The sequence below is a fragment of the Microbispora sp. CA-135349 genome (genome assembly GCF_050947365.1).
Lineage (GTDB): Bacteria > Actinomycetota > Actinomycetes > Streptosporangiales > Streptosporangiaceae > Microbispora.
This window is the reverse complement of the sequence record NZ_CP192001.1, coordinates 2,724,945-2,782,615: the sequence shown is the minus strand read 5'-3', so window position 1 is coordinate 2,782,615 and position 57,671 is coordinate 2,724,945. Positions and strand designations below refer to the sequence as shown.

The 57,671-nt window shown below is 68.8% G+C and carries 42 protein-coding genes (2 of these 42 cut by a window edge); 12 read left to right on the top strand and 30 right to left on the bottom strand.

The genetic code is table 11. From position 1 onward, the window contains the following. Positions 1–520: the final stretch of an MFS transporter gene (locus ACQPZZ_RS13115; protein ID WP_432931932.1), read on the top strand. The gene continues 872 nt to the left of window position 1, outside the view; only the last 520 of its 1,392 coding nucleotides appear in the window; its start codon lies off the left edge, out of view; the stop codon is at positions 518–520. A gap of 710 nt (positions 521–1,230) precedes the next feature. Further along, the gene (locus tag ACQPZZ_RS13110; protein ID WP_432931930.1) at positions 1,231–1,914 is read left to right on the top strand and encodes a TetR/AcrR family transcriptional regulator; all 684 of its coding nucleotides are present in this window, start codon (positions 1,231–1,233) and stop codon (positions 1,912–1,914) included. Positions 1,915–1,935: 21 nt separating this feature from the next. Here the strand turns inward: ACQPZZ_RS13110 and ACQPZZ_RS13105 are convergent, their stop codons facing one another. From ACQPZZ_RS13105 to ACQPZZ_RS13060, 10 genes are all read right to left on the bottom strand, one after another. Further along, positions 1,936–2,757 (bottom strand): thioesterase II family protein, encoded by an 822-nt coding sequence (locus tag ACQPZZ_RS13105; RefSeq protein ID WP_432931928.1) that lies wholly within the window; start codon positions 2,755–2,757, stop codon positions 1,936–1,938. A 7-nt stretch (positions 2,758–2,764) separates the two neighbouring features. Then, complete coding sequence (locus ACQPZZ_RS13100) at positions 2,765–4,480, bottom strand: ABC transporter ATP-binding protein (RefSeq protein ID WP_432931926.1); 1,716 nt, start codon at positions 4,478–4,480, stop codon at positions 2,765–2,767. Then, entirely contained in the window at positions 4,477–6,237 is a 1,761-nt protein-coding gene (locus ACQPZZ_RS13095) for an ABC transporter ATP-binding protein (RefSeq protein WP_432931924.1), read from the bottom strand. The genes ACQPZZ_RS13100 and ACQPZZ_RS13095 overlap by 4 nt, the downstream gene beginning before the upstream one ends. A gap of 237 nt (positions 6,238–6,474) precedes the next feature. Further along, entirely contained in the window at positions 6,475–7,584 is a 1,110-nt protein-coding gene (locus ACQPZZ_RS13090; RefSeq protein WP_432934372.1) for a saccharopine dehydrogenase NADP-binding domain-containing protein, read from the bottom strand. A 4-nt stretch (positions 7,585–7,588) separates the two neighbouring features. Further along, the gene (locus ACQPZZ_RS13085; protein ID WP_432931922.1) at positions 7,589–13,006 is read right to left on the bottom strand and encodes an amino acid adenylation domain-containing protein; all 5,418 of its coding nucleotides are present in this window, start codon (positions 13,004–13,006) and stop codon (positions 7,589–7,591) included. A gap of 68 nt (positions 13,007–13,074) precedes the next feature. Continuing rightward, positions 13,075–17,634: an amino acid adenylation domain-containing protein gene (locus tag ACQPZZ_RS13080; RefSeq protein ID WP_432931920.1), complete on the bottom strand. Its 4,560-nt coding sequence runs from the start codon at positions 17,632–17,634 to the stop codon at positions 13,075–13,077. Between the two features lie 284 nt (positions 17,635–17,918). Beyond that, positions 17,919–18,782 carry an alpha/beta hydrolase gene (locus tag ACQPZZ_RS13075; RefSeq protein WP_432931918.1) on the bottom strand — a complete coding sequence of 288 codons (864 nt, stop codon included), beginning with the start codon at positions 18,780–18,782 and terminating at the stop codon, positions 17,919–17,921. A gap of 112 nt (positions 18,783–18,894) precedes the next feature. Then, positions 18,895–20,502 (bottom strand): tryptophan halogenase family protein, encoded by a 1,608-nt coding sequence (locus ACQPZZ_RS13070; protein WP_432934370.1) that lies wholly within the window; start codon positions 20,500–20,502, stop codon positions 18,895–18,897. A gap of 100 nt (positions 20,503–20,602) precedes the next feature. After that, a complete protein-coding gene (locus ACQPZZ_RS13065) occupies positions 20,603–21,325 on the bottom strand; it encodes a tryptophan 2,3-dioxygenase family protein (protein ID WP_432931917.1) in 723 nt (240 codons plus the stop codon). A 97-nt stretch (positions 21,326–21,422) separates the two neighbouring features. After that, positions 21,423–23,045, bottom strand: coding sequence for a (2,3-dihydroxybenzoyl)adenylate synthase (locus ACQPZZ_RS13060; RefSeq protein WP_432931915.1), 1,623 nt, complete (start codon positions 23,043–23,045; stop codon positions 21,423–21,425). A gap of 152 nt (positions 23,046–23,197) precedes the next feature. Between ACQPZZ_RS13060 and ACQPZZ_RS13055 the strand changes: the two genes are divergently transcribed. From ACQPZZ_RS13055 to ACQPZZ_RS13025, 7 genes are all read left to right on the top strand, one after another. Then, positions 23,198–23,932: a thioesterase II family protein gene (locus ACQPZZ_RS13055; protein WP_432934368.1), complete on the top strand. Its 735-nt coding sequence runs from the start codon at positions 23,198–23,200 to the stop codon at positions 23,930–23,932. Next, a complete protein-coding gene (locus ACQPZZ_RS13050; RefSeq protein ID WP_432931913.1) occupies positions 23,929–24,675 on the top strand; it encodes an SDR family NAD(P)-dependent oxidoreductase in 747 nt (248 codons plus the stop codon). Before ACQPZZ_RS13055 ends, ACQPZZ_RS13050 begins: the two co-directional genes overlap by 4 nt. Positions 24,676–24,727: 52 nt before the next feature. Further along, on the top strand, positions 24,728–25,978 hold the full coding sequence (locus ACQPZZ_RS13045; RefSeq protein ID WP_432931911.1) for a pyridoxal phosphate-dependent aminotransferase: 1,251 nt from the start codon (positions 24,728–24,730) through the stop codon (positions 25,976–25,978). 112 nt (positions 25,979–26,090) lie between these two features. Then, entirely contained in the window at positions 26,091–27,662 is a 1,572-nt protein-coding gene (locus tag ACQPZZ_RS13040) for a tryptophan halogenase family protein (protein WP_432931909.1), read from the top strand. A gap of 97 nt (positions 27,663–27,759) precedes the next feature. Then, positions 27,760–28,260 carry a flavin reductase family protein gene (locus ACQPZZ_RS13035; protein ID WP_363646157.1) on the top strand — a complete coding sequence of 167 codons (501 nt, stop codon included), beginning with the start codon at positions 27,760–27,762 and terminating at the stop codon, positions 28,258–28,260. Positions 28,261–28,321: 61 nt separating this feature from the next. Then, positions 28,322–29,020, top strand: coding sequence for a winged helix-turn-helix transcriptional regulator (locus tag ACQPZZ_RS13030; protein ID WP_432931906.1), 699 nt, complete (start codon positions 28,322–28,324; stop codon positions 29,018–29,020). Between the two features lie 91 nt (positions 29,021–29,111). After that, positions 29,112–30,323 (top strand): cytochrome P450, encoded by a 1,212-nt coding sequence (locus tag ACQPZZ_RS13025; RefSeq protein WP_432931904.1) that lies wholly within the window; start codon positions 29,112–29,114, stop codon positions 30,321–30,323. A 137-nt stretch (positions 30,324–30,460) separates the two neighbouring features. Here ACQPZZ_RS13025 and ACQPZZ_RS13020 read toward each other — a convergent pair whose 3' ends face one another. The 17 genes from ACQPZZ_RS13020 to ACQPZZ_RS12940 all read right to left on the bottom strand — a co-directional run bounded on the left by ACQPZZ_RS13020 (position 30,461) and on the right by ACQPZZ_RS12940 (position 47,505). Next, entirely contained in the window at positions 30,461–32,242 is a 1,782-nt protein-coding gene (locus tag ACQPZZ_RS13020) for a non-ribosomal peptide synthetase (protein WP_432931902.1), read from the bottom strand. Positions 32,243–32,376: 134 nt separating this feature from the next. Next, a complete protein-coding gene (locus ACQPZZ_RS13015) occupies positions 32,377–32,877 on the bottom strand; it encodes a winged helix-turn-helix domain-containing protein (RefSeq protein ID WP_363646161.1) in 501 nt (166 codons plus the stop codon). Positions 32,878–33,027: 150 nt separating this feature from the next. Continuing rightward, a complete protein-coding gene (locus tag ACQPZZ_RS13010; RefSeq protein WP_432934366.1) occupies positions 33,028–34,386 on the bottom strand; it encodes a cation:proton antiporter domain-containing protein in 1,359 nt (452 codons plus the stop codon). Positions 34,387–34,391: 5 nt separating this feature from the next. Then, the gene (locus tag ACQPZZ_RS13005) at positions 34,392–34,544 is read right to left on the bottom strand and encodes a hypothetical protein (RefSeq protein ID WP_432931900.1); all 153 of its coding nucleotides are present in this window, start codon (positions 34,542–34,544) and stop codon (positions 34,392–34,394) included. Continuing rightward, entirely contained in the window at positions 34,541–34,768 is a 228-nt protein-coding gene (locus tag ACQPZZ_RS13000) for an MbtH family protein (protein ID WP_432931898.1), read from the bottom strand. Before ACQPZZ_RS13000 ends, ACQPZZ_RS13005 begins: the two co-directional genes overlap by 4 nt. Before the next feature lie 97 nt (positions 34,769–34,865). Beyond that, positions 34,866–36,629, bottom strand: coding sequence for a fatty acyl-AMP ligase (locus ACQPZZ_RS12995; protein WP_432931896.1), 1,764 nt, complete (start codon positions 36,627–36,629; stop codon positions 34,866–34,868). Then, the gene (locus tag ACQPZZ_RS12990) at positions 36,626–39,352 is read right to left on the bottom strand and encodes an aminotransferase class III-fold pyridoxal phosphate-dependent enzyme (protein ID WP_432931894.1); all 2,727 of its coding nucleotides are present in this window, start codon (positions 39,350–39,352) and stop codon (positions 36,626–36,628) included. The genes ACQPZZ_RS12995 and ACQPZZ_RS12990 overlap by 4 nt, the downstream gene beginning before the upstream one ends. Next, positions 39,349–39,609, bottom strand: a complete 261-nt coding sequence (locus ACQPZZ_RS12985; RefSeq protein ID WP_432931892.1) for an acyl carrier protein — start codon at positions 39,607–39,609, stop codon at positions 39,349–39,351. The genes ACQPZZ_RS12990 and ACQPZZ_RS12985 overlap by 4 nt, the downstream gene beginning before the upstream one ends. 76 nt (positions 39,610–39,685) lie before the next feature. After that, entirely contained in the window at positions 39,686–40,252 is a 567-nt protein-coding gene (locus tag ACQPZZ_RS12980) for a 4'-phosphopantetheinyl transferase superfamily protein (protein ID WP_432931890.1), read from the bottom strand. A gap of 10 nt (positions 40,253–40,262) precedes the next feature. Beyond that, a complete protein-coding gene (locus ACQPZZ_RS12975) occupies positions 40,263–40,517 on the bottom strand; it encodes a phosphopantetheine-binding protein (protein WP_363646168.1) in 255 nt (84 codons plus the stop codon). Beyond that, on the bottom strand, positions 40,510–41,382 hold the full coding sequence (locus ACQPZZ_RS12970; protein WP_432931888.1) for an alpha/beta fold hydrolase: 873 nt from the start codon (positions 41,380–41,382) through the stop codon (positions 40,510–40,512). The genes ACQPZZ_RS12975 and ACQPZZ_RS12970 overlap by 8 nt, the downstream gene beginning before the upstream one ends. Positions 41,383–41,387: 5 nt before the next feature. Beyond that, positions 41,388–42,371 (bottom strand): NAD(P)H-dependent flavin oxidoreductase, encoded by a 984-nt coding sequence (locus ACQPZZ_RS12965; RefSeq protein WP_432931886.1) that lies wholly within the window; start codon positions 42,369–42,371, stop codon positions 41,388–41,390. Continuing rightward, positions 42,371–43,198 (bottom strand): aminoacyl--tRNA ligase-related protein, encoded by an 828-nt coding sequence (locus ACQPZZ_RS12960; protein ID WP_363646171.1) that lies wholly within the window; start codon positions 43,196–43,198, stop codon positions 42,371–42,373. The genes ACQPZZ_RS12965 and ACQPZZ_RS12960 overlap by 1 nt, the downstream gene beginning before the upstream one ends. Next, positions 43,195–43,440: an acyl carrier protein gene (locus tag ACQPZZ_RS12955; protein ID WP_363646172.1), complete on the bottom strand. Its 246-nt coding sequence runs from the start codon at positions 43,438–43,440 to the stop codon at positions 43,195–43,197. Before ACQPZZ_RS12955 ends, ACQPZZ_RS12960 begins: the two co-directional genes overlap by 4 nt. Further along, entirely contained in the window at positions 43,437–44,318 is an 882-nt protein-coding gene (locus tag ACQPZZ_RS12950) for a diiron oxygenase (protein ID WP_363646173.1), read from the bottom strand. The genes ACQPZZ_RS12955 and ACQPZZ_RS12950 overlap by 4 nt, the downstream gene beginning before the upstream one ends. A gap of 35 nt (positions 44,319–44,353) precedes the next feature. Beyond that, the gene (locus ACQPZZ_RS12945) at positions 44,354–45,331 is read right to left on the bottom strand and encodes a hypothetical protein (protein ID WP_432931883.1); all 978 of its coding nucleotides are present in this window, start codon (positions 45,329–45,331) and stop codon (positions 44,354–44,356) included. Between the two features lie 374 nt (positions 45,332–45,705). Further along, the gene (locus ACQPZZ_RS12940; protein ID WP_432931881.1) at positions 45,706–47,505 is read right to left on the bottom strand and encodes a carbamoyltransferase family protein; all 1,800 of its coding nucleotides are present in this window, start codon (positions 47,503–47,505) and stop codon (positions 45,706–45,708) included. A 587-nt stretch (positions 47,506–48,092) separates the two neighbouring features. Here ACQPZZ_RS12940 and ACQPZZ_RS12935 point away from each other — a divergent pair. Further along, positions 48,093–48,995 carry an alpha/beta hydrolase gene (locus tag ACQPZZ_RS12935; protein WP_432931879.1) on the top strand — a complete coding sequence of 301 codons (903 nt, stop codon included), beginning with the start codon at positions 48,093–48,095 and terminating at the stop codon, positions 48,993–48,995. Between the two features lie 209 nt (positions 48,996–49,204). Here the strand turns inward: ACQPZZ_RS12935 and ACQPZZ_RS12930 are convergent, their stop codons facing one another. The 3 genes from ACQPZZ_RS12930 to ACQPZZ_RS12920 form a co-directional block, all read right to left on the bottom strand. Continuing rightward, a complete protein-coding gene (locus tag ACQPZZ_RS12930; RefSeq protein WP_432931877.1) occupies positions 49,205–50,965 on the bottom strand; it encodes a fatty acyl-AMP ligase in 1,761 nt (586 codons plus the stop codon). 1,042 nt (positions 50,966–52,007) lie between these two features. Then, positions 52,008–52,988, bottom strand: a complete 981-nt coding sequence (locus ACQPZZ_RS12925; protein WP_432931875.1) for a hypothetical protein — start codon at positions 52,986–52,988, stop codon at positions 52,008–52,010. Positions 52,989–53,983: 995 nt separating this feature from the next. Further along, positions 53,984–54,574 (bottom strand): response regulator transcription factor, encoded by a 591-nt coding sequence (locus ACQPZZ_RS12920; RefSeq protein WP_432931873.1) that lies wholly within the window; start codon positions 54,572–54,574, stop codon positions 53,984–53,986. A gap of 1,125 nt (positions 54,575–55,699) precedes the next feature. Between ACQPZZ_RS12920 and ACQPZZ_RS12915 the strand changes: the two genes are divergently transcribed. Then, positions 55,700–56,029, top strand: coding sequence for a hypothetical protein (locus tag ACQPZZ_RS12915; protein WP_432931871.1), 330 nt, complete (start codon positions 55,700–55,702; stop codon positions 56,027–56,029). 52 nt (positions 56,030–56,081) lie between these two features. Further along, a protein-coding gene (locus tag ACQPZZ_RS12910) for a GAF domain-containing protein (protein ID WP_432931869.1) crosses the window boundary here: on the top strand, positions 56,082–57,671 show its 5' portion. The gene runs 129 nt beyond the window's last position; the window shows 1,590 of its 1,719 coding nt (coding positions 1–1,590); its start codon is at positions 56,082–56,084; its stop codon lies off the right edge, out of view.

The following is a 57,671-nucleotide window of genomic DNA, read 5'->3' as shown; positions in this document are numbered from 1 at the left end:
CGAACTGCTGCCCTTCGCGCTCGGTGTCGGCGTCGGCGCCGTGTTCACCATCAAACTCGGCAACCGCGTCGAGCGCCGTACGCTGCTGATCGTCGGCGGGCTGATGACCGCGATCGGGTTCGCCTGGTTCGGCTTCATCAGCGCCGACGGCTCCTACCTCACCGACATCCTGGGCCCGTCGATCGTCACCAGCCTCGGATTCGGTCTCTGCCTCGGGCCGGTCGTCTCCGCCGCCACCGTCGGGGTCGCGCCTCACGAAACGGGCGCCGCTTCCGGCCTGCTCGCCAGTTCACGCCAGATCGGCGCCTCACTCGGACTGGCCGCTCTCGGCACCGCCGCCGCCGAGCGCACCGCAGGCAGACTCACGCCTGTGGGGCTCACCGACGGATACGCGCTCGGCATGACACTCGGGGCCGCGCTCCTCATCGGCGCCGTCGTCATCGCCTTCATCGTCCTGCCGAGAGGCGCAACGGAACCCGTGGAGCAGGGCACCCGCGACCTGGTCACCGAAGCGGACTGACAAACCGCGACAGAGAACGGGCCGTCCGACGGCACGCATCCGCGACTCGGCGACACCCGTCCGGGAAGTGCCCGTCCCACCGGGGCGGGCACAAGCCCGGACGGCCGGAGCCCGGGACCGACATGTCCCGGGCTCCTTGGCTTCGGATACGACGTCGGACATTGTTTCCGCACGCCGCCTGCCTGTAGGGCTCGAGCGCCGGCCGGGGCAGCGCGTGTGGCACGCCTGCCGCCCTCATGGCCGGCGGCGTGCGCGGGGAATCGAGCGATGCTCAGCCGCTTATGCGGCAATCCCATCCGCCGACGCGGATCACGGCGCCGCTACCACAATATGAATCCGCCACCGCGTGGCCGGTCCGCGGATCTACAACAGCCGGAAATTGCACGAATGCCAATGATATACCACTCAAGCCTTATCTCTGTGATATTCGTCACGCCTTAAGCAGCGGGAAATCAAGTCCGCGGTATGCGACCAGTAAACACGACGCCTGTGTCCGTCATCCAGATACGCCATTCGCGGCGCCGTGTAGACAATATATAGACGAACTCCCGGCAAACTTTGTTAGTATGGGTTTCAACGGCAAGAGAGCACTGGCACGTTGATTTTCCGCGACACTCGATCGTCGTGGCCGCAATCGCATGTTCCACCGGTCGTCTCGGAAACACTCCCGCCCCGCTCATCGGTGAACAGAAGCATCGTGGAGGATAGAGATGCCCGCAGGAGAAGCGCGCGCCAAAGCCATCGGCCGGCCGCCGCGCTTGACTCTGGAGGGAATCATCGCCGCGGCGGATCGCATTCTGCAGGCCGAAGGTTCGGCGAAACTGTCGATGCGGCGCCTGGCGAACGAACTGGGCAGCGCGCCGATGGCGCTGTATTACCACGTGCGAGACAAGGATGAGTTGCTGCTGCGCGTGCTGGAGACGAGCGCGCAGCGCATGCCCCGTCCGGAGCTTCCGGACGACCCACGTGAGCGGCTCCTCGCAGCGGCGATCACGCTCTACGATCTGCTCGCCGAGCGCCCGTGGGTCGTCGAAGTGCTGACGGGCGACGACCTCTTCGCCCCCTCCGGCCTCTGGTTCGTCGAGGTGATGATCGGCGCCGCCGTCGACTACGGGCACAGCCACGAAGAGGCCGTCTACGTCTACCGCACGATTTGGTATTACATCGTCGGGGATCTGACCATTCGGGTGACCAGCCGACGTCGTCGTACCACGACCGGCGCTCCGGTCTATCGCGACAAGGTCATCTCCGATCTGACGAATGGCACATACCCCCAGATCGCGGTGGTCGCCGACCATTGGGCCGAACTCACCGCGCGCGATACGCATCGGCAGGGACTGACGGCGATCGTCGAGGGATTGCTGCCCGCCGTCCGGCGCGGCGACGCCGAGTAGCGGCCGCGCCGGCGAGGAGGATCAGGGCGTCGACGGCCAGGGAATCGCCAATCGACGGGACGCCGCGCGTGCCTGCGCCGTGAGAAGTTCGACGATCGAGTCGCGGTGCTCCTCCAGATAGAAATGACCGCCCTCGAAAATGCGGAACTCACACGAGTCGTCGGTGACCTCGCGCCATCCCTCTGCTTCCGCCGTAGTGATTTCAGGATCCCGATCGCCGTACATCACGGTGATCGGAGTTCGCAGGCGCGCACCGGGCAGCGGCCGATAGGTTTCGCTCAACCGGTAGTCGCTCCTGATGACGGGCAGGAACGCCTGTATGAGTGAGGCGTTGTCGAGGATATCGGGGTGCGTCGCCTCGGTGCGGCGCAATTCCTCGATCAACTCCTCGTCGCTGCCGAGATGCACCCTGCCCGGCCGGGTCAACGCCGGAGCGGGATGCCCGGAAACGACCAGTCCCAACGGCGGTTCACCCATCGCCGAAAGAAGGCGGGCGGCCTCGTAGGCGACGATGGCCCCCATGCTGTGGCCGAAAAGCAGGGTCGGAAGCGGCGGCCCGTCGAGCGGCAGATCGGCCGCCAGCACGGCGGCAAGGCCGTGCATATCCGCCGGCACCGGCTCCGAATAACGATCCTCCCGGCCCGGATACTGCACGGCGATGAATTCGGCGTCCCAGGGCGCCGCCGCGGCCCACGACCGGTAATAGCTCGCGTTGCCGCCGCAGTGCGGGAACAGCAGCACCCGGGCTCGGGCATACGGCCGCGGCGCGAGCCGGCGAAACGCGCCGGCTCGCCGGTTTCGCGGCAGAGGATCGCAGGTCCGCGACAAAGGATCGATCGACATCCTCGGCTCATTCACTCGTTACGGGGGCCATGGAAATGGTCCAGAAATCGGCGTAACGGCCACCGCGGCGCAGCAACTCGTCGTGGCTGCCTTCCTCCACGATCCGGCCGCCGTCCAGGAAGACGACGCGATCGGCGCTTCGGACGGTCCGCATCCGATGGGTGACCATCACCACCGTCCGGCCCGCCATCAGGCGCTCGATGCCCTCGTGGACGGCCGCCTCGTTCAGCGGGTCCAGCGCGGAGGTGACCTCGTCCAGCAGCACGATGGGGGCGTCCTTCAGCAGCGCTCGCGCGATGGCGACGCGCTGACGCTCACCACCCGACAGCAGGGCGCCGCCCTCGCCGACGTTCGCCGCCCATCCGCCGGGCAGCCGCTCGATCACCTCGTCCAGCCGCGCCGCGGTCGCCGCCGCCCGCACCTCGGCTTCGCCGGCGTCGGGACGGCCGAGACGCACGTTCTCCTCGATCGTGCCGTCGAAGAGATACACGTCCTGGAAGACGATGGCGATCCGCTGCATCAGCACCCGCGTGCTGATCTCGCGCACGTCCACGCCCCCTATGCGCACCGCGCCCGCGTCGACGTCGAAGAAGCGGGCGAGCACCTGCAGCAGCGTGCTCTTGCCCGCGCCGGAGGGCCCGACGACGGCGAGCCGCTGTCCTTCCGGCACCGTCAACGACAGGTCGTCGAGCACGGTGCGGTCGCCGTGCCGGAAGGTGATCGAGTCGAATTCCAGGTCATGGCGTTGCGGCTGGACCGGTTCGCCGGGCTCCGGCAGCGGTTCTGTGCGCAGCACCGTGTCGAGTCTTGCCAGTTGGGCTCGGGCGGCGCGGAGTTTGCCCCCCATCTCCGACAGTGACAGCAGCGGATCGGCGCAACGGGCCGCCAGCACCAGAATCGTGAGGATCTCCGCCGCGCCGACAGTGCCGCCGAGCACGAGATAGGCGCCCAGCACCAGCAGAGCGGTGAAGGCCGCCTGCACGGTGAGCGTCATCCCCACGATGCCGGGCAGCGCCGACAGCACCGTACGGCGCGTCGCGCGCTGGACCTCCCGCAGCGAGTCGTCGAGCGACGTGAAGCGCTCGCCGGTCCGCCCGCCGACCCGCAGCACCGGCTGGGCCTGGAGGTACTCGATGACCCGCCCGCTGGCTTCCTTGTCGCGTTCGTGGCGCCCGGCGTCGGTGGCGGCGATCGACCGTGCCGTCCAGGCCTGGATGACCGCCACGATGGGTGCGGCGGCCAACGCGGCCAGCCCCAGCTGCCAGTTGAAGGCGATCATCACGGCGACGATCGTCAAGGGGGTCACCATGGCGGAGACGAACGGTCCCAGCAGATGTGCCGCGACACTCATCGCCTGCAGAAGGCCGCGGCTGGCCATGACGGACACCTCGCCGACCCGGTCGCCGCCGTACCAGCCGATGGGCAGCCTGGCCAGATGCTCGCCGAGCCGGTAGTACATGCCGCGCAACAGCGTGGTCCCGACGCGGAAACCGGACAGCTCGCTCATGTAGCGCAGCACGGCGCAGACCGCGACCGCGGCCCCGAACCCGATCAGCCACGGCACGGCGTCCTCGGGCGTGCTGCCGAACAGTGCCCGCAGCACGGGAACGAGCAGGGCGTAGGACAACCCCTCGGCGATCGCGGTCACCGTCATCAGGGCCACGGTGCGGCGCATCGCCCGCGCGTACTCGGGTCCCAGCACGCGCAGCAGCATTCGAATCATTGGGACTGCTCTCCTTGCAGTGCTCCGGCGCGGGTCTCGATCTCGTCGGCGGCCGCCGATTCATGGGATCGCCAGAACGCGGCGAACCTGCCGCCTCGTGCCAGCAGCTCGGCCGGGCCGCCGCGTTCGACGACCTCCCCGTCCTCCAGCACCACGACGGTGTCGGCGTCGGCGATCGTCTCCAGGCGATGGGCGATGACCAGGATCGTCCGATCGCCGCCCAGCGTCGCCAGAGCGCGGCGCACCGCCCGTTCCGTCTGCGGGTCGGCGAAGGCGGTCGCCTCGTCCAGCACCAGGACGGGCGCGTCGGCGAGCAGCGCGCGGGCGAGCGCGATCCGCTGCGCCTCGCCACCCGACAGTTCGGCCTCGTCACCGATCACCGTGTCGTAGCCGCGCGGCAGCTCGAGGATCCGGTCGTGGATGTTCGCCAGCCGGGCGGCGCGCACCACGTCGTCGGCGCCGGCGTGGGGCACCGCCAGCGCGATGTTGTCCGTGACCGACGCGCGCAGCAGGCGGACGTCCTGGAAGACGAAGGAGACCCTCCGGTAGAGCTCCCGGCTGTCGATCTCGCGCAGATCGACGCCGCCCAGGAGGACCGAGCCGTGCGTCGGGTCGAAGAACCGCGGCAGCAGCTGGACCAGCGTGGACTTCCCGCTTCCCGACGGCCCGACGACCGCGGTGACCGTCCCCGGTTCGAGCGTCAGGGTGATCCCGCGCAGCACCTCGTGGTCGTCCTCGTAGGCGAATCGGACGTCACGCAGCTCCACCCGATGCCCCTGCGGTGCGACCGGCCTGGCGGGCTCCGGCAGCGGCCGCACCTCGAGCACTTCCTTGATCCGGCCGACCGCGCGGGCGGCGCCCCGCATGTCGTCGAAGCCGTGACCCAGGGCCGCCACCGGAGCGGTCAGGCCGAGTCCGAGCAGCAGGAAGGGCAGCAGGTCGGCCGGGGCCATGCCGCCGGAGGTGATCAGAGCCGTGCCGCCGATCAGCACGACCAGCAGCACGAACGGCGGCGACAGCACCAGCTTCATCCCCGCGGCGATCGGAGAGAGATTGGTCACCCAGCGGAGGAAGGTGGCGACGAATTCGTCCACGGCCGTGAGGAACCTGCGGTGGGCGCGCTCGCCTCCGCCGAACGCCTTGACCACCGCGATCCCCTGCACGAACTCGACGACCGAGTTCGCGATGCCCCCCGTGGCGGCGTCGAACTCCTTCTCCTCGCGTATCCGCGCCGGGGTCATCATCAGGGGGACGTGCGCCACCGCCAGCACCACCGGGATCAGCGTGATCAGGGTGAGCCGCCAGTCGACGGTGAACAGGTAGACCAGCGACACCAGCGGCACCACGAACGCGGCGACCAGCTCGCCGGGGGTGTGCGCGATGAACGGGTGGACGGCGCTGACGTCCTCCTGCACCACCTTCGCCAGCTCGCCGGTGCGACGCCGGGAGAACCAGCCGATCGGCACGCGCCCCAGCACGAGGGCCAGTTGCCGTCGGAACGCCAGCTGCACCTTGCTGTCGACGATATGCCCGATTCCGGACGACGCGCTCGTGAACAGCAGCCGGACGAACAGTCCGATCGCACCCGCGATCACGACGAACCAGACGTGGTCGTGGTCGATAGGGCCGGGCGACAACAGGGCACGACCCAGCTCGACGACCGCCAGCAGCGGCGCCAGACCCGCGACCGCACCGATGACCTGAAAGACGACAACAGCGGCGAAACTCCATCGATGCGGACGCAGTAGCGGTTTCACGCCCTGTCCGGCCGCGGCATCGGCAGCCGATGATGACGTCGCTCGCTCCCCCTCTGCAGGGTCGATCGCGTTCATCGCCTTCCTCCGTTTCCGTACGCGTACGACTCACCGTACCGCGAACCGTCCGGTCAGCCAACGATCCGGGCGGCGCAGCCGCGGGAACGACCGCCCGAAGGCCGGTCCCCCGCGTGCGCCGCCCGTCACGGGTCCTCCGGCATCCGGGTCAGGCGAGGCCGATCAGAGCACCCCCTCCTCCTCCACGATTTCCGCTGCCAGGGGCGTCTCGGAAATGGACACGACGGTTTCCGGCAGATGCGTGCGAATAGCGTCGAGCACGACGCCGGCGGCCAGCACGTTCGCGGCCTCGTGACAGACACCGGGCGCGATACGACCACGAGCGACCTCACGCGCGGCGACGGCGCCGACGACGCCGGTGAGCGCGTTGCCGTCGTTGCTCTTTATCAACGCGGTTCGCCGGACCGGGACCCGCTCCTCGGTGAGACCCTCGGCCGTGCCGGACAACACGTGGTAAGGAGCACGTCCGGACACATCGAGCGCGCTGGCCTGCACCAGGGCCGTCGCGGCGTCCTCCGGCGATTGCCGGTTGCCCGAGGCCCGGTAATGGTTGAGCACGCGAAGGGCGTGCTCACCGTCGAAAGCGTTGTACCAGCTGGCTTCCTTCAGTCCGAGGCGCGTCGCCTGCTGAACGAGTTCGGCGCTCAAGTAGGGATAAGCGGTCACCGGCCGGAGAATTCCGGGGACCGGAGAGTCCTGCTCGACGCTGAGCGCACCGGGAATCACCCTGCCGTCGCGCCATTTGGCGAGCGCCGTGCCATATCCGCGATCCATGCTGAGCAGATAATCCATGGCGCCGGTGTGCGTGAATCTGTCGAGACTGCCGTAGTAACCCACGAAGCATGCCTCGTCGAGTCCCGCGGTGAGCATCTGCGGCAGCAGCCCGGACAGGCCCGGCAACACGCCGGCGGACAGCACCATGACGCGGTCTTCCGGCGGCGCGAACGTTCCCAGGGAACCGTCCATGACGTCGACGTAGTGCGCCCCCGCCCCGACCACCGCCTTTCTGGGCAGCGTGCCCAGTTCGTACGCGGGTCCGGCGCAGTTCAGCACCACGTCGCAGTCCGCGCTGAACCGGGCGATGCTCTCCGCGTCGGTGGCGTCCACCGCCGCGGCCGTCGCGTCGGCGAATCCGGCCGCCGCCGCCGCGCCGCGGTCGGCCGACCGGCCGCCGATTCTGAGCCGGAATCCGTCGGCGGCGAGACATCGGGCGGCGACGGACCCCACCGCGCCGTACCCGCCGATGATTCCGATCACCTGTGCCGCGCCCATCGGCTCAGTCACCCGCCAGCAGGACGTCCGCCGTCACACCGACGTTGGACGGTCCCATACAGGTGAAGTGGTCGCCCGGCACGTCCACGATCCGCAGTCCTCCGACGCACACCTGCTGCCAGTACTCGGTCATGTCGGCCTGCATGCCGGGGAAGATCTGCGCGTCGCCGGTCTGGCGGACGAACGTCGCCGGCTTCTCGTACTGCGTCGGCATGTGCGTCGCCACCGTGATCAGGCTGTGCTTGATGATCCGCAGGAACCGCGACATCCAGTCCACCGAGCCCAGCTCGTCGTCGCTCGCCGGCATCCTCTCGCCGATGGCGCGCAGCCGGTCCTCCTGCGACCGCTCCGCCAGCTTCTGGAAGTAGCGCTGCGCCTGCGCGCCGGCCTCGCTCAGCCCGGACGCTGGTTCCTCGACGAGACCGCCCTGCGGGAGCACCTTGTCGTGCCGGGTCAGGACCGCCTGGATGAGGTCCCGGATGCCGAGCTCGTCGGGCGGATAACCGAGATCCACCGGATCGACCTGCACCAGCCGGGCGCACAGATACTCGGCCATCAGGTCGTCCTCGACGAGGTACGGCACTCGATAGCTGCTGATCGCGGTCAGACCGGTCACCTCGACACCGGCCTTCGTGAGCCGGTTGGCGAGCTCGGGCGCCAGCAGTCCTCCCATGCAGTAGCCGACCAGGTGCACCCGCTCGACTCCCGCCGCGAGCAGTGCCTCCGTATGACGGTTCGCCAGCTCGTCCACCTGAGTGCGGGGGTCTCCGGACAGGAACAGCCCCGGGTCGTCGATGACGAGTCCCAGCATCGGCACGCGATCGGACAGTTCCCGGATCAGCGCGCGATAGGGAATCAGCGTGCCCGTCCCGTCGTGGATCAGGACCCTGGTCGGCTCGCCGGTGTCCACGGTGTTGATCCGTACGACCGAGGTCGCCGAACGGGCTTCGGCGCCGTCCGCCCCGAGCTGGGCGGCCAGCGCGGCGATGGTGGGCCGGTTCATCACCAGCCGCAGCACATCGTCCCAGTCCATCTCCGCGGCCTGCGGGAGGTTCTCGCGCAGCCGGGTGACCAGCCGCGCCACCAGGAGGGAGTCCCCACCGAGGTCGAAGAAGCTCGCTTCGCGGGCGATGAACTCGACCGGAAGCACCTCCGACCACAGTGCCGCGATGGCCTGTTCGAGGCCCGGGCGCGGCGCCTCACCGGTGGCCTCGTTCCGGCCGCCCCCGTGTCCCGACCCCGCCCACGCGTCGAGTTTGGCCCTGTCCACCTTCCCGTTGCCGGTCAGCGGGATACGGTCCACGATCTGGAACTCGGCCGGGATCATGTAGGACGGCAGCCGTTCGGCCAGATGGCCGATGAGCTGCTCCTGGCGCACGTCGGCGCGCTCGGACTTGAATCGCACGGCGAACGTCTGCGGGCCGATCCCGGAAATCGCGGCGTCCGCTTCCGGGAGGCAGAACGCCACCTCTCCACCGGCTTCACCCAGCAGATGCAGCCACCGGTCCCGCGCCAGGAAGACGCGCTCGTCTTCTCTCCGCTCGTCCTCGAATCCGGTCAGCCCGGACTTGTACTCCATCGAGGTCATGATGCTGTAGACCTCGCGCGTGGCCTCGATGAAGACCAGCCAGCCGCCCGGCGCGAGCATCTCCCGGATCTGGTCGAGAGCCTTGCCGACGTGCTTCGCGTTGTGCATCACGTTGGACAGGAGGATGACGTCGAACGAGTTCGGCGCCATCCCCTGAGCGCGATAATCGCGATTCAGGTCGAACAATCCGTATCGCACCCAGTCGACGTCGTGGAAATGTTCCTTGGCGGCGTTGAGGAAGAAGTGCGAGAGGTCGGTGAACAGGTAGTCGACGTTCAGGTCGGCCAGGGCGGGGATCAGCACGGTGCTGGTCCCGCCGACGCCCGCGCCGATCTCCAGCAGCCGCAGCGGCCCCGGCCCGGCGTGCGCGCGGGCGATGTCCCGCACCGCCGAGATGACCACCTCGTTGTTGTAACGGCTGATCAGGTTGTCGCGGTACGTCGCTTCCGCCGGCCCGAACTTGCCCTCGGGGAACAGCAGCGAAAGCGCGTTGACGTCGTCGCGGAGCAACGGCACCAGGTTGTCCTCGGACACGCGCAGGTAGCGGATGAACTCGCTTCCCCACTTCGTGAGCTCGGCCAGCTCGTCGATGCGGCGCAGCTTCTCCCGATGAGCCGCCGGATCGACCGGGAGTTCGCCCTTGTACGTGCCGGCGAGCGCGTCCCGGACGATCTTCCCTTCGTCGGCGAGCGCGTTCAGCCAGCGCTGCACGAGGTGGTGGTTCTCCGGGGCCACCGAGATGGCTTCGTTGATCTCCTCGGTGGTGTGCACCGCTTCCGGCGTCACGAAGAATCCGGCCTCGGTGAGCATCTCGGCCATGGCGTCGAGCGCGACGCTGTCCAGCAGGTCGATCAGTTCGACGATGTGCTCGTCCTCGATGCCGCGCACGAGCTCGGCGCCTGCGTCGATCGCCCTGCGCCGCAGGCCGTCCGGCAGCGCGCGGGGTTCGGTCCTGGTGGGCTCGGCAAAGGCGACCAGACGGCGCGCGGGGCCCTCACCGTGGACGGCCACCGCGGCGAGATCGACGTCCGGGCACGTCTGCAGTGCGGCCTCGATCTCCGCGAGCTCGATGCGGTGGCCGTTGAGCTTCACCTGCCGGTCGGCGCGGCCGAGGAACTCGATCACCCCGTCAGGGTGACGGCGACCGAGGTCACCGGTCCGGTAGAGCGGCGCGCCGGTCACCGGGTGCCGCACGAACCGCTCGCTCGTCCGCTCCGGGTCGCCCAGATATCCCTGAGCCAGCCCCACGCCGCCGATGTACAGCTCGCCGGTCACGTGCGCCGGGCATTCCCGCATCAGCGAGTCGAGCACGTGGAAGGTCTGGTTGGCCAGCGGCTTTCCGTACGGGATGCTGGGCGCGTTAAGGTCGACGACCTCGATGGGGTGATAGATCGACCAGATCGAGACCTCGGTCGCCCCGCCGAGGCTTATCACCTCGAGGCCGGGGATCCTGGCCCGGACGGCGTCCGGCAGCGTGACGGGGATCCAGTCGCCGGAGAGCATCGCCAGCCTCAGGCGGGAGACGTCGACGGCGGTGTCGTGCCGGAGGTATTCCTCCAGCATCTGCATCTGCGCCGGCACCGAGTTCCAGACCGTGACGCCGTTGGCGGCCAGCTGCGCCGCCCAGTGCGACGGGTCGCTTCGCAGCGCGTCGTCGGGCAGCACGAGCGCGCCGCCGACGGACAGCGGGCCGAAGATGTCGTAGACGGACAGGTCGAACCCCAGCTGAGCCAAGCCGAACACACGGTCGTCCTCGGTCACCGAGAACCGCGCGTTGATGTCGTCGATCGTGTTCCGCGCCGCGGCGTGGCCGATCATGACACCCTTGGGAGTGCCGGTGGAGCCCGAGGTGTAGATGACGTACGCGAGGTCGTCCGGCGCCGGCCGGTGCGCCGCCGGCCCCGGCCGCGGCGCCAGCGAATCGACCTCGACCGGCCGGACGGCGGCGGGCAGATCGAGCGAGTCGCGCAGCTCGGCCAGCGTGAGCACGTGGCCGATCCCGGCGTCCGTGATGATCGAGTTGCGCCGCAGCGCGGGTTGCGTCGTGTCGATCGGCACGTACACACCGCCGGCCAGCAGCGTGCCGAGCACCGAGACCACCTGCGCCGATCCCTTCGGCACGACGATGCCGACGCGGTCACCCGGCGCGCATCCCCCCTCGGCGAGGGCCGCGGCGACCGCCCCCGCCCTGGCCATGAGCTCGGCGTAGGTCAGTGTCTCCGAAGAAGTGATCACGGCGGCCCGGTCCGGGGTCCGTTCCGCCTGCGCGACCACGCCCGCGTGCAGGGGCTCGAGCGATCGCGGCGCGGCCGTGTCGTTCACCGCCGCGACGACGTCCCGTTGCGCGGCCGGCAGCTCCACGGGGTCCGCCGCGGACCACACCGCGGGATCGTCGACCAGCCGGTTCACCAGATCGGCGAACGCGGCGAACATGTCCTCGGTCATGCCTTCGGGAAGCACACCCTCGCGCACGTCCCAGTTGGCCAGCAGGCCGTCGGCGTCGCTCGAGATCTGGCAGTCGATCCAGACCTGGGGCGTCTGGGTGATGCTGTAGACGATCTCCGCGTCGGCCAGCAGCGCGTTCGCGGTTTCCGCGTTCGTGCCGCCGATCGTGCTGGTGAACGTGACCGGCATCAACGCCTCGGCCCGGCTCCGTCGCCTGGCCAGCTCACGCATCACCTCCACTCCCGAGCAGAGCCGGTGGTCCAGGTCGTCCCACAACCGCATCTGCCCGCGGTTGACCCGCTCCGCGAAGCTCTCGCCCTCGGTGAGGTCCACGGCGAACAGGCTGGTCGAGCTGAAGTCACCGATGATCGGGGCGACGTCCGCGTGCAGGGGAAGCCGGTTTTCCTGGGTGAGAGCCAGGGTGAAGCGCGGACTGTGACTCCATCGTCCGATCGTCTCAGCGAAGGCCTGCAGCAACGCGCTCGACGCGCTGACACCCGCCGCGCCGGCGCGCTCGTTGAGCACAGTCCACTGCGCGGCGGACAAGCGCAGCTCGTGCCGGTGGAACTTCGGCGGCGCGTCGCGCGCGTCGTCGCGCAACGGCAGGACCGGGGCCGGCGGCAGCGCGTCGATACGATCGAACCAATAATCACGGTCGCGCTTGTAACGCGTGCCCTCCACGACCCCGCGCGCGCCGAGGACATAGTCGCGGAACGTGATCTCCGGCGCGGGGGGCAGCGACTTTCCGGCACACAGGGTGCCGAACTCGCCGAGCAGCATCTGCATGCTGCGGTAGTCGCAGAGAAGCAGGTCGAAGGCGATGTGCAGGATCAGCCGCTCGTCCGTCTCCGTCGTCCGCAGGTCGAACAGGGGCCACTGGTCGGTGCGCCGCACCTGGTGCGACATGGCCTCTCTGGTCGCCTCCAGCATGCCCGGGTCTTCGCGCCTGACCTGATAGTGCGGCACTTCCGGCAGGACACGCTGATACCCGTCCGCGGAGATCACCGCGCGAAGCATGTCGTGCCGGCCGACCAGCTGATTCCACGCCTGCTCGATGTTGTCCGCGTACGACAACGGAAGCGCGAGCTCCATATAGCCGTGGCAGGCGACTCCGCCGTAGTCGAACGCGTTGCTCCGGCCGACCAGGTACGCCGACTGCACATCGGTGAGCGGGAACGGCTCGAACCGGGCAGCGGGATCGGGGACGATTCCGGGGCCGTACTCCTGCTTGCGCAACAGGTCGAGCACGGCGCCCTTGTTCGTACGCAGCCAGGTCAGCCGTTCCGGCGTCAAGACTCCCTTGGGCGCGCGATAACGAAGCTGCCCGTCCTGTTCGTAGAGCACGCAGCCCTCGGCGGCGAGGCCGGCAAGCATCTCGGCTATGTCCACGACTTCTCCCTTTTGCTTGATTAAGAGGCGGATCGAGTAGCCAGGTGGAGCGAAATGCAGCTAGCCGTTCACAACGCGCCTTCTTCGAATCCCTCGCCGCCGTCCAAGCCGCCGCTCGCGGCACCGAGCCCGTCGAGCAGCAGGCCCAGCCCGGCGACGGTCGGCGTCCGCATGACCTCGCGCATGGGCAGCTCGACGCCCAGCGCCCCGCGCACCTCGGCGACGAAGCGCGTCGCGAGCAGGCTGTCACCGCCGAGCCGGAAGAAGTTCTCGTCCCGGCCCACCGAGTCCAGCCCGAGCAGCTTCATCCACCGTTCGGCGACGAACACCTCGCTCGCGCCCCGCGGCGGGTCGCCCACGTCACGCGGCCGGTCGACGGACTGCTCGAGAAGGCTCTGTATCCGCCGCCTGTCGACCTTGCCGTTGGCGCTGAGCGGCAGCGCGGGCAGCACGGCGACGTGGGCGGGAACCATGTGCTCGGGCAGCCGGTCCGCCGCCCACCCGCGCAGCTCGGCCACGTCGACGCCGGTCGTCTCCGGCCGGTCCGCCGACAGCAGGATCTCGCCGGTGGCCTCGGTGCGCAGCACCCGCACGTCGCGCAGCCCGGCCTCGGCGCAGGCGCGCGTCCAGCGCTCCGGGCCGTACAACCAGGCGGAGCCCGGCCCGCTCTGGTCGAACCTCCCCGCTCGCGCCTCCAGCGGCAGCGCGCTCACCAGCGCGAGGGGCGCAGGGTACGCGCGTTCGAGCAGGTAGAGGCGGCCACCCGGCGCGAGCAGCAATGCCATGGTGGCCACGGCCACCTCCGGATCGGTCATCCGGCTCAGGACGTTGTTCGCCACGACGGCGTCGAACGCGTGGACGTGCTGCCCGGCGATGGCGGCGGCGCCCTGCACCGCGATGTGTGTGCGATGCCCACGCTCGCGCAGCAGTGTCTCGGCTTTGGCCAGTGCCGGTATCGACGAGCCGAGCAGGGTGTAGTCGATCGCGTCGCCGGGGAGTTCCGCGAGCAACCGCGCGCTGCCGCGGCCGCTGATCACATCCCATTCGGCGACGGCCGGCGGCGCGGCGTCGCCGGTGCGCGTCCGCAGGTCCCCGGCCACGGCCCTGAGGCAGTCGGCCGTCGTCGGCATCAGATCGCCGAGAGCCTCCGGAGCCAGCACCGGATCGTCCAGCAGCGCGGTGGCGTCCGCCTCGCCGGACATGACGGCCCTGAGGAGTGGCCCGGCCCACTCCAGTGCGGTCGCGACGGTCTCGAAGGGCGTCCCGCGGGTGGACTCGCGAACCTGCGTGATCCACGCCGGGTTCGTGACCTCGTCCCATCGGGGGCCGCGCCGACAGCTCGCGCCGGGTGTCAGCACGGAGCGTCGTACGAGGTATTCGAGCCAGATGTCCACCACCGGACGCTGTTCGGCGCAGACGGGCGGGTGTCCGCCGGGCCCGGTCAGCGGCGCGAGGACGTCGGCCAGCAGGATCTCCACCAGCCGGTGCTCGATCAGGTGCGGATCTGACGCGTCCTCGGTCTCGGTCGCGGGCGGCAGGAACCGATCCCAGGGGCGCCCTCCCCCGGCGCCGGGATCCGCGTCATCCCGCACCCGGTCCGGCGCCGCCGAGCGCTCGACGACGGCGGCGACCACCTCCCGGCGGCCTTCGGTGACCGCGACGGCCACGGCCTGGGCGACCGCTGGATGCGCCTGAAGGCAGGCCTCGATCTCCCCCAGCTCCACCCGGAAACCGTTGATCTTCACCTGGTGATCGAGGCGCCCGAGGAACTCCAGATTGCCGTCGGGCCAGTAACGGCCGAGATCGCCGGTGCGGTACCAACGCTCGCCGTCGTACTCGGGGAAGCGCGCCGCGGTCAGCTCGGGATCGCCCCGATAGCCGAGAGCGACACCGGCGCCGCCGATCCAGAGCTCGCCGGGCACCCAGTCCGGGCAGTCCCTGCCGCGGCCGTCCACCACCCGGAACTTCTGGTTCCGCAGCGGTTTCCCGTACGGGATCGATCGCCAGCCCGCGGGGACCTCGGTGACCTCGAAGGAGTTCGACCAGATCGCGGCCTCGGTGGCGCCGCCGAGTGAGATGAACCGGCACCGGCCGCTCGTCGCGCGAGCCAGTCGTCCGGGCAGGTCGAGCCCGATCCAGTCGCCGGACAGCAGGGCAAGGCGGAGCGTGCCGGGAAGCGGAGCGCCGTCGGCCGCGGTGAGCAGCATGTCGAGCAGGGCCGGGACGGTGTTCCAGACGGTCACCGAATGCCGCCGGCACAGTGTCAGCCACTCGCCGGCGTCGCGCCGGCCGGACTCCGGCACGAGGACGGCTGCGCCGCCCACCGCGAGGAATCCGAAGATGTCCCACACCGACAGGTCGAAGTCCAGCGCGGACACCGCCAGCACGCGATCTCCGGCCCCGATGCCGAACCGCTCGTTGATGTCCTCGACGGTGTTGACCGCGGCGCGGTGGCTGAGCTCGACCCCCTTCGGCAGGCCGGTGGAGCCCGATGTGAAGATCACGTACGCGGGATCGCCGGGGTCGGCGGGCACCGGGGCGCTCAGTGGCCGCGAGAGCATCGCCGCGTCGATCGAAAGCACGTCGACATCGGCGTCGGCCGATCTCAGGAGGCCGGCGCCGTCGAGGATGAATTCGGCGCCGCTGAGCTCGAGGATGCGGGCACGGCGCTCGGCCGGCTGGTCCACGCCGATCGGCACGTACGCGGCGCCCGCGGCGAGGACTCCGAGCACGGCGGCGATCTGCTGCGGGCCCTTCGGGGCGACCACGGCGACGTACGAGCCGCGGCCCGCACCGCGCCGCGCCAACGCCCCGGCGATGCCCAGGGCGTGCCGCGCCAGCTCGTCGTGGGTCATCACCTCGCCGTCGCCCCACAGCAGGGCGGGCTGCCCGGCCCGGTCGCCGGCGCGCTCGAAGAACGCCGAGTGCAGAAGGTGGCCGGTCAGCGCGCGGGTCTCCGAATTGACCTCCGCGCGCCGCTCCCGCTGCGCGGCGGGCAGCGGTATGTCCGGCGACGCGGCCTCCCACTCGCCGGCCAGCAGGCCGCGGACCAGCGCCTCGTAGGCCGACATCATCGCGTCGAGCATGCCGTCGGGGAAGAGCTCGTCGACGGCGTCCCAGACGAGCCGCACACCGCCGTCGCGAGTGCGGTAGATCTGGTGGTCGAGCCAGATCTGCGGGGTCTGCGAAATCATCCATGTCGCGTCGCCGAAGCGGGCCGCGAACTCGTCCGGGATCAGCGGCGCCGACAGATCGAGGGAGAACACGACCGGCGCCGTGCGGGGCGCGTCCAGGTCGGTGCGGGCGAGGTCGCGCAGCACGTCCACGCCGGTGTAGGCGGCATGCCCGATGTCCTCGTGCATCTGCCGCTGCACGGTGCGGGCGCGGTCCGTGAAACTGTCCCCGGACAGCTTCACCTCGAGCAGCAGCAGCCCCGTGAAGTCACCGACGAGCCGCCCGATCTCGGGGTGTGCGTCGAGGTCGCGGTCGAACAGCGGCAGGTTGAGCAGGAAGTGCTCGTCCCCGCTCCACCGGCTCAGGACCTGGGCGTACGCCGTCGCAAGCACCGCCGCGGGCGTGAGCCCCGCCTCGCCCGCCCGCCGTTCCATGAGGAGCCACTCGTCCGCCGTCAGCCCGAAGGCTCGGCGGACGAATCGTGGTACGGCGACCGCTTCGGGCTCGGTCGCCAGGGGCAGCCTCGGCCCCCCGGGCAGCGACGGCAACCGATCGTGCCAGTACGCCCGTGCCCGCTCGGCCTCCGTACGGCGTACCTCGGCCTGATCCGCCAGATACCGGCCGAAGGTGTAGGTGATCGCGTCGAGACCGTCGGGGTCGTCGTACAGGACGGCCAGTTCGGTGAGCAGCAGTCGGAAGCTCGCCAGGTCCGCGGCCAGGAGGTCGACGTTGAAGTGGAGCCGATCCACCCCGCCGGGGAGCCGGGTCAGCTGGACGTCGATGACCTCTCCCTGATCGACGCGCAGGACGCGGTGCGACAGCCGGTCGCGAAGCTCCAGCGCCGCCGCCGACGCGTCGTCGCCCGTGCGGTCGCGGAAATCGTGGACGGTCAGACCCCGCCACGGGGATTGCGGCAGCACGTGATGGATCGCGTCGTCGCCGAACCGCACCCGCAGCATGGGGTGGCGCTCGATCAGAGCGCGAACCGCCCGCTCGAGACGGTGCGGTTCCACCTCCGCCCCGTCGAATTCCAGGTAGTTGTGACAGCCGACGCCGCCGAGCGCCTGGTGGTCGGCACGGCCGAACAGATACGCCTGCTGCACCGGCGTGAGCGGAAAGGTCAGATCGGATCCGTCGCCGTGCTCCACCTCGGAGGCGCGGGGCTGCGGCATCGGTGCGGCGCCGGGGGTGAGCAGTTCGAACCATGCCGACAGCCGCGGATCGTCGGCCAGCTGCGCGAACGTGACCTCGGCGCCCGAACGGTTGAGCCGGTTCGCCAGGCGCATCAGCTCGAGCGACTGCAAGCCGAGTTCGAAGACGTTGCTGTCGTCGTCCTCCGGGGTCAGCTCGATGCCCAGCAGGTCGGAGACCGCGCGGCGCAGAGCGTCCCGGTCCGTGCCGGCATCGGTGGCGACGTGGGCCGCCGCGCCGCGGTCGATATTCTCCGTCAACATATCCAAGCTCCCTTGCGCGCGATCCACTTCGCAGCGGCATTAATTTGAAACCATGGCCGGCGTGCAGGGAATTCGCCTTATATTTCCGGCCGACCGGGATGCGAGGTTGGTTTCCAAGAAACTGGACATCAGCGCCACGCGGTGCCGATCCCGACTCTAACAGCCGGGTCCCGCACCGACAATACAAGATTGGCCCGGCCAAAGAGTATGTGAATAATGCAGACGGCCACCTGAGGAACGCACATCCCGATATCGCCGGACCGGGGCGCCGAGGCCGCCGGCCGCTATCGCGAGCGGCCGGTCAACCGAACCAGGGAATCGCCCAGCAGCGTTTCCGGGTCGCCCAGGTCGTAAGGCAGATCGAAATGGTTGCGAATCGGCACGACGAAATCCGTCACCTGGCCGCCGAGAGCACGGACGGCGGTCACGAACTCCGTCTGCTGCCTGCCGAACTCGTCGGTCTCGTTTTCCCCGCGCGCGACGACCAGTGGCGGCAGGGCGGCCCGTAAATTGTGGAGGGGGCTGCACGCACGGGCGGTGCCGGCGTCCAGCCCCAGCGCTTCGTTCACATATGTTTCGCGGACCGGTTCGAGGTCGTAGACACCGCTCACCAGTATCGCGCCGGCGACCGCCTCGGACGGCCGCGCGCCGCACCGCTCCCAGCCGGATTCGTCCAGCAGCGACATGGCGACGAGATGCGCGCCCGCGGAATGGCCGCTCACGACGATCGGCCCGGGAGCGCCGGGCAGCCGATCGGCGCTCCGGCATATCCACCGGATCCCGTCCGCGACCATGGCGATGATCTCCGGCAGTTCGTACGCCGGCGCCAGACCATAGCCGAGCACCGCGACGGAGATTCCCCGCGCGACCAGGTCGGGCGCCATGAAAGCCGACTCGTGCCGGCTCATCTCCTGCCAGTATCCGCCGTGGACGAACACCAGCATCGGGGCGCCCGCCCGGCCCGCCGGATAGAAGTCGGCCAGTTGCTCGGGCCGGGGGCCGTAGCGCACCCCGAGTCGCGCGTCCGGAAGTCGCCTCGCCGCCGCGCTACGCGCCGCGTAATCCCTCAGATAGACGTCGATGTCCGCGACGCACGAACTCGGCGAATACTGGATGTCCAGGGATCGTCGGTCGTAGGAGAGATACATCGCGACATCGCTTTCCGCGTGACCTGTTCGAAGTCTTCGTTGTATGCCGGGAGCCCGGGACATGGGAAAGCCGGACTCCCGGCACGCGCGGCGTGATCCCGGGTCGGGACCCCTAGGCGTTGGCGCGCATGTGGGCGAAGTACTCGTTCTGCGTGGGAAGCTCCTGAACGAGCTTTTCCGCCTTCACGCGAATGCGCTGGAACTCGGCCAGCGCCGCCCTTTCATCGGCCATGTCGAGCGCCGGGGAATAGCGGGGCGTTATCGCGCCGGTGCCCAGCAGAACACAGTTGTACGAGTACGGGGGAAGCCCGTGGTAGTGCGGGAAGATCGTCTCCGAGTCGGGCACCTTGTGCTTCCAGATCTCGATGCGCTCGGCCAGCGCGTCGGGGATCGTGCGTGTCTTGGTGTCCTTCCAGTACTGCGTGTCCGAGCGCTTCGCGCCGACATAGTGGAGACAGAGGAACTCGCGGACGCCGTCCATGACGTTCGCCACCGAACGGTTGTACAGCTCCCGCTGCACGTCGTCCCCGCGGCCGGAGGGGAAGTATTTGACGATCTGCTCGATGGCGTGGTGGATGAAGAAGATGCCGGTCGACTCCAGCGGCTCGACGAAACCGCTCGCCAGACCGACCGCGACGCAGTTGTTCACCCACGAACGGCGGCTGCGGCCGATGCGCATCCGGATGTGGTTGGCCGGGACGTCCGCCGCCGCGGGGCCGACGAACTCGCGCAGCGTGCGCTCCGCCTCGTCGGGCGTGATGTAGTCACTGGAGTAGACGTATCCGGTGCCGATGCGGCTGATCAGCGGAATCGTCCAGATCCAGCCCGCGTTCTGAGCCGTCGCCGTGGTGCACGGCCGCAGCGGCTCACGATCCATGTCCAGCGGCACCTGCAGGGCGACCGCACTGTTGTTGGGCAGCGTGTCCTGGTAGGACACGAACGGCTCGCCGAGCGCCTTGTTCAGCAGCAGTCCGCGGAAACCCGTGCAGTCGACGAACAGGTCGCCCTCGAGGTCGCCGTGCTCGGCGGTCCGCACGTGCGAGATCCAGCCGTGCTCGTCGAGGGCGACGTCCACGACGTTGTCGAGGATGTGGCGGACGCCGCGCTGGGTGGCGTATCCCGTCAGGAACTTCGCCAGCAGGTGCGCCTCGAAGTGGTAGGCATACGGGATCTGGGCTCCCTGGTACTCCGCGATCGTCGACCGCGGCGTGGTCTCGTCATGCTCCCTCTCGACGAACCCCTGATCGAGCAACGTTCCGTCGAGGTACCGGGGGGAGCGCTGGGCGTCGATCACCGACGCCATCACGAAGCAGTCCTTGTCGAAGCGGCTCGTCGTCGGATTGCGCAGCCACCAGTCGCTGAGCGGAAACCCGTCGACCGATCCCATCTTCTCGAACGGGTGATAGAAGTAGTGGCCCGGCTCTCGCCAGTTCTCGAACCGGACGGCAAGCTTGTACGTGGCGTTGCAGGCCGGCATCCAGTCGGACTCGGCCAGCCGCAGATATTCGAAGAAATGCCGGATGTCGCTGAACGTCGCCTCACCGACCCCGATGGTGCTGATCTGAGCCGACTCCACGACCGTCACGTCGATCCGCTCGCCGAAGGCGGCCATCAGGTACGACGCCGTCATCCAGCCGGCCGTGCCACCGCCGACGATGACGACTCGCTTCGTCTTTCCTGGATCACCCGCTTTATTGCCTGCGGCGCCGTTGACAGTCATCACTGCGTTCTCCTTTGGACCAGTAATTCACTTGACGGAATTCGGGTAGCCCATGTCGGATCAGGCCGTTCGCACTGCGCGCCGTGCGCTCGCCGGCGCCTCACTCGTGATTCGGAAAAAGCTCGGGAAACAAGGTCCGCTCGGCCGATCGCCACAGATACGCGGCACCCGACGACCCGGCCGTGCCCTGCGCGGCGCCGAGGAACTGCTCCGCCAGCGCGGCGTGCCGCTCCCGCCACGAACGCACCGACTTGTCGAAGCCCGCCAGCGCGTCGTGTATCCGCTCGGCCGGCGACGAGTCCACGGGGGCTCCGTCCGCACCGGCACGGGCCCGGTCGCGATACTCCGCGAAGACGCTGGACAAGGACGGCTGTTCGAGGCGCTCGAGCAACCTGGCCCGCTCGCCCTCGGACAGCCCGGTGATGTTGAGGAACCGCGCGTCTTTGGCCCCGCAAGCGAACTCTATTTCGCGGTACTGGGCGGACTGGAATCCGCTCGACGTCCCGAGCGTCGCCCGGATCTCGTCGAATGACTGGGGAGTCAACGTGGCAAGAACGTCAAAATGGACGGTGATCACCCGCATGATGTGCGGCAGCCGCTCGAGATGCTCGGCCGCCGCGGCCCCCTGCTCCCGGAGCATCGCCTCACGCGCGGCGTCCAGATGACGGAGAACGACCGCGAACCAGATCTCACACGCCTGGTGTGCCGCGAAGAACAGCGTGCGGTCGGCCTCGTCGCGCACGCAGGCGATGGCGAGGAGTTCGTCCAGCCGGAGAATCTCCCCGTACGCCGGAAAGTTTTTGGTCTCTGCCGCATCAATCATCCCGTGAACTTCCCCTCACATCCCTCACGCCGGACAATCGACAACGCCGAATCGGAGCCTGGTGCCACCCACGACGGTTCGGCGGGAATCAGTGCGCTCACTGAAACTGCGGCAGCTTGCCCTCGCGCAGGGACTTTTTGTCGATCTTGCCCACCGGAGTGCGGGGAAGGTCGGGGACGACGACGAGCTCGTCCGGCAGCTTGTACGACGCCAGGCCGCGGTCGCGGATGTGCTCTCTGATCGCGCGCAGCGAGAGCGGCGCCGCCGCGGCGTCCGCGTCGGCGCTGAGGACGACGAACACGCACAGACGCTCGTCGAGCTCGTCGTCGGGGATGCCGACCACCGCGGCGTCCCGGACCAGCGGGTGGGTCAGCACGTGGCCTTCCACCTCCTCGGCCGAGACCTTCTCCCCCAGGTGGTGGATGATGTCCTTCAGCCGGCCCTCGATGACGACGTTGCCGTCCTCGGTCATCCGCGCCAGGTCGCCGCTGCGGTAGAAACCGTCCGGGGTGAACGAGCGACGATTGTGGTCCGGCGCGGCGAAATAGCCCCGGATCGTGTACGGGCCGCGGGTGAGGAGCTCGCCGGTCTCGCCGAGGGGGACGTCCTTGTCGTCCTCGTCGACGATCCTGATCTCGTCGTCCGGCGACAGGGGCCTGCCCTCGGTGGTGAAGACGATCTCCGGGGGATCGTCCAGCCTCGTATGGGTGATCAGTCCCTCGCCGATGCCGTACACGTTCGCGAGGCGGCACCCCAGGCTCTCGGTGACCCGGGCCGCCGCGGCGGGCCCGACCTTCGAGCTGCCCACCTGTATGATCACGCGGCTCATGTCGACCGGGGTGATCTGCGCCGCCTCCGCCCACAGCAGGGCCAGCGCGGGCACCAGCGTCGTGAGTGTGACGCCCTCCCGCTCGATCAGCGGGAACACGTGGTCGGGGCTGGGATTGGCGGCCAGCACGGCCTTGCCGCCGACGAGCAGCGCGCCCAGCACTCCGGGGCAGCCCAGTGCGGCGTTGTGCGGCACGGGATTCGCGGCGAGGTAGACGCCGCTGTCGTCGAAAGCGACCACGCGGGCGCACTCGAGGATGTTGTACGCGTAGTCGTCATGGGTCCGGGGAATCAGCTTGGGCGTACCGGTGGTTCCGCCGGACAGCAGCAGCAGCGCCACTTCGGACGCGTCGACCGGCGGCAGTTCCCGTACGCCGGATCGGGCGATCTCGGACAGCGGCGTGAACTCCTCCGCCTCGCCCGCGATCACGACGTGCCGCAGATTGGGCGCGTCGCGGCGGACCTCGCGGGCGAGCTTCCGATAGTCGAACCCCTGGAACCGGGCCGGGCCGACGTAGGCCACGGCATCCGAAGAGCGCGCAAGGTGGAGGATCTCGTCACGGCGATGACCGGGCAGCGCCATCACCGGGATCGCGCCGATGCTGAACAGGGCGAAGGTGGTGGAAAGGAATTCGATCACGTTGGGCAGGTGCACCACCACCCGGTCGCGGGGGCCGATACCGAGGTCGAGCAGGCCCGACGCGATCCGGCCCGCCTCCTCGACCAGCTCCGCGTAGCGGATCCGGCGTGTCACGTCCACCGCGGCGACCTTGTCGGGGTGGCGCCCTGCGCTGTCGGCGAGAAGCTGCCCGAGAGATATACCTTTCCAGTAGCCGGCACGGCGGTAGCGATCGGCGAGGTCGGGTGGCCACGGCACGAACCCGTCCAGCATGTGTCCTCCTTGGTTGCGACGCCATCAGATTCGGGCAAGAGCCCCGCAGCCGCACCGAGCCCCGACAGAGCTTTGAAAGTTTTGCGTGAGTAGGCCGAGTTTCGGTGACGCTCGGTGGCGTGAACCGAGTACGAACACGTGGCCGAAGTTGGATGCGGGCCCTCAACAGCGTGGAGTGCCCGGCTGATCGGTTGGTCTGCTTCCCATATTCCGGTGGTACGGCGGCGGCCTATCGCGCCTGGTCGCCGGCGATGCCCGAGGACACCGAGTTGCTCGCCGTGCAGTATCCGGGTCAGGCCGACCGGATCGTCGAGGCACCCGCGAGCAGTATCACCGAGATGGCATCGGCCGTCGCCGCGGAACTGTCGCAGCTGGGTCCGGCTCGCTGCGCCTTGTTCGGGCACAGCTTGGGCGCACTGGTCGCCTACGAGACCGCCAAAGTGCTGCGGGACCTCGGACAACCTGTGCATTGCCTCTTCGTTTCCGGCACGCCCGCGCCGTGGCAGGCCCACGGCGAGCTCAACCATCGGGTCGGCGACGAGGAACTGTGGTCCGCCCTGCGGGATCTGGGCGGAATCGCGCCGGACGTCGCGGATGATCCCGAGCTTCGGGAGCTGCTGCTCCCGGTTCTCCGGTCGTACATCGCGCTCAGCGAGACCTACCGGCCGGCGCCGCACACCGAGCCGCTGACCTGCCAGGTGCGCGGTTACTACAACACCGAGGATCCGCTGGTGAACGGTGCGGAGTTCGGGGCGTGGGCCGCGGTGAGCACCGGCCGGTTCAGCGTGCGGACCTGGCCGGGCGGACACTTCCAGTCTCTCGCGGACCCGGACGAGCTGATCGCCGACGTCGTCTCGACTCTCGCGGAAAGCGAAGTGCTGCGATGACTCTTACCGGAAAGTCGGTCGTGATCACCGGCGCGGCCACCGGAATCGGCCGCGGGATCACGGAATGCGTGCTGAAGTCGGGCGCCAACGTGACGATCGTCGGGCGCCGCGAGGAACCCCTGCGCGACCTCGCGGACCGCTACGGGCCGGCCGTCACGGTCGTGGCCACGGACATCTGTGCTCCCGGCGCCGCCGAGCAGATCGTCGCCGCCGCGACCGAGAGCTTCGGCAGGCTCGACGCGGTGGTCAACAACGCCGGCCTGGCCCGGTTCGGGCGGCTCGAATCGATCGACCCCGCGCTGTTCGACGCGATGTTCGCCGTCAACGTCCGCGCGCCGGCCGAACTGATCCGATGCGCGCTGCCGCAACTGCGGGCCAACCGCGGCAGCGTGGTCAACATCTCGTCGGTCGGCGGGGCGCTGTCCATGCCGGGACGTGCCTTCTACGGTGCGACCAAGGCGGCGCTCAACAGCCTCACTCGTTCGCTGGCCAGGGAACTCGCACCGGACGTACGGGTGAACGCCATCATGCCGGGCCCGGTGGAGACGCCGATGTGGAACGAGACCGGTCTGGACGAGGCGGGCACCCGGCGGCTGCGCGCCGATCTGCTCTCGTCGACTCCGATGGGCCGGTTCGGCGACGAGTCTGAGATCGGCCGATGGGTGTGCGTGCTGCTCGATCCGGAGGTGTCGGCCTGGATGACCGGTGCGCTGATCCCCGTCGACGGTGGCCGCACGGCATGACGAATCACGTGGGTCTGAAGAACGGTTCACTGAGGAAGAGGGCGGTAAGAGCGTGAGCGCAGAACTGTTGTCCGTCGCCGGAAGCATTCCATCGTCGTGTCTGCTGCGCATTTTCCACGCGGCGGAGGCGATCGCGAAAGACGGCGTCGACGTGGTGAAGCTGCACGTCGGCGACCCGTATTTCAATCCGGCCGACAACGTCGCCGAGGCGTTCATCGACGCCGTGCGGCGCGGCGACACCAAGTACACCGGCGTGGAGGGCCTGCCCGCGCTGCGCGAGGCGCTGGTGGAGAAACTCCGCGTGGACAACGGGGTGGACAGCGCGGTGTCGCGGGTGCTGATCTCACCGGGTTCGTGTCAGGGCCTGGCCTCCCTGTTGCAGTCCCTCGCCGAGCCCGGCGCCGAGATCCTTCTGCCGGAACTGCACTGGCCGGTCCATCTGCAGCAGAGTCTGCTGGCGGGTTTCACGCCGGTGCTGTACCCGCTCAGGGCCGATTTCCGGCCCGACCCCGAGATGATCGAGGCCGTCGCCACGCCGCGCACCCGGGTGCTGCTGATCAACTCGCCGGCGAACCCGACCGGGGTCGTCCTGAACGCCGACGAGATCACGGCCCTGCTGGACCTGGCCCGCCGGCGGGGCTGGCAGGTCATCAGCGATGAGGCCTACGAGCATTTCTGCTACGAGAGCGAGCACGTCTCGGTCGCCTCGTTCGAACGCGACGTGCCGGTCGACGACCGTATCGTGCACAGCGTCTTCACCTTCTCCAAGAGCTTCGCGATGACCGGTTACCGGCTGGGCTACGTCGCGCTGGCCAACGACCGGGCCGCCGACGTCATGAAGGTCGTGCAGGAGGCCAACATCATCGGCACGTCCACGCCGGTGCAGTACGCGGGGATCGCCGCGGTGGACAGCCGGTCGGAAGCGGCGGCGACCAACCGCAAGCTGGTGCAGCGCAACCGGGACGTGGCGCTGCCGCCGTTGGTGCGGGCCGGTCTGCTGCACGAGCTGCCCGCCGGCGGGTGGTACGCGATGCTGGACGTGGGCCGCACCGGGCTCGACGCCGAGACGTTCGCGATGCGGCTGCTGGAGCGCACGGGTGTCGCGGTCGTGGCGGGAAACGGGTTCGCCATGCGTCCCGACGTCGACGATCGGGGCCGTATCCGTTCCCACGACTATGCGCCCTGGGCACGGCATCTGATCCGTATCGCGTTCTGCGTGGATCCGGCATGGCTCGAGACCGGGGTGCAGCGGCTCCTGGAGTTCGTCGACGAATGCGGCGGCGGGCTCGATTCAGCCGGGTGAGCCGAAGACGACGGCGCGCGGGTTCCTTTCCAGATCTTTTCCCCCGCATGGCGGGGATGGCGAACGGCCGGAATCGTTGAAGTCGGGTCACTCCGACAGAAGTGAGGGAGCAATGGTCAAGAGTGTGGTCATCGTCGGAGGTGGGACCGCGGGCTGGATGACCGCGTCCTATCTGAAGGCGGCGTTCGGCGACCGGATCTCAGTCACACTCGTCGAGTCCAAGAATGTGCCCACGATCGGTGTCGGCGAGGCTACCTTCAGCACGATCCGCCACTTCTTCGCTTATCTCGGTCTCGACGAGACCGACTGGATGGTGGACTGTCACGCCACCTACAAACTGGGGATCCGCTACGAGAACTGGCGGGCCAAGGGGCACTACTTCTACCATCCTTTCGAGCGCGCACGGGTGGTGGAGGGCGTGTCCCTCGCCGACTGGTGGCTGTACAAGCGCCCGAGCGAGGACTACGACAGGGACTGCTCCGTGATCGCCGCGCTCTGCGAGGCCGGGCGCGCGCCGAGATCCCTTGAGGGGAACCTGTTCGAGCAGGGCTTCCTCGACCAGGAGGACGAGACGTCGATCCGCTCCACGATGGCCGAGCAGACCACGCAGTTCCCCTACGCGTACCAGTTCGACACGGTGCTGCTCGCCAAGTTCCTCACCCGGTACGGCACCGATCGCGGTGTCCGGCACGTGCTGGACGATGTGGTCGAGGCCGGAGTGGACGAGCGCGGTCACATCACGCACGTGCGCACGAAGGAAAGCGGCGACCTGTCCGGCGATCTCTACATCGACTGCACGGGCTTCCGCGGGCTGCTGATCAACCAGAGGCTCGGCGTGCCTTTCCTGTCCTACCAGGACACTCTGCCGAACAACAGCGCGGTCGCGCTGCGGGTGCCGCTGGACATGGCCAATCACGAGTTCGGCCCGTACACCAAGGCGACCGCGCAGGACGCGGGCTGGATCTGGACGATCCCGCTGTTCGGCCGGATCGGCACCGGTTACGTCTACGCCAGCGACTACTGCACCCCGGAGGAGGCCGAGCGCACGCTCCGCGAGTTCGTGGGGCCCGAAGCGGACGACCTGGCGGCCAACCACATCAAGATGCGGGTCGGCCGCACCGAGAACTCCTGGGTGAACAACTGCGTGGCGATCGGCCTGTCCAGCGGCTTCGTCGAGCCGCTCGAGTCGACGGGAATCTTCTTCATCCAGAACGCGATCGAGCAGCTGGTGAAGCATTGGCCCGGCGGCCAGGACGACGACATGCTGCGCAAGTCCTACAACCGGCAAGTGGCCAACGTCATGGACGGCGTGCGCGAGTTCCTCGTGCTGCACTACGTCGGCGCCAGGCGCAACGACAACGACTACTGGCGGGACGCCAAGACCCACAGGGTTCCGGACGCCCTGGCCGAGCGCATCGAGCAGTGGCAGGTGAAGCTCCCCGACGAAAACACGATCTTCCCCCACTACCACGGGTTCGAGTCCTATTCCTACATCGCGATGATCCTGGGCCTCGGCGGTCTGCAGGTGCGCCCGCAGGCCGGCCTGGCGATGATGGACGACGTCGCCGCGAACAAGGAGCTGCGGCTCATCCGGGACGAGGCCAAATCACTGGTCGAACGGCTTCCCAGCCACTACGAGTACCTGGCGCACCTCCACGCCCTGCGAGGGACGCGTTCGTCATGACCTGTGCGGCCCAGCGAGGAGGTAGGAGCCCATGCCGGAACCCGTAACCGCCACAGTCCCGCGAACGCCGGTCGACCCGGCGCAGTTCCGTTCCCTCATGACGACGTATCCGGCCGGGGTCGCGATCGTGACCACCGCGGCGCCGGACGGCGAGCCGTGGGGGATGACCTGCTCATCGATCTGCAGCGTCTCGCTGCGCCCGCCGACACTGCTGGTGTGCCTGCGCGCGGAGAGTCCGACGCTGGCGGCCCTGCTCCAGCGGTCGGCGTTCGCCGTCAACCTCCTGCACGATCGGGCCGAAGCGGTGGCGAAACTGTTCGCCTCCGGCGAAGCGGACCGGTTCGAGAAGGTCGAATGGGTGCGGGAACCGGAGTCCGCGATACCGCTCCTGGTCGAAGACGCCCATACGATCGCGCAGTGCCAGGTCAGCGACACGATGCCGGTCGGTGACCACATCGTGGTCTTCGGGGAGGTGGTCTGCGTGGCGACGCCCGCGATCCAGCCACCGGCCCCGCTGCTGTACGGGATGCGCCGCTACTGGTCTCTGGGGGCCGACTCCGGCAGCCGTGAGACCGAGAACGAGGATGTGCGGAAGTAGGCGGCCCAGGGCCGGAACGTGAGATTCACCGGCCCGGTCGCCTCGTCAGTGGAATGCCTCGGTGGTGTCCGCCACCGAGGCATTTCCCTTGGGGGAAAAGGCCGTGCGCGTCGCGCGTCCAGGTCTTGCCGATTTCTTTCTGTTGCCTTTCTCCCGGGGCGGCGACGCCACAGGCTTGACATCAGACGATTCCGAACGCCGATTGGAGCTGACGATGAGCGGCGATCTGTTGAACGTCGAGGACGGTAAGCGTGCGGAACCCGCGCGGCCGGCCGGCCCGAAGGCGCGGATCCCGGACTGCCCGCTGGCCCGCACGGTCGAGACCGTTGGCCACTGGTGGACTCTGGAGATCCTGCACGAGGTCTTCAACGGCCACACCCGCTTCGAGGCGATCCACCGCAACCTGGGGACGCCCGCCGACGTGCTGCTGGATCGAATCGCCCAGCTGATGGCGAAGGGCCTTCTCGAGACCGAGGTCGGCGCCGCGGATCCCGAGGATCGGACCTACCGGCTCACCGATCTCGGCCGTTCCCTGCGGCCGCTCATTCTGGTGATGGCGGCGTGGGGAAACCATCGGCTGCCCCCGGAGGACCGCAGTCTCGTCCTGGTCGACAAGGAGACGGGCGTGGCGGTGGATCCGGTCGTGGTGGACCGGCTGACCGGCCGGCGGATCGACACGGCCGATCACGTCTTCGCCCGCGGCCCCAAGGCCAGCGAGATGATCATCGCCCGATATCCGGATATTCCGGGGCAGCGGTGACGCGCGGCCGCCGGGCCCACCACGGCGGAACGGCGGAAAGGAACAGGTAAGAGTTGGCGATGCGCGTGGACTCGCCTGTAACCATGGAAAAATGAGTCAGCCCGCTCTCGATGTCCGTTCCCTGGATCTCACCGACCCGGCCACATTCGTTGAGAACGACGTCCACGAGTTTTTCCGGGCAGTGCGCGCGGAACGTCCCGTCTACTGGCACGAGCCCGTCGGCCGGAAACCCGGATTCTGGGTGGTGTCGCGATACTCCGACGTCCAGTCGCTGTTCCACCACGAGGCCCTGAGCTCCGCCCGGGGAAACGTCCTCGACGTCGTCCTGCACGGCGACGACTCCGCCGGCGGGAGCATGCTGGCGGTGACCGACAACCCGCGTCATCGGCACCTGCGGGGCGTCATGTGGAGCGCGTTCACCCCACGGGTCCTCGGCGAGGTCGTCGAGAAGATCCGGCAGCGCACCACCGAACTGGTGTCCGCGGTCGTCGGCCGGGACACGTTCGATTTCGCCGCCGAGGTCGCCGAGAAGATTCCGATGAACACGATCTGCGACCTGCTGTCCATCCCGCAGGCGGACCGCGGCGACCTGTTGCGGTGGAACAAGATGGCGCTGTCGTCCGACCACGCCGGCAGCAGTGAGCTCGACGCCCTCAGCGCCCGCAACGAGATAGTTCTCTATTTCATGGACCTGGCGCAGGAACGGCGGAGCAATCCTCGCGGCGACGTCATCAGCATGCTCGCGACCGCGGAGGTCGAAGGCCGTCCGCTCACCGTCGAGGAGCTCGCCGTCAATTGCTACAGCCTCATTCTCGGCGGTGACGAGACCTCCCGGGTATCGGCGATCTGCGCGGTGCTGGCTCTGATCGACAACCCCGATCAATGGCACGCCCTGCGGAACGGCGAGGTCTCCTTCGAGGCGGCGGTGGAGGAGGTTCTCCGCTGGGCGACGCCGGGGACCCACCTGGCTCGTACCGCGACTGAGGACATCGAACTGCACGGAACCACGGTGCGCGGCGGCGACATCGTCACCTTGTGGAACATCTCCGCCAACAACGACGAGACCGTCTTCGCCGAACCACGGAAGTTCATCCTGTCCCGCTCCCCCAACAAGCACCTGGCGTTCGGCCGCGGCCCGCACTACTGCCTGGGCGCCTTCCTCGCGCGGGCGGAGCTGCAGGCGCTGCTGAGCGCTCTGGTGGCCGGCGTCGCGCGGATGGAGCTGCGCGGGACACCCCGCCCCATCTACTCGAACTTCGTCGTCGGCTACGACAGCCTGCCGGTTCACTTCGAGGGCCGCTGACGCGAGCCGCCCGGTGCCCCCTGAGGTCACGGGCGTAGGCCGTGCCGCACGGACTCCGCGATCCGGTGCGGCGCCTACGCCCGTGACCCTTCACACGCACCCGCCGCGGGGAGTCGGGGGTGCGAGGTCCGCCGGGCTCAGACCTTCTCGGCCTGCTCCATGAGCTGTGCCAGCTCGGCCAGGGTCTCGGCCGCGAACAACGACCGCATCGGCACGACCACGCCGAGCTCCTTGCGCATCCGGCTGGCCAGTTTCGCGGCGAGCACCGAGTGGCCGCCCAGATCGAAGAAATTGTCCTGTGGAGTGACTTCGCTGACCTTCAGCGTCTCCATCACCATGCCGCACAGTATTTGCTCGTAGGACTTCGCGCCGTCCGCGCCGTCGGCGACGGGCGCCGGCACCGCGGGCGTGTCGGCCGAGCTGCGCGATGCCCGCTCGGCGAGCGCCTTACGATCGATCTTCCCGTTCGGCAGCGTCGGGATCTGTTCGAGCACGACGACGGCCGACGGGACCATGTGCTCGGGAAGCGTGCGGCGGGCGTGCTCGCGCAACTGCGCCTCGTCGACGACGTGACGTGCCGATGTCTGCACGTAGGCGACGATGTGCTGAGTGGAGACGTCCTCACCGCCGACGACCGCGACGGCGATCTCCACCGCGGGGTGACTTTCCAGCCGCGCCTCCACCTCGCCCAGCTCGACGCGGAAACCACGCACCTTCACCTGATTGTCGGCTCGCCCGGTGAAGTAGAGCTCGCCGTCGGCCGCGCGCCTGCCGCGGTCGCCCGATCGGTACATCCTGCTCCCGGGAGGGCCGTACGGATCGGCGACGAACCGCGCCGCGGTCAGGCCGGGACGGTTCAGGTAGCCGCGGGCCACTCCGGATCCCGCCAGGTACAGTTCGCCCTCCCGGCCGTCGCGGAGGTCGCGCAGGCGTTCGTCGAGCACGTACACCGCGCCGCCGTCCCACGGCGTCCCGATGGTCACCTCCTCCTGGACGCCCTCGATCGGCCCGCCGATCGACGCGCCCACGGTCACCTCGGTGGGTCCGTAGGCGTTGTAGAGGCGCCTGCCCTTGGACCACTCCTCGGCCAGGGACCTGGTGCAGACGTCGCCGGTGGAGGTGATCGTGCCGCCGGGCAGCAGTCCCTCGCTCTCGGTGATCCCCAGCGCCACGGGCGGCAGGACCGCGTGGTTGACGTCGTGCTTCAGCAGGGTCTCGCGCAGCGACTCCCCCGGCAACAGCGCGTCCTGCTCGGCCATCACGAGTGCCGCGCCGTTCAGCAGCGCCAGCGTGAAGTCCCAGAACCACGCGTCGAAACTGAAGGACGCCCACTGCAGCACGCGGTCGCCGGGACCGGTCCCGTACAGCCTCACCTGGGTCGCGACCAGGTCCGCCACGCCGGCGTGGCTCACCGCGACGCCCTTGGGGACGCCGGTCGAGCCGGAGGTGTAGATGACGTACATCAGGTGCGCGGGCGTCAACGGCGCCAGGCGTTCGCCTGCGGAGACGTTCTCGCCGCGTTCCCGCTCGTACGTGGCCACGAAGGACGGGTCGTCGAGCACCATCTCGGGCACGTCCAGGCGGAGCGAGGCGACGCTTTTCGTCCGCAGCAGCAGGACCGGCCGCGCGTCCTCGGCCATGTGCGTCAGCCGCTCGGCCGGATAGGCCGGGTCCAGCGGCAGGTACGCACCGCCCGCCTTGAGCACGGCGAGCACCGCGACGATGAGCTCGATCGATCGCGGCACCGCCACGGCGACCAGCGCGTCCGGCCCCACACCGGCCGCGATCAGCCGCCTGGCCAGTCTGTTCGCCCTCGCGTTCAACTCCGAGTAGCTGACGACGGTCTCGCCGAAAATGACCGACGGAGCCTCACCCGACTCGGCAACCCTGGCTTCGAAGAATTCCGATACCGTATTCAACGCCGCCCCGCCTCCGACTCAAAATAACCGCGTGATCGATGCAGAATGTAATTCGCGGACATAAGGGCCCGCGACATTCTTTCCCTTGTCTTTCGTACCGGCGCGATCGGCCGCCGGCGTCGCCGGGACACGACCTAGATGGGTTCGACGACGAAACCGCGTCCCCAGACGTTCCGCACCGCGAGCCCGACGAGTTGCAGACGCCGCCGTAACCGCATGACGTGCAGGTCGATCGCGTTACTGGACGAGCTGGCGCCGGAGCGCTCGAGAATCTCCCGCAACTCGGTTCGGTAGACCAGCTGGCAGTAGCGGGAGATCAGCGGTGCCAGGATTTCGCACTGCGTCATGGAGAGTGTGACGGACGCGTCCCTGAAATAGAGGATCCCCGCCGGGTCCAACACGGGCTTCTCATTGAGGACCGCCCGGTTGGCCAGCTGACGGACCCGGGCCTGGAGATCCTCGGGGACGATGGGAGGACGCACCCAGTCTTCATAGAGGCTCACCTGCTCCGGCGGAGGCGCGCCGTGCTCGACTATCAGAAGACACAGATGCTGCAGGGCCTTGCATTCCTCGCGGATGTCGCTCTCCGCGGGCCAGCGGACGAATTTGACGCGATTCTTTACATCTACCTTCACAGGTAATCCCTTTGCTCCGGCGAGATCGAGAAATAGGCGTCTCACGGCAGCCGGCGGGAATCTATCTCGCTCCCCTGCCGTCGTCTGTCACAAATCCCTTCATAAATCCATCCGTTCGCAGTGATACGTCTCCTGCCGTCCTCGTGACCCCTACGTCCTGGCGGTGCCGGCGCGGCTCCCGGTCCTGGGCGCCCGGACGCCGCCGTCGTCGCCCCGGGTGTGTTTCAGCGACCAGCGCACCAAAGGGCCGGTGGTCGCGGTTGTGATCACCGCGACGAGGACCAGGATGGTGTAGGCCAACTGGTTGATCAGGTGAGCCTGATATCCGATGGTCAGCACCACCAGCTCGGTCACCCCGCGGCAGTTCATCAGGAATCCGAGTCGCAACGCGTCTCTCGGCGGCATTCCGGCCAGCCGGACGGCTCCGCCCGCGCCGGCCACCTTGCCCACCACGGCCGCCACGAGCGCCGCCACCAGCACCAGCCAGACGAGCGGGTCCGTACCCAGCAGCCCCACCGAGATCTTCAGGCCGACGCCGGCGAAGAACAGGGGCAGCAGGATGGTGAGGGTGAAGCCCTCCAGCTGCTGGCCGACGCGCTCCACGGCCAGCGAGTCACGCGGGACCGCGACGCCGAACAGGAAGGCGCCGACGACCGCGTGCAGCTGGACGGACTGGGTGAGCACGGCGTAGCCGATCGCTCCGGCGATCAGCACCACCGTCAGCGACTGGCTGGACCCCAGCCTGCTCACCAGCATCGCCAGGAGAGGACGCACGCACAGAGCGGTGACGAGCACCAGTGCCGCCGCGAGCAGCAGAACCCGCAGTCCTTGGCTGGTCCCGCCCTGCCCCGCGAGCAGGAACGCCAGCGTCAGCCAGGCGACACCGTCGCCGATCGCGGCGGCGGACATCGACAACGCGCCGACGCTCGTCTTCTCCAGTTTCAAGTCGGCCAGGATCCTCGCCAGCACGGGCAGCGCCGTCACCGCCATCGCCAGCCCGACGAACAGCATCGTCTCCGTCGGCGTCGCACTCGTGCCGGCCAGCAGATCGCCGCTGGCGAGCACGATTCCCATGCCCGCCGCGAACGGAAGGGCCATGCCGCCGACCACCACGGCGGCGACCATGCCCTTGCGCTCGATCCGATCGGTGCGCAGCTCGCAGCCCAGCAGGAAGACGAAGACGACGAGACCGAGCTGCGCCACTTTGTCCAGCCCCTCGATCACCGAGGGCTGGAACAGGAACGCGCCTCCCTCCGGCCACACCGCGCCGAGCAGGGACGGGCCCAGCAGCAGCCCTCCCACCATCTCGCCGAACACCGGCGGCTGGTGGAGCCTGCGGGCCAGCGCGGCGAGCGCCTGGCAGGTCACCAGGATCACCGCGACCGCGATGAAGAAGTGGGTGAGGGAATCGACGGTGCGCGCTTCGGACGCGGTCCACAGGGGCACCGTTCCCACGACCACCGCGAGCCCCGCGCTCACCCCGATCGCCGTCCGGGCCCGGTGCGACATGGTGATCACGGCAGCACTCCCGAGCGCCTCAGCGACACCGTGGTGGCGTCGGCCACGGTGGCATCGGCCCGGGCGGCGGAGGCGGCCCCCATCCATGAGGCACTCGTCCCGCCGCCGGGGATCGCCACCCGATACGGCGGCTCACTACCGATGCTCACGCCGGCCCGCCGCCGTTCGCGGACATGGCGTCCCGCAGGCTCTTCGGCCGCATGTCCGTCCACGACCTGTCGATGTGGCCGAGGACCTCGTCGCGGGCCGCCGGGCCGTACACGACCCGCCAGCCGGCCGGAACGCCGATGTCCTGTGGCCAGAGCGAGTACTGCTCCTCCTCGTTGATCAGTGCCAGATAGTCCCGGCCATCGTCCTCGAATGGGTCGGACATGCGTGCGACTCCTCAGCGAGCAGAGACTTTTCCGAACGTTCCGAGAATGGACAGCAGCGGACGGCCCACATCCGCGTCGGATGCGGGCCGCGCGACGCTACGAGAGTTGGGGCTGGGGTTCACCGGGACGCTGGGGTTCACCGGGACGCTGCGCCGCCCGGACGTCGGCCCCGGACGGCGACCACCCCTCGACGAACAGCTTGCGCGCCTTCGACCGCTGCAGCTTCCCGCTGGTCGTCTTGGGGATGCTCCGCTTCGGCACCAGGTGGACCGCGGCGGGAGCGACACCGGTGCGGGAGCTGACGGCGGCGTAGACGGACCGGCGCAGCGCTTCGTGCTGCTCTCCCTCCAGCTCCGTCTCCACGATCAGGTGGAGCTCCTCGGAGTCGCCTCCGTCGGGGCGATACCCGACCGCGACGACGGCGCTGAGGCGCACGCCGGGCACGGTCTCCGCGGCCTGCTCGAAATCGGACGGGAAGTAGTTGGCGCCGCGGATGATGATCACATCCTTGGCCCGCCCGGTGATCCGCAGGCTGCCGTTCCGCAGATAGCCGAGGTCGCCGGTCTTCCACCAGTCCGGCGCGTCCATCGACGCGGCGGTGACCTCCGGGAGATCGAAGTATCCGGTCGTGCGTGACGGTCCACGGAACTGGACGTGCCCGATCCGGTTCTCGTCCAGGGGCTTGCCGTCGCCGTCGACGACGCGCACCTCCGTGCCGGCGACCGGCGTACCGCAGTCGACGATCTGCAGCGCGCCGGGGGTGTGCGGGTCGACGTCGACCGCCAGGCCGTCGGTGGCGGCGATCTCCCGGTCGATGGTGTCGAACAGCAGCGGGTCCTCCGGCCGCGTCGAGGTGATGGCGAGCGCGGCCTCGGCCATGCCGTATCCGGGCAGGAACGCGGTGGCGGGCAGCCCCCATTGCACGAAGCGGTCGACGAACCGCTGCACGGTGGCGGGGTGGATGGGTTCCGCGCCGCAGAGCGCCAGCCGCCAGGACGACAGATCCACGCCCTCGAGATCCTCGTCGCGTACCCGGGCGGTGCAGTAGCCGTAGGCGAAGTTCGGCGCCGCCGCCACGGTGCCGCGGTAGGTGCTCAGGTGCCGTAGCCACTCGACCGGCGCGCGGAGGAACCGGGTGGTCGGCATCAGCACCGCCCGCCCGCCGCTGTAGACCGGGCACAGGAGTCCCGTGATCAGCCCCATGTCGTGGTAGAGCGGGAGCCAGCTGACCGTGGTGTCCTCCTGCGTCCAGTCGAGGGCGCGGATGATCTGCTCGCAGTTGGCGGCCAGGTTGGCGTGCGAGACCATGACCCCCTTGGGGGTGCCCGTCGAACCGGACGTGCACTGGATCATCGCCAGGTCGTCGCCGTCCGGCAGGCGAATGGGGTGCGCCGGCGCGTCGCTCGTGGTGGCGCGCGCGTACAACGCGTCACCGTCGACCAGCCCGGCGCCCGAGAAATCGGAGAGCGCGTCGATCACCGCCGACGTGGTGACGACCGCGGCGGGCCGCAGGTAGGCCGCGAGATTGCGCATCTGGCTCTCGAACCCCGCGGCCCCTCCGAAACGGAGGGGTACGGCGATCGCCGTCGGCGCGGCTCCGAGCAGCTGAGCCCCGAAGAAGGCGGTGATGAACTGCGGGCCCGTGGGCAGGCACAGCACCACCCGGTCGCCCTGGCCGACACCCTGCTCCGCGAGGGCCGCCGCGCAGCGTGCCGCGGCCTCGAGGACGGCGTCGTACCGCAGAGTCTCCTCTTTGCCCGGTTCCGGTAGAAGCGTCACCCCCAGCCCCTCGGAGCCGCGTTCCGCCTGGGCCAGCAACGCGTGCAGAAGACTCGGGAAACGCGGGCGAAGTTCGGTCATCCGATGTGCTCCTCGATGATGTCGGTCGATCGATCGACGATCCACGGTCGTACCGAGACGTCGTCGGAGACGATGCGGGCGGGGTGGAACCCGTGGCGGACGGCCAGATCCCTCGCGGCGAGCACGCCTGCCACGGTGAGGCCGCCATAGGACGGGCTCGGCGTCCCGGGCTCGAGGCCGAGCAGGATCGTTTCGGCCATGCAGGAGTACACGATTCCCGGCGGCAGCGAGATCCCGGGGAAAAGGGGCGTCTGCCCGCCGGGAAGCTGGATCCGGCCGCCGGACACCAGGGTGACGTTCGGCAGGCTCTCCACCGCCGGGTGCACGTCACCGGGGACCGCGAGGTCGCAGACGAGGACCTTCCGGTCACCGGCGAGGTGATTCGGCAGGATCACCGGATCGGCCGCGTTGGTGGCACTGACCACGATCGGGCAGTCCCGGAGCACCTCGAGGTCTTCGGCTATCGACACGTCCGCCAGATGGCCGAGCCGGTCGGCGACCGTCTTGAGCCGCCGCGCCGAGCCGGGCCGGCCGACCAGCACCAGCGAGTCGCAGTGCGGGGCGATGAGTTCGGCCATCACCGCGCCGATGTTGCCGATGCCGCCGACGAGGCCGACGCGGCGTTCGCCGGCGTCGGACACGGCCAGCTGGAGCCGTAGGAGATCGTAGGCGCAGGCGGCGGTCAGCGAGTTGCCCGACGTCACCTTCACGTCATCCTCGACGACGTCTCTCGCGGCGCTGGTGACGATCGAGGTGTGACCCCCGAGGCCGATGGTCCCGGCGCCGAGCGAGACCCCCAGGTCGACCGCGTCGAGCACCGTCCGGCGCAGCCACGCCCCATGGCCCGACCGCAGCGCGGCGACGGCCTGGGCGGCGGTGAAGGGCGCCGCCACCATGATGAGCTCGACCTCTCCCCCGTCGGAGGTGATCCGCTGCCGGGCGACCTCGAAGGGCTCCAGCTCACCCCACATCCGGTCGAGCGCCGCCGCGCACTGTTCGTCCGACCATTGCGCCAGCTCCGGCGCGAAGGACGACACCTTCGACGGGACGTCGATGTTGGCGAGGAACGCGACGCGGGGGACGTCCGCGCGTCTCACGCCGTGCACCGGGCGATCGCGGCGGGGCAGCGGGACATGCTGCCGAGGCCGCCACGCGCTGACCGCCGGTACGGTCAGGTGGTTCAGCAGCGTCGCGTAGTCACCCTTGGACAGCAGCCCGGCGACGTCCTCGAACGCGGCGGCGATGCGGTCCACGTCCGCCGGCTCGAGCAGCGCGGACGGCTGGATACGGACGGTCGTGGGAGCGGACAGGGTGGGCATGACCCTGATCTGGTGGGCGTGCAGCAACCGGCCCGCGATCAGGTAGCCGAGCGACTCGGAGTCGAACACCTCGCGCAGCAGGCTCGACTCGGGCTGCGGCAGGGCGAACTCGATGCCCAGGAGCAGTCCGCGTCCTCGCACCTCGACGATGGCGTCCGGCCACCGTGCGGCCGTCTCCGCGAGTCTGGTGCGCAGCAGCGTGCCCACCTCGATGATGCGGTTGCGATAGGTGAGGTAGAGGTCCAGCGCGGCCGTCGCGATCCGGGACGAGAAGTCGTCATCGGCGAAGGTGGAGGTGTGGTGGCGGCCGAACTCCGCCACGTACCGATTCTCGGCGACCAGCAGCGCCGAGATCTTGGCCAGCCCGCCTCCGAGGGACTTCGAGAACAGGTAGTAGTCCGCGACCACACCGGAGTTCTCCGAGGCGAGGAAGGTGCCGGTACGTCCCATGCCGCACTGGATCTCGTCGAACACCAGTGCCGCCTCGTGCCGGTCGGCCAGCTCACGCAGCGCGGCGAGGGTCTCGGCCGGCACCTCGTGCACCCCGGCCTCTCCCTGGATGGGTTCGACGAAACAGGCGGCCACCGGCGAGAGGTAGCGAACGGCGGAGCGCGGCACTCCCGCGGCGTCGACAGTGACCGAGTAGATCGGGACGCGTTCGCAGTCGAGCGCGTGCACCACCTCCTGCGGCGTCCAGTCGTGCAGACGCACCTGCCGCGGGCCCGGCACGTGCAGGTCCTCGGGCACGTTGGCACCGTGCGTCAGCGTGCCGGCGCTGGTCGTCTTGCCGTGGAAGGCGTTGCGCAGCGAGACGAAGAGGGGATCCGTGCGCCGCATCTCGGCGATCAGGTCGAGAGCCTCGCCCAGCAGTTCCGCGCACGTGCGGCCGGCCGCGGGCCCGCCGGCGCAGGGAACGTCCGCGATGCCGTCCCGGCGTACCCGCCGGAGGGACAGCTCGACATCCTCCTGCAGTGCGGCCAGCCGCCGTCTGTGCTCGACCGTCGCGTGCTTCACCGCGGCCTCCACCGCGTCCGCGCCGGTACTTCCAAGGGTGACCACGTAGCTCGAACCGGTCGTGGCCCCGACCATCGCCGACAGCCGTTGCGCCAGCTCGGCCGCGCCGGAGCGGACGCTGGCCTGCGCGTTGAAGGGGATCTGCTCGTCGAGGCACCGCCGCGCCACCTCAAGCAGCGCCGGGTGGTTGTGCCCGAACAGCGACGAACCCGCGCCGCCGACCAGGTCCAGCACCTGGTCCCCGGTCTCGGGGTGGCCCGCCCCGGCCGGCGACTCCCTGGTCAGGTGGTCGCCCTGACCGGCTCGATAGGTCACATCCAGGTTCAGCGCGCGGAAGATCCTGCCGAGCTCCGGCCGGGTGTATCGGGTGAAATCAGAGACGGCGTTCATGAGTCACCGCTTTCCGGTCCCACCGGCACCGCCAACGACGCGGTGATCTGCGCGACGGCGTCGCGCAGCGTCAGCATGGAGGCCGCCTGCTCGTCGGAGATATGGACGTCGAACAGGGACTCCATCTCGACGACCAACTCGATGGCACGGACGGAGTCGAGGCCGTAGTCCACGAGCGGGGCGTCGGGATCGAGTTCGGGTACCTGTAGTCGGCGGCAGAACAGCTCGTCGACGACCTTGAAAATATCGCGGTCCATTGCGTTCCTTTCCCCCGTTCGGGCCGTTCGGGCCTGGGCGAATGCGAACTCACAGCGACACGGCGGACCGCGCGGCTCACCGCCGTATCGCCAAGGCGAGCGAAAGGCCCGCCTCTGAGCGAACCCACACCGGAATGCGTTCGCCGCCGTATGACGCGATCAACGTGCCGTCGGACTGACTGAGCTCGATCTGCCAGAACAGAAACTCGCCCAGCGTGCCGATTCCGTTCATTGCCTTGAAAGCCGCTTCCTTGGCGGAGAACAGCTCACGCGGGGTGTGCCGCGTGACCGGCGGGAGCAGCACGCGCCGCTCCCGCTCACGCAGGACGAACTCGGTCACGCGCGGACTGATGGTCGCGTTCTCGATGTCGATGCCGACCGCCTCGGCGCCGGGGACCACCGCCGCGACCGCGAGGCGGTCCGTGTGGGAGATCGAACCGGCGAACTCCGGCGGGAAGCGCGGCCTGCCGCCGGGGTCGCGGGACACGATCCGGTCGGCGGAACCGGCCGCCGCCAGCGCCGCCGCCGCCGCCTGGCGGCCGGCCGCGGACTGCTGGTGCGGTCCGTACGGCGGCCGCACCGGACGCCATTCGATCCACGCTCCCTCCGCGACCGCGGGGGGAAGTTCCAGCCCGAGAGCCACCCTGTGTCCCTCAGTTGCGCAGCGCCGCGACGTACCCCGCCAGCGAGTCGATCGAGCGCAGCGCCTCCGGCTCGACGTCGTCCCGCCATTCGAAGCCGAACGCGTCCTCCATCGCCACCAGCAGACCGACGAGCGCATGGGAGGACAGCCCCGCCCTGCGAAGCGACTCGGTGTCCGACACCCTGCTGACGAAACGGTCGTTGCCCAGCAGCTCGACCAGCAGGGTACGGATACGCTGCCGTGCCTCGGCCGCCGTATCAGGCATGGGCCGCCGATTCCGATTCCTGGACGAACTTGTGGATGAGCTCCTGGAAGTACTCGGGCTCGTCGAAGAAGGGCACGTGGCCGGCCTTCGGCACGATCTCGCAGCGGCCGTTCGGGAACAGCGCGGCGAGCTCCTGGCCGCCCGTCGGGCTCAGCAGGTTGTCGTCGTCGCCGAGGACGACCAGCGTCGGCGCCTGGATGTGGGCCAGCAGCTCGGGGCTGGTGTCACCCTGCAGGGCGAGATTGAGCCCGTTGCGAAGGTCCTCGGCGGTGGTGATCGCCAGGAAGCTCTCGCGCAGGCCCAGGAAGCCCGGGGAACCGAAGGCCTCGTTCATCTCCATGCTGATGACCTCGGGGTAGAGGTGGCCGAACAGGCCCGCCATGCCGTGGTCCTCCAGCGTCTTCAGCCATGCCCGCTGGATCTGCCTGTGGCGCCGCATGCCGCGGGGACCGAGGACCGGGCCCGCCAGCACCAGTCCCCTGACGCGGTCCGGGTAGCGCAGCGCCACGTCCCTGGCGAGCGCGGTGGAAATCGACGTACCGACCAGGTAGGTCGACTCGATCTCCAGCGCGTCGAGGAGCCCGATCACGTCGGCCGCGTGCTCCTCCCAGGTGGGCTCCTCGTCGTGGTGCGAGGAGGCGCCGTGGTTGCACATGTCGTAGCTCACGACGCGGTAGTTACGGGCGAGTTCCTCGCTGAAGACCCGCCACGAGGGGGCGCTCATGAAGAAGTTGTTGAGGAGCGTGATCGCGGTGCCCTCGCCACGGGATTCGTAGTAGAGCTCGGCGCCGTCCCTGGTGGGAATGCGCGGCGTGTCCTCGTGGTAGTCCAGCTCAAGCCGATGCAAGGCCTCGTAGTTCGGCATTGGTTCTATCCTTTCCCTGGTGTGGCAACTTCGGCGCCCGAAAGGACGCGGGCGAATTCCGCGACGACGTCGGCCGCCGAGATCTCGGTGGAGACGGCACCGCAGGACAGGCCGCAGTACATGGCCATCTCCTCGATCCGGCCGCTGGTCGCATCGGTCGGCACCGCGGCGCTGAACCTCGGCACCAGATACGTCTTCCCTTCCACCGTCGTCCGGCCGATGAAGTTCTTGGCCTGCTTGGGGTCTCTGGTGACGTCCGTCGCGAGCACGCGGTGCCGTCGCCCCGGCCACCCGATCTCGTAGACGTCGGAGATCACCGTGTCGGCCCCGGCGGCGGCGGTCACCGCCGCCTTGAAGTACGGGTGGGCCCGCGACTCGTGTGCGACGACGAAGGCGGTGCCGAGCAGCACCCCGTCGGCTCCGGCGGCGAGCGCCCGGGCCGCGTCGCCGGGCGATCCGATCCCGCCGGCGGCGGCGATGCAGGCGTCGGGCAGGCGCTCGCGCAGCGCTCCGACCAGCTCGTCACGGCCCGAGTCGCCGAGGAGATGGCCGCCCGCCTCGATGCCCTGCGCCACCACCACGGCGCCCCGTTCGGCCGCGTGGACACCATCGGCCACGGTGCCGATCTGAACCACGAGGCGACGGCCCGCCGCGGCGATCCGGTCGAACACCTCGTCGCCGGGCATCCCGAACAGCGACAGGTACACGTACGGCGGCGTCTCGTCGAGCACCTGCGCTATCTGCCGGTCGAGCTCCTCGGGCCCGACCACCTCCGGGATCAGGTTCACGCCGACGGGACGGTCGGTCCCCTCGGTCAACCGGCGGAGCGCGGCCGACAGCGCGTCGCCGGCCAGTTTGTAGCCGCCGAGACAGCCGGCCGCGCCGGCGTTGGACACCGCGCACGCCAGCTCCGGACCCGCGACACCGCCCATGCCCGACTGCAGCAGGCTCACCTCGACGCCGAGCGCGGCTGCCACCGTGGAACGCATCAGCCCAGACTCTCGACCGCGGACAGCGCGGCGGCGGCGCTGCCGAACCGCTCCGTCAGCGTGTGCACCCACCGCTCCAGGCCGAAGGCGAGACAGGAGGTGTGCGCCGTGTCGTCGCCGGCCTGGATGGAGCACCGCTCGCCGAAGAAGTTCCGGTGGTAGTTGACCGAGCCGATCGCCAAGCCGTTGACGACGAACTCCTCCTTCACCGGGAACAGCCGCTGCATCTTCGCCTTGCTGCTGTTCTTGTCGAAGAACGGATCGGTGGCGACGTCGAGGTGGACATCCAGCCCGAGTTCGGCGCACAGGGCCTTCACGGCGTCCTTGGCGCGGAGCAGGTGCTGTTTGGCACGGTCTTCGGGCCCGATGCAGACGATCTCCCGCATGGTGAAGCCCAGCAGGCGCTGCAGTCCCTCGTAGTGGTCCTCGTTGCGGAAGCACGTGGCGACCGTGGTCCGCATCGTCCCGTCGGCGGGCAGCGTCGACCCGGCGAGATCCAGATAGATCGCGTAGCACGCCGCGGACGGCAGCGCGAACGCGGTGGGCTCCATCACCTCGGCCGGCATCCGGTCCACCGGCCGGGGCGACTCGGACAGCAGCGTCCCGAGGCGCTGCGGATCGAGCCGGGTGGCGGCGAGACCCAGATGCGGGAAGTTGTCGTAGTAATCGAAGGTGTCGAGGTCCCGGCACCGGATCAGGTGCGGGTACCGGAACTCGGGAACGTCCCAGCCGTCGGCCAGGCGCAGGAACACCCCGTCGATCGCCCGCAGCAGACGCAGCTGGCTGCCGTCGAGGACGCTCAACCCGTTGTCGGTTGCCGTGGTCATAGTGATGCCTTCTGCTTGAAGAACCGCGCTTGGATCGCGGCGAGGGTGCGGAAGTCGTCCAGGTCGAGCTCTTCCGGATCGATCGGCTCGCCGGTCAGCTCCTCCAGCAGGAAGATGAACTCGACGAAGGCGAGCGAGTTGATCGCCCGGCTGTCGATCAGGTCCAGGTCGTCCGGCACCTCGCCGAGCTTGGGGTTGCGGCCGAGGATGAACGCGCGTACCGCCTGCATCGGCTCGGTCATCGCTTGATCACATCCCTGCCCACGCCGGCCTTGGTCAGGAACGACCTGGTCCGCTTCAGAATCCGGTCGTGCGCCTCGATGCGGGCGGGGTGCTCCAGCGCACGGCGCCGCAGCGCCAGCGCGTCGGGGATGCCGGCGTCGCGGTAGGCGGCGGGGTTGTAGAGGGTGCCGATGCTGTACTGCAGGTAGTTCTCGAGGTACTCGGCGACCAGCGGCACCTCGGCCGGGTCGCGCTTGGCCACCTGGCCGAGCAGGTTGGTGAAGATCATGCGGCCGAAGGCGACATGCCTGCTCTCGTCCTGGTGGTGCACCCGGTTGATCTCGCGGGCGATGTGCGGCAGCGTCTGATCGGTCGCCATGTACGCGTTGTAGTGGTCGACGATCTCCTCGAAGATCAGGATGCGCGCGAACACGATCATCTCGCGGGCCACCGGCGAGAGATGGTCCACCGAATCGGCCTTCAGCGTCGGCTGCGCGGGATACAGCTTGCCGCCGTAACGCAGGCAGAACTGCGCGAAGAACCACATGTGCTCGTTTTCCTCACCGATGAAGTGGTGCAGGAACTCCGAGACGTTCGCGTAGGTCCGCTCGTGGATGCGCATCACGACTTCGCTCATCAGCTCGCGGATGCCGTGGATGTTGAGGCTGAAGAAGTTGATCGCCTCGTATTTGGTCAGCGCGATCTGCTGCTCGCGAGTCAGCTCGTCCCACATCGGCGTGCCCGCCAGCGTGGTCAGGTTTTCGCTCATCCACGGCTTGTCGGGCTCGATCGCGTCGGGCCAGTCGAACATCGTGTACGGGTTGTAATAGCCGGACTCGGCCATCTGCTCCAGCCGATCCAGCTCCAGCAGGATCGGTTCGATGTCACGTACCGCCATTTTCACTCATCTTCCCCATGGAGTGGCTCGTAGATTCAGCTTGAACGCACCGAGCGAATATCTGCGTGCACCCGCATCGGCAGCGGCGAACCGCATTCGTGATAGCCGAAGGGCGCATTACCGGAGGCGGTGGAGGGAATCACCTTGTTGTAGATCGACCCGAGGCACAGCTCCTGGAAGTCCCCGGTGTCCGGCGACAGCCGCGCGGCCAGCTGGGCCTTGGCGATGTCGACGGTCCTGAACGCTCCGTCGTCGTCCTCGACCTCCACGCACGCGTGCGGCAGGTCGAGGGCGCCGCCGAGCACGCCGCAGAACCAGCCCCGTTTCGCCTCGGCCCGATACCCGGCCGCGCGGAACTGCTCGGCCAGGAACAGGCTCGCCGCGATGCAGCTCGTCGCGCCGAGAGCGTGCACCTGCTCGTAGTCGGCCTGCATGGCGACGGGGATCATCTGCCAGCGGTAGCCGGCGTCCAGGTAGTCGCGGGTGAGCCGGCGCAGCACCGGCGAGACCAATGGGGTCCGCGCCCCGGTCGTGGTGACCGTCGCCGCGTACTCCGCCGATCCCGGACCGGCCGCCGGCCTCGTCACATCGGCGACGCTTCCGCCGAATCGGACGACGTCCGGTTCCTCGAATCGCCACGGCGCGGCCCCGGCGCAGTCGACGCATTCCAACCGGACGCGGAAGTCCCAGGTCTTCGGGCGCAACAGATCGTCCAGCGGACGCGCCGCGAACCGGAAGAGCATCCGGAACGTGAGCTCCGGCTGCGTCGTCGACTTGTTCGAGTACATGCCGAGGTTGTACAGATCGTTCGCGTCGAAATGGCGCACCCCGGATCGGTACTCGAACGGCAGGCCCGCGTCGACCAGCCTGTCGATCTCGGCCGAATCGCAGCGCAGCATTTCCTGCGCCACCGATTCCGGCTCGGTCTTTTCGGAATAAGCAGCGGGTATGAATTCGATGGAATCCGCCACTTGTTCCCAGGGGGTGTTTACGGTTGCAGCTTGGTGCGGCACAGCCTGTCTCCCCAGAACGACCGCGCCGACGACTCGGCGCTAGTAATCGCCACGACACCACATGATTGTTCCGGATGCCCATAGCACCGGTAATTACGGTACCAGCCGGGCATCCCCGCACCAAAGATTATTTTTACATATATCCCCATGTGTTTCACATCAGGGGATTGGAGAAATCAATGCCCGGCAGGCGCACGCCACCATGCGTCATCGCCTCGATACCGAAGGAAAAGCACGAAGGAGGCCGGCCGGCGCCGTCTCGTCGCGGCAGGAGGGCCCGGGCGGACGAAGGCACCGCAGCACGACGCCGGGAAGCCGCGTCGCGGCTTCCCGGCGACGTCACGGCTTCCCGGCGATACGCGTGCGGACGGACGTCACGCGGACGGATCGGCCTTCGTGACGAGGTAGTTGCCGAGCACGAGATAGTCGATCTCAGTGCCCAGGAAGCAGTTCAGCGCGTCGGCCGGGGCGCACACGATCGGCTCGCCCGCCACGTTGAAGGAGGTGTTGATCAGGCAGGGCACGTCGGTCAACGCGGTGAACCGGCGCAGCAGCGCCGCCAGCCGCGGGGTGTCCTCGTCGGTGATCGTCTGGACCCGGGAGGTGCCGTCCACATGGGTCGCGCCCGGGATCACGTCGTGGAACTCCGGTCGCACCGGGAAGACGAACGTCATGTACGGCGAACGGGCTTTGCGGCCCATCTCGAAGATCCTCGGCGCATCCGACTCGAGCACGAGCGGCGCGAACGGCCGGAACGGCTCACGGTGCTTGACCCTGGTGTTGATGACGTCCTTGATGTCCGGGAACTTCGGGTTCGCGAGGATGCTGCGGTGGCCCAGCGCACGCGGGCCGTGCTCGATCCGGCCCTCGAACCAGCCGATGACGACCTTCTCGGTGAGCAGTTTGGCCACCTGGTCGACGACCTCCTCGTCGTTCAGGCGCTTCCATTCCACGCGATCGCCGAACTCCTGCAACGCCTGCTCGATCGCCGGCTCGTCGTACTCAGGCCCGAGGTACGGAGTGATCGTCGGCGTGGGCTTCACCTGCTCGGCCATGTCCGGGTGGTTGGCCCAGGCGTAGACGGCCGCGCCGATGGCGACGCCCGTGTCGCTGGCGCCGAAACTCACGTCCATGTCGGCGAACCGCGATCCCTCGAGCAGCTTGGTGTTGTTGACGCAGTTCAGCGCCACACCGCCCTCGAACAGCAGGTGGTTCAGGTCGGTCTTGGCCTCCAGCGCGCGGAGCTGGTGGCTCGTGACGACGGTGAGCATCTCCTGCGCCGCGGCGGCCAGGTTGGCCTTGTATTCGAGAGTGTCCTGCAGCGGACCGAAGTGCTGCTCGAGCAGGGGGTCGAAACAGAGGGGGTTTTCCAGGTCGTGCGGCCGGCAGAGCTTGTAACGCCCGCCGTCGAGAAGCTCGACGAAGTGCTCCAGGAACGGGTTCGGCGAGGGGGGCTCGGCGAACCCGGACAGGCCCATGACCTTGTACTCGTCATTGTTGGGCACGAAACCCAGGTATCGCGTGATGGAGGCGAACAGGTTGCCGATCGAGTCGTTCGCGGTGATGTACGAGTCTTCGAAGATTCGAATCCGGCCGTCGCGGATCTCGCCGGTCAGCGAGGAGAACAGCTCGGCACGGCCGTCGCTGATGAGGAACGCGGCGTCCTTCATGCCCGCCATGTAGTAGCCGGTCGTCGCGTGCGCGAGGTGGTGCGGAACGAACACCACCTTGTCCGGATCGGGGGTGAACCCGGTGCGGGCCGCGAAGTCGGCGAGGATCGCGTCGCGGCCGAGGACGTGGACGAACAGCTGGCCGATGCGGTTCAACCGGCCCAGCTTCTCCAAGGGGTCCATCGGCGTCGACGCGAGGTCGAACAGCACTCCGTCGAAGACCTCGCCCGAGAAGTTCCACGGGATCGCGATGAGGTCGATGTCGGAGAACTGCAGGCCCGCCTCCTTGAGACACCAGTTCACCGCGTTTATCGGGAAGTCGGAGGTCTTCTTCTGCCGGTTGAGCCGCTCTTCCTCCACGGCGGCGACCAGCTTGCCGTCCACCAGCAGGGATGCGCCCGCGTCGTGTCCGAGGACGTAGTGCTTCTCGATACCGACCGCGCCATAGTGTTCGGCGAAGATCTCAGCGCCGCGGGACCAGCCGTTGCAGCCTAAGACGATCATGACAGATCTCCTTCTCTTCGTGCCACGTCGCGTGCGCAGACTCCACGAAGTGCTCCGCACGGATGAGAGCGATGCACTGTGTCACCCGGCCTCGGCCGGCATGCGGTATGCCGAAGTCGTCCACTCCCCCGCCGCACATCCGCCCGCGGTGGAGATCGGGACCGACTTCGGAATACGAAGATATTCGGGGGTTCCGCAGCTTTTTCAACACCTGAAACTGCCGACTTTCCCGGCAAAGCCTACCGGCGAAAATCGTTCTATCGCAATGTGAGAAGCGCACCACCACGGATGTGTTTCTCACGGCTCCACGAGAACCGGCCGGTGTCATAGGGTGTACCACCGGGGACTCCATGAAATGCGTCGCGGGTGAAGCCGGTGCGGGATTGCCATGCGACACCTCGGCGATGAATCGCGAACGACAGGAGCGAGGGCGTTTCCCATGCCACCGCCGGCGTATTTCCGAAGACAATGGTCTCGTAATTCACATCGATCCAGTGCGCAGGAGGGCCGCCATGCCTTTGGACCGCATACTCCGTAACCTGATCACCTGGCAGCACGCCGGCGGCCCTCCGACTCCGGCTCGTGCGATGACCGTGGAAGACGCCCGCGAGAAGTATCGGGCGAGCGCGATCCGCCCTCGCCGGCTGGACGACGGCCCCCAGGCCGCCGTGACCGCCGTCGACACGACGATCGGCACGGCGGACGGAGGGTCGTTCCGGTGCAGGGTGTACACCCCGGAGTCCGACGAGGGCCGGGTGATCACATACCTGCACGGTGGCGGCTGGGTGCTCGGCGACGTCGACACGCACGACTGGGGCTGCCGCACCATGGCCGCGTCGCTGAACGCCGTCGTCGTCTCGGCCGACTACCGGCGGGCGCCGGAGTTCCCGTATCCCACGCCGCTGCGCGACGCCATCGCGGCGGCACGCTGGACGAGCCGGTCCTTTCCCGGTCGCGACCATGTGATCGCCGGTGACAGCGCCGGCGCCCACATGGCGCTCGGCGTCGCGCTCGACGCGCGCGACACCCGCGACGTCGAGTTCGCCGCGCAGCTGCTGTTGTATCCGCCCGTGGATCCGAGCCTGCGTATCGCCTCGGCCTGTGAGCACGCCGAGGGGTATCTGCTGTCCGTCGACGACATGGCCTGGCACTACGAGCTGTACGCGCCCGATCCGCGGCAGCGCCGCGAACCCGCCGTCGATCTGCTGAGCGCCGACGTCCGGGATCTGCCGCCGACGGTGCTCGCCACGGCCGAATTCGACCCGCTTTGTGACGAGGGAGCGGAGATGGCCGAGAAGCTGCGTACGGCGGGAGTAACCGTTCGCTATGTGCCCGGACCGGGTCTCGTGCATGGTTACTTCGTGATGCAGGACATCGTGCCCGCGGCGGCCGCGCACAGTCGTGAGGTCTTCCGGGAGCTGGACGCGGTTCTGAGGTCGGTGCGCCGCGGCGCACCGGGGCAGCGTGCCGAGGCACTCCAGGGCGACTGAGCCCGGGTACGCGAACGGCACGAGGTCCGGACGCCCCTGGTGAACCGCGTTCGGGTGAGTCCCCAGGACGCCGCACCGGACCTCGTCCGGTAACGCCGGCCTGCCGATGACCCCGGCATGCCCGGGCGCGGACGCGCCCCGGCCGGAAACCGCGTCAGCCCGTCGGGCCCGGACGGGCCCGACGGGCGTGGAAGGATTCGGCGGGCCGGTCAGTGAAGGGAGGCGAGGCCGCCCCCGGAGAACCGTGCCGGTTCGTCACGGTCTACCGGCCCCTGACGGCTCAACCACAGCGCGTTCGCCACGCGCAGCTCGTAGTCGACGTGCACCGCGTTGAGCTCGCCGTCCAGGAACAGGCGGCGCATCGCCGCGCGCTGGATCTTTCCACTCGTGGTGCGCCGGACCCCGCCACGCCGCAACAGAGCGACGCCGTCGACGTGGACCCCGAACTCGCGCGCGACCGTCTGCTTGATCTGGACGGCCAGCTGCCGCAGTCGCGCCTCGGCCTGGCGCCCCTTGATCTCGTGCGTGACGATGAGGAGGTCCTCGCTGCCGGCCTCGGCGAGCGACACCGCGAAAACAGCGCCGGCACTGCCGAGTTCGGGATGCCGCGCACGCAGTTCCCGCTCGATGTCCTGCGGATAGAGGTGCCGGCCGCACAGGGTCATCACCTCGTCGAGCCGCCCGGTCACGTACAGCTCGCCGTCGTGCAGCGTGCCGAGGTCGCCCGTACGCAGATAGCCGCCCGGGGTGAAGGCCCGCTCGGTCGCGGCGTCGTTACGCCAGTAGCTCCTGGAGATACTGGGACCGCGCAGCCAGATCTCACCGATGACACCCGGGGGCAGCACCTTGCCGGTCCGCGCGTCGGCGATCAGCACGTCGTGGTCGCGCGGCGTCCCGCAACTCACCAGTTCGGCGCCGGACTCGGCCGGCACGAACCGGTGTTGTTCGAGCTGATCGGCGTCCACGGTGGTCACCACGGCCTTCCGGTACGGTTCGCCGGACACGTAGACCGTCGACTCGGCCATGCCGTAGCAGGGGCACAGCACGTCGTCCCGGAGGCCCACCGGGGCGAACCGTTTCGCGAACATGTCCATCGTCGCGGCGCTGATCGGCTCCGAACCGTCGGCGGAGAACCGCCACCGGGACAGATCCAGGCCGATCACCTGCTCGTCGGTGATCCGGGCACAGCACAGCTCGTAGGCGAAGTCGGGGGCCGCCGACAGCTCGATGTCGTACTTGTCGATCATCCAGAGCCAATGATGCGGCCGCAGCAGGAAGGCGCTGGGACGCATCAGCACGCAGCTGGCACCGAGCAACAGCGCGGGCAGCAACTGACCGAGCAGCCCCATGTCGTGATACAGGGGGATCCATCCGCCCAGCCGGGTCTCCTGGGTTATCGCGCACGAACGGCGCTGACTGTCCACGTTGTGGAGGATGTTGCCGTGGCTGAGCATCACGCCCTTGGGCTCACCCGTCGCGCCCGAGGTGTACTGGAGCATCGCGAGCGTCTCGTGGTTCAGGTCCTCCGGCGTCCACACGCCCGGGTCCGCCAGGTCCGCGCTGTCCGTGGCCAGCAGGGGTGTGCCGGTGAGCCCTTCGGCCTCGGCCCATTCCGCGACGGCGGCCAGGTTGTCGTTGTCGGTCAGGATCGCGGACACAGCGGCGTTCTCGGCGATGCTGCGCACCCGGGAGCGCTCATGGCGATACCGGCCGGGCAGTGGCGCGGGTACGGCGACCATGCCGGTGTAGAGACAACCGACGAAGGCCGCGGCGAAGTCGAGCCCTGTCGGATACAGCAGGAGCACCCGGTCGCCCGCGGGAAAGCGGGCACGCAGCCATGCGCCGATCCGCCTGGCCTCGGCGTCCAGTTGGGCGTACGACCACTGGGTGGCGCCGTCGGCCCGCTCCACGTCGTCCACGAAGATCAGCGCGGTGCGCTCCGGCGTCGAGCGGGCGTGTTCACTAATCACCGCGGCAGCACTGGCGGCGTGCGGCAAATCGACCATGACCCTGGTTTCCTCTTTCTTTCCTGCCGTGTGCACGGCTCGGTAACCGTCACGAATCGGCCTACTGAACGCTTCAGAAACTCACCGCACGACGACACGAGACGAGGCACGCGGAAAGGACACGCCTGCCGGCGTTCAACCGTGATCCCGCGCGCTCGAGCAGCAAGACGAGGCGATTAGGAGATCTGAAGCGATCCGCAGGCCGCGGAACTAATCGAAGAGGTATTGTGCGCTGACAACGGCGCGCCAGGACGACCCGCCGAGCCTGTTGCAGACCGCCGATGTGGGGCGCCGTAGCGGCCACTTTTCTCGCATTCGGCATCGGCGTCACGAGCACGCCGTGAGCCCGGGTGGAAAGATGCCGTACAGGGGGCGGATCATGGACGGACGCCTCGATACTCGCGGAGCCGAGCGGTGGGACCGCGACGCGCCCGCGAGCGCGTCGGCCACGATGCGATGCTCGCGGAGTTCCTTATCGCAGGTGGACGACATCGCAGGTGGACGACATCGCAAGTGGGCGAGGCCGATAAGCGGCCATGCCCCTCACGCGCGCGCCTCGGCGCTGAGGCCGCGCGAGGCTACGAAGGCGGTCTCCCGTCCGTGCGGCGACCGCACGCAGCGGCTCGCCGTCGCACGCGTCCGCCCGCCCGCCGACATCGCTCGCCCTCGGCGTCGGCTTCCGGCCGACGAGCAGAATTCGCTATTGTTCAAGAGATGAGAAATTCACGACCGAGCCCATCGATTCTCACGGCCAGCCGTCCGTCGAATGCTCGCCCACAGCATCACCTCCCACAGAACACCGCGTTGACTCGAATTGAGGCTAGCATGGCGGCGGGTGACCATCTAGCGGCCGACCCGGAGAAGTGAGAATCGCGTATCCGAGTATTAGAAACTCATTTAGGCGCAACCAAATACGAGTTCCCGGAGCCATTGCGCCGCCATACGCCGGTCGTCTTTCACCGCACGTGCCGCGGGATCGAGGGCCGGCGCGACGATGTCCTGCCGATCAGGCCGCGTCCTCCGGACCCGGCGAGACCGCACCGGCACGCCCCGTCCGAGGCGCCGCCGTGCCCGTGCCCGGCTCCGGCGCCCCCGCCTCTCGCGCTTTCTGCCGCGCGAGTTGCTTGGCCTGCAGACGGCTCCGGACCACATCGCCGGGGAAGTTGACGACCAGTTGCGGCGGGATCCGCTCGGCGCGCAGGGCGAGCGGGTACTGCTGCCGGGCGCCGTCCCCCGGCGGAGGCACGCTGCTGATCCGGTCGTAGCCGGTTGCCCGGACGTCCCATATCTGGATGCGCCACTGAGTGTCGTCCTCATCTTCGTACAGGAAGAACTCCACCGCGCCCGGCGCGTGGTCGACGAGCCGGTTGAGGTAGGCGTCGAAAGTGGCCCGCGCGAAGTCCCCCCCACTGCTGGGGAGGTCGTCTTCCACTCCGCGCCCGATCACGTCGCCGAAGTCGACGATCGAGGACCAGCGCCGTTCCTGCTCGTCCCTCGTCTCGATGACGTAGGCGTACTGGATGCCCGCCGAGTCCGCCTGCGGAATCCGGAGCGTCTTCGTCATCAGCTGCGGGACGTCGGACGGGCGCTGGGCTCGTCCGTACAGGCCATAGCCGCCCTCGGGCAGGGGAATCACGTTCACCACGGCCCGCGGTTCGGGATTTCCTTCCACCTCTCCCAGCTCGGCGGTGATGCGGGAGATGAGATGCTCGCTCAGCTCCTTGCCCCACATTCCAACGATGACGTTCACGATGTACCTGGGGCCCTGCGAGGCATCGGAGAGGCGTCCGCCCACGCTCCAGATCTCCTCCTCGCGCACCACCACGTGAGTGAGGGCGTTGAACAGTTCGATCATGTCGGAATTCAGGGCCGTCGCTTCACCGTCAGCGTCCGACAACAGGCGCCGCCCGGTCAGCCGCTCGGCGAACCTGCGGCGCTCATGCTCCTCGAAAACGCCCTTCGGCACCAGCAGCTCGACGAACAGCATTGGATTGGTCCTTTCCAGAGCGGGTCGATTAGTGGAATGCTCCCGCGCCGACTTCCCCACGTCGTCGACTTCCTGACGACTTTTCCGACTACCCCGTCAGTAGTATCAGTCAAGCATCCTACGACGTGCGGAGTAGTTCGGTTCCGCCGCGACCCCCGGCGTCGCGGGCCGGCGGCAGGGCAAGCCCGGCGGCGCCGAGGGTCATTCGGACGGACCGGCAATCCACAAGCGATGGCTCAGAAACAGGAATCGAGCCGGTGTGCGGTTCGAAAGCCTTGGCGAGACGCATTCCGGCGAGTCCCCGAATCAGGAGGCGACGCACCGGACCTCGTTCACCCGCGTCTCTCGGGCCGGCGTTCACCCCGCGCCCCGCCGGCACCGCTTCGGGCGAGGTCCTGCCGCGCACCGCCGCAAGCGTCGGGTCCCGCCGGTGGCCGCCCGCTCCAGGCGGCGGCAGCGTGGAGAAGCCGGCGTGGCCGGGCGGACATCGTGCCGATCGCGGCACCGGGCGAATCGGTCGATCGCATGATTGCGGCCGGGCCGGCGAAGACCTCGCCGACCCGGCCCACGTGCTCTGCTGCCGGCCCCATGAAGGAGCGGCCGGCCCGCGCACCCGCACGCTCAGGTGCCCGCGGTACACCATCGCGTCCCGTCGCACTCGCCACCCGCATCAACGCGTTCCCTGAGGCGCCGGCCGAGTGTCACCCCTGCCCCCGGTTCGGGGTCGCCGCACGTTACTCGGCGGTCCCGGCCCGCGGCCGGGCCTCCCGCGTTCCAACGCGTTCAGCCTCGCGGCCGGCACTTCGGCCAAGGCCACACGGTCGTCGCACGACGACCGCACGCCCTCAGCCGAAGCCACACGCGGACCGTCTCCGCGACGATCCTCATGCCGGTGGCGTGGAAGCGCATCGGCGCGTTCAACACCCTTTGACGCCGTCATTGCAGACTGAAATCTTGCACGACCACCGCATGCCTGAATGCGGTAATCGCGATATTCAGATCCAGTGTGCGCTCTGGGCGATCCGTAACGCGTCTATCCGGTTGCGCGCACCCAGCTTCGCCACCACGGACGACAGGTAGTTGCGCACGGTTCCCTCGGACAGATGCAACCGCGCCGAGATCTCGGTCACCGTGTCACCTTGCGCGACGTACTCGAGAACGGAGAGCTCCCGCAGGGTCAACGGGCAACCTCCGTTGGCCAGAGCGGCGACCGTCAGCTCCGGGTCGAAGACCCGCTCTCCCTGGTGCACCCGGTGAATGGCGTCGAAGAGCTGGCGCGGCGGAGCGCTCCGCTGCACCATGCCGTCGATCCCGCTGCTGAAGGCCTGACGGACGACGGTCCTGCTGAACGCCGTGGCGAGCAGCAGACTCCGGCACCCCGGAAGGCTCGCGATCTTCTCGGCGATCGCGATCGCGTCATTGTCCGCGCCCTCGAAACTGATGATCGTGACGTCCGGCCGATGCGTCTCCGCGAACTCCAGTGCGTCAAGGCTGCTGCCCGCTGCTCCGACGACTCGGATGGCCTCGCTTCGCTCAAGCAACGCGGTAAGCGCGAAACGGGACAGTTGCAGTTCGTCGGACACCATGACATCGATTTGCACGTGAATCCTCCCCGTAATTCATCTCAGTAGGACCGCGCAATCGGGTCGCAATGCGCGGCTCGCTTACCATGACGAATTGATTTACGATCGACCTCCTCCAGATGTGACTCCCACGCCGTCGAGCAGTTGTCAAGACCCGCGGATCGAGATTGTCAAGCGGCTATCGGGGCCTCCTTCACGACGGGGTGCATTCCGATCGGCCCGGCAGGCACGCTTCGCGCCGGCCCGGCCGGATGCCGGCGTGAGCGCCGTGGGCCCCCGGGCGGACGGCCGGCAGTCGGACGCGGTCCGCCGCAGGCAGGCCACCAACCACGGACGCGCATCGCCGGGGCTTCCACTGCTCGGCCAGACGTGGTGCTCACCGGCATGCACGGGACCGCAGCCGGGCCGAGGAACCACGCCAGGCCAGGCGCGACATGCGCGTTCACCGGGTCGCACAAGTGCGGTTCGCCGATTCGCGGTTCCTCGCAGACGCGGGATCACCGAGGAGAGCCGCCGGCGTTCGCCCGCCGCCTCGCCGGCGAGCGTGTCGTGCACAGACATGCCCCCGACCTCGATCGCGCCGGCCGCCGCGAGGATCTTCTGCGGCCGGTGCGAGCCGATGGGCACGACCGGGCGGTCATCGTGACCGCCCCGCTCGCCGACGAAACAGGCGCCCGCCATACCGTTATGGTGGTCAACCTGAAAGTTGCACACTAACGTGAGCGGCACGGGCGTGCCTTCCCGACCAACGCGTCAACGTCAGCCTTATCTCGAAACCATCATCGGATGATCCGGGAAGGTACGCGCCTTCCGGCAAGCATTCACGTTTCGGCTGTAGTGTTACTTGTATCATACGCGTACGAAAAGCCAATCTCAATACCCAGCGCACAGCACGCCGAACAGATACTCCACCCTTAGGAGAGGCTGCTGAGCACCCCGCCGATATGCAGGACGGCCGATACGTTCGGTTATTTGTCCGTCACTATCGGTCGGCGAGCGGCCCGGTTACCGGCCCGGCTTCACCGACTCCGGCCGTGAGCGGATCGCCGGCCGGAACCGACGACCGTCGCGAGGGCTGGGGACCTTCGGCCCTGCCCCGCGCGGGACGATCGGCGGGACGGTTGTGTCATGACGACTCTGAGCACCGATCCCCGTCCGATCCCCCGGGGCCAGGAAGACGAACAGGCAGACGAAAAGGACCGGGATCCGGTGACCGGTCCGATCGCACGACGCACCGTGCGGAAGGCCCTGCAGGAGGCGTTCACCGAAGCGGTGGACGACGTGCGCCTGGCGGAGGTCGACGGGATGGTGCACATCTACGTGTCCATCCGCCCCACCACCTCCGCACTTCCGGAACGCATCCGCGCCACTGCCCGCGAGGCGTACCGCCGTGTCGTTCGCGGCGAGCCGGTGGTGGCGCACGTGGCCGCGCCCTGTTCCGCTCGCGGACGCTGGTGACGGCCTCCCCGGAGGTGGGCACCGGCGTGTGGTCGATGCGAAACTGCGCACCATGACGGAGAAGGAGTCCGGTTCTCTGATTCCCAGCATGCGGTTGGACGATTTGCTGGCCGAGTTGCAGTCGCGCCTGCAGACGGTGCTGACCACCCGGGATCGGGTGCACGCGCTGCTGGAGGCGGTCGTCTCGATCGGCAGTGACCTGGACCTGGAGACGGTGCTGCGGCGCATCGTGGAGACCGCCACCACCTTGGTCGACGCGACGTACGGGGCAATGGGCATGATCGGGGAGGAGAACACGCTCGTCCAGTTCGTGCCGGTGGGGCTGAGCGAGGAGGAGATCGCCAGGATCGAGCACTGGCCGCACGGGCTCGGCCTGCTCGGCCTGCTGATCAAGGAACCCCAAACCCTGCGGCTGGCCGACATCTCCCGGCACCCCGAGTCGTACGGTTTCCCGCCCGGCCACCCGTCCATGGGCAGCTTCCTCGGCGTGCCGGTCCGCGTACGCGACGAGGTGTTCGGCAACCTCTACCTGACCGAGAAACGCGGGGGCGGGGAGTTCGACGAGGACGACGAGGCGGTCGTCGTCGCCCTGGCCACCGCCGCGGGCGTCGCCATCGAGAACGCGCGCCTGTACGAGGAGAGCCGCCGCCGGGAGACCTGGCTCCAGGCGTCCTCCGACATCACCACCCGGCTGCTGTCCGGCGCCGAATCGAAGGAAGTGCTCACGCTGATCGCCCGGCGCGCCCGTGAGATGGCCGACGCCGACGCGGTGGCGATCCTGCTCCCCAACCACGACCGCGACGTTCTGCGCGTGGCGCTGCAGGACGGTGCGCTCACCGAGCACGGGCGTCCGGGAGTCCGTCTCGTCGACGACGAGGTCGCGGTCGAAGGATCCCTCGCCGGCCGGGCGTTCCTGGGTGGGGAACCACTGATGCTGGACGATCTCGATCAGAGCCAGGCGCATCTGGTCTGGGCAGACGATCAGCCGGTGGGACCGGCGGCCGCCGTGCCGCTGGGCGCCGCGGAGGCGGTACGCGGCGTGCTGGCGCTGGTCAGGCGCTCGGGACGGATGCCGTTCAGCCAGTCGGAGCTGCGCATGCTGCACGCGTTCTCCGGGCAGGCGGCCGTCGCGCTGGAGCTGGCCGACATCCGCCGCGACGCCGAACGGCTCGGCCTGCTGGAAGACCGTGACCGCATCGCCAAAGACCTGCACGACGTGGTCATCCAACGGCTGTTCGCGGTGGCCATGACACTGATGAGCGCGGTTCGCCTGGTCGAGCGGCCGGAGGCCTCCTCGCGGCTGCAGAGCGCGATCGACGAGCTGGACACCACGATCCGGCAGATCCGCTCGACCATCTTCGCGCTGCAGACGCCGCGCGAGGAGGCCGCGCCCAGCCTGCGCGCCCAGGTCGTGGACCTGGTCGAGGGCGCCCGCGGGCACCTCGGCTTCATGCCGGGCCTGAGCCTGGAGGGCCGGCTCGACAACGAGGTGCCCGCCGAAGTCGCCGAGCACCTGCTCGCCGTCCTCCGCGAGGCCCTGTCCAACCTCGTCCGCCACGCCAAAGCCAGCCGCGCCGACGTCAGCGTCCAGGCCGGCGACGGGCGGCTGACCCTCGTGGTGGAGGACAACGGCGTCGGCATC

Coding starts and splice junctions, on each gene's coding strand:
- ACQPZZ_RS12960 (WP_363646171.1), bottom strand. CDS start 43,198: ATGACCACGGCAACCGACAACGGGTTGAGCGTCCTCGACGGCAGCCAG.
- ACQPZZ_RS13080 (WP_432931920.1), bottom strand. CDS start 17,634: ATGTTGACGGAGAATATCGACCGCGGCGCGGCGGCCCACGTCGCCACC.
- ACQPZZ_RS12955 (WP_363646172.1), bottom strand. CDS start 43,440: ATGACCGAGCCGATGCAGGCGGTACGCGCGTTCATCCTCGGCCGCAAC.
- ACQPZZ_RS12985 (WP_432931892.1), bottom strand. CDS start 39,609: ATGGACCGCGATATTTTCAAGGTCGTCGACGAGCTGTTCTGCCGCCGA.
- ACQPZZ_RS12970 (WP_432931888.1), bottom strand. CDS start 41,382: ATGCCGAACTACGAGGCCTTGCATCGGCTTGAGCTGGACTACCACGAG.
- ACQPZZ_RS13090 (WP_432934372.1), bottom strand. CDS start 7,584: ATGGGCGCGGCACAGGTGATCGGAATCATCGGCGGGTACGGCGCGGTG.
- ACQPZZ_RS13070 (WP_432934370.1), bottom strand. CDS start 20,502: ATGACTGTCAACGGCGCCGCAGGCAATAAAGCGGGTGATCCAGGAAAG.
- ACQPZZ_RS13050 (WP_432931913.1), top strand. CDS start 23,929: ATGACTCTTACCGGAAAGTCGGTCGTGATCACCGGCGCGGCCACCGGA.
- ACQPZZ_RS13025 (WP_432931904.1), top strand. CDS start 29,112: ATGAGTCAGCCCGCTCTCGATGTCCGTTCCCTGGATCTCACCGACCCG.
- ACQPZZ_RS13060 (WP_432931915.1), bottom strand. CDS start 23,045: ATGCTGGACGGGTTCGTGCCGTGGCCACCCGACCTCGCCGATCGCTAC.
- ACQPZZ_RS12990 (WP_432931894.1), bottom strand. CDS start 39,352: ATGAACGCCGTCTCTGATTTCACCCGATACACCCGGCCGGAGCTCGGC.
- ACQPZZ_RS13110 (WP_432931930.1), top strand. CDS start 1,231: ATGCCCGCAGGAGAAGCGCGCGCCAAAGCCATCGGCCGGCCGCCGCGC.
- ACQPZZ_RS13000 (WP_432931898.1), bottom strand. CDS start 34,768: ATGTCCGACCCATTCGAGGACGATGGCCGGGACTATCTGGCACTGATC.
- ACQPZZ_RS13100 (WP_432931926.1), bottom strand. CDS start 4,480: ATGATTCGAATGCTGCTGCGCGTGCTGGGACCCGAGTACGCGCGGGCG.
- ACQPZZ_RS13040 (WP_432931909.1), top strand. CDS start 26,091: ATGGTCAAGAGTGTGGTCATCGTCGGAGGTGGGACCGCGGGCTGGATG.
- ACQPZZ_RS13055 (WP_432934368.1), top strand. CDS start 23,198: ATGCGGGCCCTCAACAGCGTGGAGTGCCCGGCTGATCGGTTGGTCTGC.
- ACQPZZ_RS12915 (WP_432931871.1), top strand. CDS start 55,700: ATGACGACTCTGAGCACCGATCCCCGTCCGATCCCCCGGGGCCAGGAA.
- ACQPZZ_RS12975 (WP_363646168.1), bottom strand. CDS start 40,517: ATGCCTGATACGGCGGCCGAGGCACGGCAGCGTATCCGTACCCTGCTG.
- ACQPZZ_RS13035 (WP_363646157.1), top strand. CDS start 27,760: ATGACGACGTATCCGGCCGGGGTCGCGATCGTGACCACCGCGGCGCCG.
- ACQPZZ_RS13065 (WP_432931917.1), bottom strand. CDS start 21,325: ATGATTGATGCGGCAGAGACCAAAAACTTTCCGGCGTACGGGGAGATT.
- ACQPZZ_RS12925 (WP_432931875.1), bottom strand. CDS start 52,988: ATGCTGTTCGTCGAGCTGCTGGTGCCGAAGGGCGTTTTCGAGGAGCAT.
- ACQPZZ_RS12965 (WP_432931886.1), bottom strand. CDS start 42,371: ATGCGTTCCACGGTGGCAGCCGCGCTCGGCGTCGAGGTGAGCCTGCTG.
- ACQPZZ_RS12920 (WP_432931873.1), bottom strand. CDS start 54,574: ATGGTGTCCGACGAACTGCAACTGTCCCGTTTCGCGCTTACCGCGTTG.
- ACQPZZ_RS13105 (WP_432931928.1), bottom strand. CDS start 2,757: ATGTCGATCGATCCTTTGTCGCGGACCTGCGATCCTCTGCCGCGAAAC.
- ACQPZZ_RS13010 (WP_432934366.1), bottom strand. CDS start 34,386: ATGTCGCACCGGGCCCGGACGGCGATCGGGGTGAGCGCGGGGCTCGCG.
- ACQPZZ_RS13075 (WP_432931918.1), bottom strand. CDS start 18,782: ATGTATCTCTCCTACGACCGACGATCCCTGGACATCCAGTATTCGCCG.
- ACQPZZ_RS12950 (WP_363646173.1), bottom strand. CDS start 44,318: ATGGCGGTACGTGACATCGAACCGATCCTGCTGGAGCTGGATCGGCTG.
- ACQPZZ_RS12935 (WP_432931879.1), top strand. CDS start 48,093: ATGACCGTGGAAGACGCCCGCGAGAAGTATCGGGCGAGCGCGATCCGC.
- ACQPZZ_RS12995 (WP_432931896.1), bottom strand. CDS start 36,629: ATGACCGAACTTCGCCCGCGTTTCCCGAGTCTTCTGCACGCGTTGCTG.
- ACQPZZ_RS12940 (WP_432931881.1), bottom strand. CDS start 47,505: ATGATCGTCTTAGGCTGCAACGGCTGGTCCCGCGGCGCTGAGATCTTC.